The organism is Corynebacterium freneyi, from assembly GCF_030408835.1.
GTDB lineage: Bacteria > Actinomycetota > Actinomycetes > Mycobacteriales > Mycobacteriaceae > Corynebacterium > Corynebacterium freneyi.
Window position 1 is genome coordinate 2466767 of the sequence record NZ_CP047357.1, and the last position, 56433, is coordinate 2523199.

Sequence of the window (56433 nt, forward strand, 5' to 3'; positions counted from 1 at the left end):
GCCGATTCCTCGGTGGCCGGCATCCGGATGATGTCGTGGTTCAGCAGCCCGAGATTGGGCACGCGCTCACGGACCCCGGGGTCGTTGCTGACGATGGCCAGGCGCACGGGAGCACACTCCGCTTCTTTTCGGTTCTTCTCGGATCTCCTACCGGGATCATCTTAACGGCCGCGCATTCTCGGCCCGACGCGCATGCGGTACTAATGGGGGGTGAGCATTTCTCGCCCGGTCACACGCATTTTCGCCGCCGTCGGCGCCGTCGCGCTGCTCGCCGTTGGCGCGGATTTCGGGCTCGCCATCCACGCGGAACGCAACCTGGCCAACCGGATCCGCGAGGAAATGAACCTGCCCGCCGACCCCTACGTCAGGCTGGGCGGCGCCGCCTACGCGTCGTCGTTCTTCACCGGCAAGTGGAGTTCCATCCAGGTCCGCGCCCGCGACCTGGAGATCGACAACTTCGGCCTGGTGTCCGTCGAATCCGGCGCCGTCGACGTCGAGGTGCCCCCGTCAGCGGTGTGGTCCGGCGATTTCAAGGACGGCTTCACCGAGCGCTACCACACGACGCTGCAGCTCGACGGCCTGTCGTTGGGCCGCCAGTTCGACTTCACCGACCTGGCCATCCAGAACCACGAGGACATCTCGCCCGCCGGCGGCTGGGAAACCGAGGCCATCTTCGAGGCCACTCCCCCGGGGTGGTCGGCGCCCGCGGAAGTCGTCGTCAAGCTGCGGATCGTGCGGGGCGACGCGAAGTTCATCCCCGTCGAGGTCATCTCGGGGCCCGAGGGACCGGATTCGAAGGACGTCCGTCGGGGCCGGGAGCTTTCCGACGACGCCATCGACGCGATCCTGCCCGCCTTCGAACTGGAGTTGACCGGGGCCGAACTGCCCCTGCGCCAGCGGCCCACCCGCATCTACGTCTCGGGCGGCTCCGTCTTCATCGAGGGCGACGAACTGTTCCGCACCGTCTCGCCCGAGGACTTCCTGCCCGTGGCCACGCACGACCCCGAACTCGGCGGGGAGACGGACCGGGGCGACGACTCTTCGCAGTAGTGTCGGAGGCATGAGCGACACCAACGAAAACACGGGAGACGTTCCCCGCCGCCTCGACGGCAACGAGGCAATCGACCGGGCCGCCGAGCAATCCGCGTCGACCGGCGGGCGCAACATCGCGGACCTGCCGGGACTGCCGATCGCGGAGAACACCGCGAACCTGCGCCACGGCCCCAACCTGCACGACGGCCTGCTGGCGCTGCTGCCGCTGGTCGGCGTGTGGCGCGGCGAAGGCCAGGCCGACACCGTCGTCGACGGCCAGTACCGCTTCGGCCAGCAGATCATCTTCAGCCACGACGGCGAGAACTACCTCAGCTACGACTCGCGGTTCTGGAAGATCGACGAGGACGACAACGTCATCGGCCCCGACCTGCGCGAGACCGGTTTCTGGCGCATCAACGACGACGACGAGATCGAGTTCCTGTGCACCCACTCGACCGGCGTCGTGGAGATCTACTACGGCAAGCCGGTCACCGAACGCGCGTGGGAGGTCCAGGCGGCGTCGACGATGGTCACCGCCACCGGACCGGCGTCGCTGGGCCCGGGCAAGCGCCTGTACGGCCTGATGCCGAACAACGACCTCGGGTGGGTCGACGAGCGCCTGCGCGGCGATGAGTTCATCCCGCGCATGTCCGCCCAGCTGAAGCGCTGGGCCGGTTAACGCGCGAGGGCTTCGTCGCAGAGCTCCCTGAACTCGGCTTCCGCTTCCGGGCCGGGCGCGGGGAGCTCTTCGCCGTCGAGGGAGGTCACGCGCACCGCGATGCGAACGGAGGAGACCAGCCACACCGCGTCGGCGGTGCGCAGGTCTTCCGGCGTGAGCTGCGACGGCACGCACTCCCAGCCCTTTTCGGCGGCGAGATCGAACAGCGCGGCCTGGGTCGTGCCGGGCAGCACGCCTTCGCCGGGGTTCGGGGTGAGCAGCCGGCGGCCGCGGACGAGGATGATCGTCGACGTCGGCCCCTCCAGGAGGTTGCCCTCCGCCGAGGTGAAGATGACGTCGTCGAAGCCGTGCTCCTTCGCGTGGCGCAGGGCGGCCATGTTGGCGGCGTAGGACAGCGTCTTGGCGCCGATGAGCGCCCACGGGGCCCGGTTGCCCAGGTCGAGCTCGAAGCCGCGTTCGGCGAGCATGACCCGCACGCCGCGCTCGCGGGCTGCGGCGACGCCGGCGGCGGGGGTGACCATGATGTAGCCGGTCGGCAGGCCCGTGGATTCGCGGCCGCGGGAGTAGACCCACCGCATCGACGCATCGCCGTCGATCGCCCCGTCGTTCCATTCGGCGACGGCCAGCGCGGAGGCTTCGCGCCACCGGTCGAGGTCGGGGGCGGGCAGCTGCAGCATGTCGGCCGAGGACAGGAACCGGTCTTCGTGGCGGGCGACGTTGCAGGCGTGACCATCCCTGATCAACAGTGTTTCGAAGACGCCGTCGCCGCGGACGGCGCCGAGGTCATCCGGGTAGAGGAAGGGCGCCGAACCGTCGGCGACGCGGGGGGCGTCGCCGGAGAGGACGTCGACGAGGATGATGTCGCGATGCGGGGCTGTCATGCCCCATAGCTTATTCCCCGGGCGGCGCGTTACGATGGCCGACGTGACCATCGATGAGTTCAGTCCGATCGTTCATCACGTCGCCGGGGCGGTCGCCGTCCCGGACGGTGATCCCGGTGGGCGGGCGGGCGTCGCATGGCATTACGGCTCGCCTCTGGTCGAACAGCGGGCGATCGCCGACGGCGCCGCACTGGTGGATCGTTCCCACCTCCGCGTCATCCGGGTGTCCGGCCCGGATCGCCTGGAGTGGTTGAACACCCTTTTTTCCCAGAAGCTCGATGATGCGGGCGCCGGCGTCGCCACCGAGGCCCTCGACCTGGATCCGCAGGGGCGCGTCCTGCACCACATGGGCGTGTCGGTCCTGGAGGATTCCGTGCTTCTCGACGTCTCCCCGTTGGGCGCGGAGTCGCTGCACCGTTTCCTGACCATGATGATCTTCCGCTCCGACGTCACCGTCGAGTTCGCGGACCTGGCGATCGTGTCGGTGCTCGGCCCCGACGCCGGGAAGGTGCTCGCCGCCGCGGGTTTGCCGGACCCGGGCGCCGGTGCGGTGGCCGTGTCCGACGACGGAACCGTGGTGCGCGGCACGACGTGGCCGGCGACCGGTGCCCGCGACGTGTTCGTCGCCCGCGACGGGCTGACCGACGCCTGGGATCGCCTGGTTTCCGCCGGCGCGACGCCGACGGGCCTGATGGCGTGGGAGGCCGAACGCGTGGTGTCCCTGCACCCCGAGCCGGGCCTGGACATCGACGGGAAGATGATCCCCCACGAGGCCCCGACGTGGATCGGCCCCGCCGTGCACCTGGACAAGGGCTGCTACCGCGGCCAGGAAACCGTCTCCCGCGTCCACAACCTCGGTCGACCCCCGCGCACCCTGGTGCTGCTGCACGTCGACGGATCCGATTCCGCCCTCCCCGAGCCGGGTGACCCGGTGACCGCGGGCAAGCGCACCGTCGGCCGGGTGGGCACCGTCGTCGAGCACCACGAACTGGGCCCCGTCGCGCTGGCGCTGGTGAAGCGGTCCTCCCAGGAAGGCGTCGATCTCGCCGCGGGCGGCGTCGCGGTGGCCGTGGATCCGTCCACGGTGGATCGGGACGAATCGGTGCGGCCGGGACGGGCGGCCGTCGACAAGCTCCGGGGGCGCTGACGTCCGCGGCGTGGGCCGAAAATTCTCCATTTTCATCTAAATCGCAGGTCAACGGCCTGATTCAACCCCCGATCACGCGCCCCGTGGCGCGGTGTGGCGGATAGGCGTCAACGCTTCGTCCGCAGATGGGCTATGGTGTCACTCAGGAATTAACGCATTAGATGATGGAGGGGCGGCCGAATCCCCGTGCCGCGCCCCGGACCTAAACAAGGGGGTCAGGCCATGGGTCGCGGCCGTGCCAAGGCAAAGCAGGCGAAGGTTGCTCGTCAGCTGAAGTACGACACTCCGGATATGGATCTGGAGCGTCTCCAGCGGGAGCTCGTGGGCAAGTCGGATGATGACGGCGCCTACGATGACTACTCCGATTACTCCGACTGGGAGGATTGGAACAGCGGCGACGACCGCTGACGCACCCGGAGTTTCACCGACCGTGGTGAACATGCCGTGCACAGCGTGAAAAGAAGGGGGCGGGCCCCGGCCGATGTGGCCGAGCCCGCCCCCTTCTTTTGTGCCTCGTCCTTTTATTCCCCGTCGTACGGCGGCCCTGGCTAAAAGCGCGGGTGGTCGCCGCGCAGCACGGCGCGCTCGTCCTCGCCGGCGCGGACGACGCCGAGCTCCCAGGCGTCGATGTGGCGGGCGGTGAGCATGGCCAGGGCGCGGTCGCGGTCCTCCGGGGACACGACGGCGACCATGCCGACGCCCATGTTGAACGTCTTCTCCATCTCCTCGCGGGACACGCGGCCCAGCTCGGCGATGGTGCGGAAGATCGGGCCCGGGGTCCAGGTGGCGCGGTCCATGTCGGCGACCAGGCCCTCCGGCATGATGCGGGCCATGTTGCCGGCCAGCCCGCCGCCGGTGACGTGGCAGAAGGTGCGGACCTCCGCCTCCGCCATCAGCGCCAGGCAGTCCTTGGCGTAGATGCGGGTCGGCTCGAGCAGCTCCTCGCCGAGGGTGCGGCCGAAGTCCTCCATGTGCTCGTCGAGCGGCAGGCCGGCGTTGTCGAGCAGGACGTGGCGGGCCAGCGAGTAGCCGTTGGAGTGCAGGCCGGACGATGCCATGGCGATGATGACGTCGCCCTCGCGGACGCGGTCGGGGCCGAGGAGCTTGTCCTCCTCCACCACGCCGACGCCGGTGGCGGACACGTCGTACTCGTCGGGCTCCATGACGCCCGGATGCTCGGCGGTCTCGCCGCCCAACAGGGCGCAGCCCGCCTCGATGCAGCCTTCGGCGATGCCGGAGACGATCTGGGCGACGTGCTCCGGCACGACCTTGCCGATGGCGATGTAGTCCTGCAGGAACAACGGCTCGGCGCCGCAGACCACCAGGTCGTCGACGACCATGGCCACCAGGTCGCGGCCGATGGTGTCGTGCTTGTCCATCGCCTGCGCGACGGCCAGCTTCGTGCCGACGCCGTCGGACGCGGCGGCCAGCAGCGGCTTCTTGTAGTCGCCGAGGGCGAAGAGGCCGGCGAACCCGCCGAGCCCGCCGCGCACCTCGGGCCGCGTCGCCTTCTTGGCGATCGGGGCGAACAGCTCGACGGCGCGGTCGCCCGCCTCGATGTCCACGCCGGCCGCGGCGTAGGAGGCGCCGGTGTTCTGGTTGTCGGTCATGTCGGCTTCACGTCTCCCGGTGAGGTTCGTTGTCGGAAATGTTGTGTCGGATCCGCCGTCCAGCGTATCCGGCGCGGGTCAGGCCGGGGAGGCCTGCATCCGCGCGACGGCTTCGGCGTTGGCGTCCCCGGCGGGCAGGCCCAGCGGGTACACGCCGTCGAAGCAGGCGCGGCACAGGTCGGCGGGCGCCTGCTCGGACGCCTCGGTCATGCCCTCCACGGACACGAAGCCGAGGGTGTCGGCGCCGATGGCCGTGGCGATGCCCTGCACCAGGTCGCCCTCGGGCAGACCATTGGCGATGAGCTCGCCCGGCGAGGCGAAGTCGATGCCGTAGAAGCACGGCCACTTCACCGGCGGCGACGCGATGCGCACGTGCACCTCCGCCGCGCCGGCCTCCCGCAGCATGCGGATCAGCGCGCGCTGGGTGTTGCCGCGGACGATGGAGTCGTCGACGACGACCAGGCGCTTGCCGGCGATGACCTGCTTCAGAGGGTTGAGTTTGAGGCGAATGCCCAGCTGGCGAATGGTCTGCGACGGCTGGATGAAGGTGCGGCCGACGTAGGCGTTCTTGGTCAGGCCCTGGCCGAAGGGAATGCCCGACTCCTGGGCGTAGCCCACGGCGGCGGGGGTGCCGGAGTCCGGAACCGGGATGACCAGATCACCGTCCGCCGGGAACTCGCGCGCTAGCTGGCGGCCGAGCTCCAGGCGCACCGCGTTGACGGAGCGACCGCGGATGACGGAGTCGGGGCGCGCGAGGTAGACGTACTCGAAGACGCAGCCCTTGTGCTTGATTTCGGCGAAACGGCTGGACCGCACGCCGGAGGCATCGATGGCCACGAGCTCGCCCGGTTCGATCTCGCGCACGAACGAGGCGCCGACGATGTCGAGGGCGCAGGTCTCCGACGCGACGACCCAACCGTTGGACAGCCGGCCCAGCACCAGCGGGCGCACGCCCTGGCGGTCGCGTGCGGCGTACAGGGTTTCGCCGTCGGTGAAGGTCAGGCAGAACGCGCCCTCGAGCCGCGGCAGCAGACGCAGGGCCGCCGCCTCCACCGTCGTGCCGGTGTGCGCGGCGCCGTCGTCGGCGCGACGCTCGTCGGCGACCAGCCCGGTCTCGTGCGCCAGCAGGGCGCACATGATGTCGGAGTCGCTGGGCAGGTGGCCGGACAGGTCGACGAGGCCGTGCCCCGCGGCCTCCTCCGCCAACGCGACGTGGTTGATCAGATTGCCGTTGTGCCCCAGGGCGATGTCGGTGCCGTCCGGAGCCATGCGGAACATGGGCTGGGCGTTTTCCCACGACGGCGAACCGGCCGTGGTGTATCGAGTGTGCCCCACCGCGATGTGCCCCTTCAGCGCGTCGAGCGACTGCTCGTCGAAGACCTGGGACACCAGACCCAGATCCTTGAAGACGAGGATCTGGTCTCCGTCTCCCACCGCGATGCCGGCGGCCTCCTGGCCGCGGTGCTGCAGGGCGAACAGCCCGTAATAGGTGAGCTTGGAGACGTCCTCGCCGGGCGCCCAGACGCCGAACACTCCGCACTCTTCGCGGGGCGGCTGCTCCCCGAGATCGTCGAGCGGGGAGGCGGGTGACTGGGATGACGCCGGGACGGGGGAACCGTAGTTCAGGGTATCGGCCACGCCGCCCAGGATAGTCGCGCCGCCGGGGCGCAGACCAAACCGCCCCTTGCCGTTCACCCCAACCTGCACACGGGCAGATGCGCGGCCAGCTCGCCCGCGCGGGTGCCCGACACGTCCATCGACTCGCCGGGCTCCTCCCCCTCACGCTCGCGCGCCTCGTCGAATCCGACCAGGCCGGCGGCGATGCGCAGCCACGTCCGGGGCGTCATCTCGACGACGTTGGGCGGGGTGCCTCGGGTGTGCCGGGGCCCTTCGATGCACTGAACCGCCACGAACGGGGGCACGCGCAGTTCCACGCTGTGCCCGGGGGCCTCTTCGGCGAGCATCCGGGCGGACAGCCGAACGGCCTTGGCCAGCTCCGCCCGCCCCGGGCGCGTGGCCGACTGGCCGTCGTCAAGCAACCACTCCCCCACCGCCGCCATGGCGGCCCTCAATTCGATCGGGTCGACCTTCTTTGCCATGCCCGCATTATTGTGGATGTCATGCCTTCGTCTTCGGTGACCCTCCGTTTCCTCGCCGCCCCCACGGACGTGCTCATGGCCGGCTCCAACAGCGTCCACGGCGGCCGCGTGCTGCAGTGGATCGACAAGGCGGCCTACGCCTGCGCGACCGGCTGGTCGGGGCAGTACTGCGTGACCGCGTATTTCGGCCACATCCACTTCGACCGTCCGATCCCGTCCGGCCACATCGTGGAGGTCCGGTCGAAGATCGCGTACACCGGCCGCACGTCGATGCACATCATTAACGAGGTACTGTCGCGCGACCCCCGCGAGGGCGAGTTCACCCGCGCCGCGGATTGCCTGGTCATTTTCGTGGCCATGGACGAAAACCGGAAGCCGACCCCGGTGCCGCCGTGGGAGCCGCAGACGGACGAGGAGAAGCGCACCCGGGAAGCCGCGTTGTCCCGCTTCGAGCTGCGCCGCGACATCGAGGCCGCCATGCGCGCGCAGACGTACACCTCCGAGTCTTCGGCCCCGGAGCTGGTGACGCGTTTCCTGGCCAAGCCGTCCGACGTCAACTGGGGCGGCAACGTACACGGCGGCACGGCGATGGAGTGGATCGACGAGGCTGCGTCGGCGTGCTCCATGAATTGGGCGGGGCGGCAGACCATCGCGGTGTACGCGGGCGGCGTTCGGTTCTACAAGCCGATCCACATCGGCGACCTGGTGGAGGTCCGGGCCCGTATTCTGCGCACGGGCACGACGTCGATGCACATGAGCGTCCACGTCCATTCGGGTGAACCCCGCAAGGGGCGCGGCGGGCTGCAGTTGGCGCTGCATTCGTCGATGACGTACGTGGCCATCGACGATGATTTCAAGCCGCAGCCGGTGCCGCATTTCCAGCCGACGACGGACGAGGACAAGCGCCTGTACGCTCACGATCTGGCGTTGAAGGAGCTGCGCAGCAAGTACAAGCCGATGCCGCTGGTCGGTTCCCGGGACAGCGAGTAGGTCCGGGCGTTTTTGGCTTGACGACGGCCCGCGTGGTGGTCCGTGAGCCGGGGGTCACATGTCGTCGAGGAGCTTCCGGACGCGTCCGTCGATGTCGTCGCGGATGAGGTTCATGCGCTCCTCCCCCTCGATGCCGCGGAGGCTGGGTTCGTCGACTTCCCAGCGTTCGACGTCGGTCTTCATGCCGTCGCGGGCCGGGATGTCCGCGCCGCCGACGATGATGACGCGGTCGGCGCCGCGCATGACGGCGTCGTCGATGGCGGTGGGCGTGCCGCAGGTCATGTCGGCCCCGATTTCGGCGACGGAGGCTGCGGAGTCCGCGTTGATCGTCGAGGCGGGCGTGAGGCCGGCGGAGCGCACGTCGATGTCGCGGCCGGCTTCGTCGGCGCGCAGGCGCATGATGGCTTCGGCCATCTGGGATTTGCCGCCGTTGGTGTTGCACAGGAAGTAGACGGTGGGTTTGTCGGACATCGTCGCGTCGCTTTCTTAGGTGGGGCGTGGGGTGGCGCCGGGGCCGCGGTCGCGACCAGGATACGTGCGGGGGCGGATCGTCGAACGTTTCTTTTTTGGCCGGATGGTTTTGCTTGACGACGGCGGCGGGTACGCATGCGCCCTGATGCACATGTGAACGGTGGGGCGAAACGAACCCGAATCGTTACCCAATGTTCGAAGGAATCGACTCGAACACTTGTATGATGAATGGTGACGGCGGGGCCGGGGAAGGCCACCGCATCGGGGCAGATCAGCAGCAGCGATCACGCGACACAGGCACTTTCGACACGCGCATCCAGCGCCGGGGGAATCGACATGGCATTCGACCATGACGCAACCAACAACCACCACCATCACGATCACGATCATCACGACACCGAGCCGCCACCTGCGCGGAAGCGGTGGGCCACCGAACGCGATGAGCCGGTGAGCAACCTCGCCCGGCGGCGCAACCTCGTCGACATCGACATCTGCCTTGCAGTTACCCCCGATGGTGACGACGACGTCGACTCCCACCTCGCCTGCGTGGCCACGCGCCTGGGACTGTCACGTGGCAAAGCCGCCCGATACTGCGACGTCGGGGTGATGCTGCGCCGCATGCCCAAAGTGTTGGGCGTATGCCGGTCGGGGGCGTGGCCGCATGAACGCCTGGCCACGATTGCCGCGGCCATTGCCGCGGTATCCGACGACAATCTCGCCGCGGTGGAAGACAAGTTCGTCGCCTACCTGTGTCCGAGGAAGGACTTCCAGGCCCTGCCCGGACCGAGGGTCTTCGCCCGGGAGTTGCGCCGCATCGTCGAAGCCATCGAACCGGTGTCGACCCCACCCGACGATGAACCGAGGCCGATTGTCGGCGAGTCGTACGCGGTCGACAATGAGGGAGCTGGTGATTTCGGGCAGTTGATCGTGGTGTTGCGCAAAGACCGCCTCGCCGAGTTCGACGCCACCGTGCGGGCAATCCGGGACGCGAAGGCCAACGACGGCAACGACGGCAACGAGTGTTCTTTGCCCGATGCTCTTATGGCGTTGTGTCGCGGTGGCGGTGAGGGGGTGTCGGTGACGATGAACGTCTACGTCGACGGCACCAACACCACCGGCACCAGCACTACCGGCGCCGCCAACACCACCGGCACTGCTGATGAGTCCGATGTGCAGGTCTGGCTCGATGGTGCCGGCTGGTTGCCGAAGTACCTGACCAAGGCGTGGCTGTCCCGGGCGGCGACTGTTCGGTTGTCGTCGGACTCGGTCACCGGTGGGTATGTGCCCACCGACGCACAAAAAGCGCGGGTACGCGGCCGTGATGGTCAGTGTCGGTTCCCGGGGTGTGATGTGCCGGCGCATCGATGTCAGATCGACCATGTCATCGACTACGACCCCACCCACACCACCAGTGACGGTGACGGTGGCGGCAGTGGTTATGGGTTGGGGGTGACGGCGACGTGGAATCTGCAGTGCTTGTGCCAGCGCCACCACAACCTGAAGACCTCGAAGCATTGGCGCGCGGTGATGCATGCCGATGGGTCGGTGACATGGATCGACCATGCCGGACACGTGTTTGCCACCACGGTGGCCCACGGGCCGATTGCCCATATCGGCCGACAGACGTTTTCCCAGCGGGCCACCCGTCGGGCGTCGACGATTCACGGGGATAATCTGCGGCGGATGAAAGCCGAAGCCGACAGACAGGCGGCGATGGAGCAGGCCGATATCGATGCCGCACTGCGCACACACGCCCGTCAAACCAGACGGTACGAGGAGGAGTTGGCTGATTTCGTTGCCGGGCCGCTCAACTCCGATGACCCGGATGTGCGGCAACAGGCCGGTGGGTTGGTGGTCGCGGCTGATGATGGGTGGCCGTGTGTCGATGATGAGTTGTGGTCGCGGCAGCAGGTCTCGGCGCGGGTGGCCAGGCGTAGGCGTGAGCAGGGGTCTGGGTGGTGTCGGGCTGATGTGGATGCCCACCGCGTGCCGCAGCCGCCGAAGCCGCTGGGGCCGCGACCCGGAATTCCCTTCTGACGCATCCCCGTTCTAGGACAACACCTCCTGAGGACAACACCGTTCGAGGACAACCCGTTCTGGGGCAGCCCTTCCATCGCAGCCAGTTCTGAGGAAAACCCCTCCAGGACATTGCGCTTCAAAGCCAGCCGGCTTCGAGGACATCCCACGCCAATGACAACAGGAAGATGCCACCAGATTCTCGGGCCACCCTCTCGCCACATGCATAGGCGACATATATAGTCGCCCTATGCAAAAAGATGATGCGACCCGACTGGCGAACGATCTCGTCTGGGCAAGCAGCCGATTCGCTCGCGCCGCGTATCAGTCCACGCAGGTCGAACTGTCCTACGTTTCCCTCCGCGCTCTCGCCGCACTCTCCCGCGAGCCGGGGCTTCGCGTCGGCGAACTCGCCCGTCGCGAGGGCATCACGCAGCCGTCGATGAGCCAAGCAATCAAGAAACTCGTCGACGCCAACCTGGTCACCCGCCACCCATCACCATCGGACGCACGCGCCTCCGATCTGATGATCACCGACCATGGCCGCGAAGTTCTCGTGCAGTACCGCGCGGATTCCGCCGCAAACATCCTGCCCATCTTCGACACCTTCACGGACGAAGATCTCGCCGCACTCACCCGCGCCACCGAACTCATGCACCACCTGGCCGAGGAGCTCGGCCAAAACCGATAGACCCGTACGTCCGCACCACGCAGAGGAGGAAATCCTTGGCATCCGACGCCGATACGCAATCAATGCTCAAGCAACCCATCGCAGTCTGGGCCCTCGCATTCGCCTGCGCGGTCTCGTTCATGGGCATCGGACTCGTGGACCCGATCCTTCCCGCGATCAGCCGCGAACTCGAAGCGTCACCGACCCAGACGATGCTGCTGTTCACCAGCTATCTGCTCATCACCGCGTTGGCGATGTTCTTCAGCGCCGCCATTTCGTCAAAAATCGGCGTGAAAGTCACGCTCTTGACCGGCTTGGCCCTCATCGTGCTCTTCGCCTTCCTCTCCGGAGCCGCGAATTCCGTCGACACGATCATTGGATTCCGGGCCGGCTGGGGCCTGGGAAACGCGCTGTTCATTTCAACTGCCCTCGCCGCAATCGTCGGCGCCGCCGCGGGCAGCGCCGGGCAGGCCATCATTCTTTACGAGGCCGCCATGGGCATCGGCCTCGCCGTCGGCCCGCTCGCAGGCGGACTGCTCGGCTCCATCTCCTGGCGCGCACCCTTCTACGGCACCGCGGTGCTCATGACCATCGGCTTCCTCGCAATCGCAACGCTGCTGAAGCTCGGGCCGAAGAAGCCGGAACCCGTTGCATTCGACGCGGGCCTCGTCGCGTTGAAGGAACCGACGCTACTCACATTGGGAGCCGTCGCGTTCTTCTACAATTTCGGTTTCTTCACCCTGCTCGCCTACTCCCCTTACCCGATCGACCAAGCCGCCGCCGCGGCAGGCAATAATTTCGGGGCGATCGAGCTCGGCTTCGTGTTCTTCGGCTGGGGACTCACTCTCGCGATCTCCTCCGTTTTCCTTGCACCGCGGCTCACGCAATCGTTCGGCCTCTTTCCGGTCCTGATCGCCATCTTGAGCGGTTTCGGCATTCTCCTTGCGGCACTCGGATTCGGCGCGGAAAACCTCATCGCCGTCATCGTGCTGGTCATCGTCGCCGGTGTGTTCATCGGCGTCTTCAACACCGTCCTCACCGAGGCCGTGATGGAAGCCACCGACCTTCCCCGCGGCGTCGCCTCCTCCACCTATTCCGGCCTGCGCTTCCTCGGCGGTGCCATCGCCCCTGCGGTCTCCGGCCCCTTGGCAGCCACATTCGGAGCCGGTGTCCCCTATTGGTTTGGCGCGGCATCACTGGTGTTGTCGCTGGGAATCCTGCTCACCGGAAAGCGCCACCTCGGCCGGATCCTGTAACCGCGCATCATCGACGACGCTGTGGCATGCACGTGAGCGGGCACGCGCGTGGGCGGGCATGCGCATGAGAAGGAAGGCGCATGAGCGGGCATGCGCGTGATCGGACATGAGTGTGGGGGCCACAGATGCCGAGGGAGCGAACGTCCGCGCCTACTCTGTCGCGTCGTCCGATGCCCGGCGCGCGCCGCGCACCAGGTACACGACCAACCCGACGGCAACGAGGACGAGCACTCCCAATACGACCCACAGATCCGACACGGCGCCCGATACGGTCGTCAGCCATTCCTGCATGGCGAACTGCTGATCCACCGTCGTCACGCCGCCCAACCCCGCGGTGCCGCCGGTGACGATGAACAGAACACCCAACCCCACCAACACGACACCCGCGATCAACGACAGGGAATTCGTGTGCACCGGGCCGACCTTCACGCTGCGCGGACGCAACCACGACCTCGAACCCAGATCCAACTTCTCCCACAGCAGAGCCATGAGCAGCAGAGGCGCCGCCATGCCCAACGCGTACACCGCCATCAAAGCCCCACCCTGCACGGGCGAGCCGCCGGCCAAGGCGACGGTCAGAATCGCACCGAGCAGCGGCCCCGAACAAAATCCCGCCAACCCGTACACCGCACCGAGCACCGCGACATTGAGTACGCCGGTCCCCCGCGCCGTCGCCTCCGCATCAGGGCCGAACCGGCCACCGAACCGAAATCCGCCGCCCAACCCGGTGAACACGCCCAAAGCGATGACCACCACCCCCGCGACCATCGTGACGGTCGAACGGTGCACCGTCAGCAGCGACCCGACCGCACCGACGCCGGCGCCCATCGGCACGAGCACCGCGATCATGCCCAGGTAAAACACGGCAGTGCGCTGCACCAACTTGCCCACGCCGTCGAAGGCGTACGCGAAAAACGACGGCAACAGCAACGCCGAACACGGGCTCAACAGCGACAGCAAACCGCCGAGAAACGCCCCTACGACACCGATCGAGCCGACTCCCACGCGCTACTCCCCGGCCCCGTCGGGCAGCTGAGACTCGATGGCCTCGACGAACGACTCCAACGGCTGAGCACCGACGATCACGCCTTTGCCCACGATGAACGTCGGCGTCGAATTCACCCCGTACAGGGAGCCCTCCTCGGCGTCCTTCGCGATCGCCTCGTCGAAACGATCCGACATCATGTCCGCGCGGAACTTCTCCAGATCCGGGATGCCCGCCTGCTCGGCGAACTCCATCAGCGCCTGCTCGTTGAGGTCGGCGTGACCGCGCTCGGGGGCCGCCGCCATGACGACCTCATGGAACTCGCGGAACGTGCCCTGCTCCGCGGCGGCACGGCCCGCGCGGGCGGCGAGCATCGATTCCTCGCCGAAGATCGGCATGTCGCGCCACTCGATGCGCACCGTGCCCGCCTCCACGTAATCCGCCATCAGAGTCGGCTCGATGTCGCGGGCGAACTTCGCGCAGAACGGGCAGCGCCAGTCTGAATAATTGATCAGCACGACCGGCGCGTCGACGGCTCCCACCGCCATCGGGTCCCCCTCGTCGCGGCGGGCGAGGAAACTCAGGCCCTCACCTTCCGACGCCCCCTCCGCCCCGGACCGGCCACCATCGACCGAATTCGAGGTGCCGCCGCCGGCCTCCGTCGCCGAACCAGAGCCCGAACCGGAGCCCGAACCCGAACCAGAGCCTCCCCACACCATGTACCCGCCGACGCCGATGATGAGCAGAATGACCACCACCAGCGCGATCACGGCCGGCACCATCCCGGGTGCGGGCTTCTTCTTCCGGGGTGCGGTGGCCGGGGCGCCGGCCGGGGCGGTGTCGCTCATGGGGTCTCCACTTCCACGTCGGGTCGGGCGTGCATTGCTTTGCGACGGCCGCCCGTTCACGGCGACCGCCCGCCAATCGAATACGGCCTACCGTATCCCACGGCCGTGACGCGCGTGGGGCGCCCGCCACCGCGCACGAAAAACCGGCCCTCCCGCCATCGCGGAAGAGCCGGTTCACGCCGAAAAACGGATTACTCCGCCTCGACCACCGAGTTCGCGCCCGCCGCATGGGCGAACAGCTTCGGCAGGGTGTCGCGCCATGCGGACTCCGCCTCGGACACCGGGATCTCGAAGGAAATGTCGCCACCGGACACGCGGATGACCTTCTCGTCATCGGCGGTCAGGACGCGGCCGATCTTCGCGAACGGCACGCCCACCTCGGCGGCACGGGCCTCCAGGTCCGCAGCGGCACCGGCCGGCACCGCGACCAAAGCGCGCGAGGCCGACTCCGAGAACAGGGCCACGAACGGGTCGGCGGAGACGTCGTCAAGCGAAACCTCGATGCCGACGCCCGACTGAGCCGCAGCCTCGACGATGGCCTGCGACAGGCCGCCCTCCGACAGGTCACGGGCGGCGGAGACGAAATGCTCGCCGCGGGACTCGATGGTGCCGTGGAAGAACTCCGTCAGCTTCTCCTCGTTGGCCAGGTCGATGGCCGGCGGCATGCCGCCCAACGCATCGTGGGCGACCTGCTGCCAGATCGAACCACCCAGCTCGTCGAAGGTCTCGCCGAGCAGGTACAGGACCTCGTCGGCGACGCCGTCCTGGGCGAGGCGGTTGCCGATCACCTTCTCCACGTCCTCGACGATGCCCAGCACCGCGATGACCGGGGTCGGCAGAATCGGCTCGTCACCGGTCTGGTTGTAGAACGACACGTTGCCGCCGGTGACCGGAACGTTGAGCTCCGCCGCACCATCGGCCAGACCGCGGACGGCCTCGGCGAACTGCCACATGGCGTCCGGGTTCTCCGGGGAACCGAAGTTCAGGCAGTTGGACACCGCATACGGCATCGCGCCGGTGACCGACACGTTGCGGTGCGCCTCCGCCAACGCCAGACGGGTGCCCGTGCGCGGATCGAGCTTGGTGTAGCGGCCCGACGCGTCGGTGGACACCGCCACGCCGCGACCGGTCTCCTCGTTGACGCGCAGCACGCCGGCGTCGGCATCCTTCGCGGCGACCGTGTTGCCGCGGACGTACCGGTCGTACTGCTCGGTGATGTGCGCACGCGAGCACAGCGCCGGCGACGCCGCCAGATCGAGCACGGTCGCGCGCAGCTCATCGGACGAGGCCGGGCGGGCCAGATCCGGGGTCTGCTGCAGCGCATCCTGCCACTCGGGACGGGCGTACGGACGGTGGTAGGTCGGGCCCTCGTCGGCGATGGTCTTCGGCGGGGCGTCGACGACGACCTTGCCGTCGTGGGTGACCACCAGGTTCTCGCCGTCGGTGACCACGCCGATGTCGGACGCGATGACGTCCCACTTCGCGCAGATGGCCATGAACTCGTCCATGTTCTCCGGCTTCACCACGGCGCACATGCGCTCCTGGGACTCCGACGACAGGATCTCCGCGGCGGTCATGTTCTCGGCACGCAGGTGCACGTTGTCCAGGTTGATTTCCATGCCGCCGTCGCCGGCGGCCGCCAGCTCGGACACCGCGCAGGACAGGCCCGCGCCGCCGAGGTCCTGGATGCCGACGACGACGCCGGCCTTGTACAGGTCGAGGCAGCACTCGATGAGCACCTTCTCGGCGAACGGGTCGCCCACCTGGACGGCCGGCAGCTTGCGCTCCGCGCCCTCCTCGAAGGTGTCCGACGCCAGCACCGACACGCCGCCGATGCCGTCGAGACCCGTGCGGGAACCGAAGAGCACCACGCGGTTGCCCGTGCCCGACGCGAACGCCAGGTGGAGGTCCTCCACCGGCAGCACGCCGACGCACAGGGCGTTGACCAGGGGGTTGCCGGCGTAGGACTCGTCGAACACGGTCTCGCCGCCGATGTTCGGCAGGCCCAGGCAGTTGCCGTAGCCGCCGACGCCGGCGACGACGCCCGGCAGCACTCGCTGCGTGTCCGGGGCATCGGCGGGGCCGAAGCGCAGCTGGTCCATCACGGCGACCGGGCGGGCGCCCATGGCCATGATGTCGCGGACGATGCCGCCGACGCCGGTGGCCGCACCCTGGTACGGCTCGACGTACGACGGGTGGTTGTGGGACTCCACCTTGAAGGTGACGGCCCAGCCGTCGCCGATGTCGACGACGCCGGCGTTTTCGCCGATGCCCGCCAGCATCTTCTCCTTCATGGCGTCCGTGGTGGTCTCGCCGAAGTAGCGCAGGTGCACCTTCGACGACTTGTAGGAGCAGTGCTCCGACCACATCACGGAGTACATGGCCAGCTCGGCGTCGGTGGGGCGGCGGCCGAGGATCTCGCGGATGCGGGCGTACTCGTCCTCCTTCAGGCCCAGCTCGGCCCAGGGCTGGGCGAGGTCCGGGGTGGCGGCGGCGTTGTCGACGGTGTCGTCGTGGACGTTGGCGTGCGGGGTGTTGTCGGTCATGTCGGTCCTCCCTTTACGCGCCGATGGTGGAAACGGCGGACAGGAACAGCTCGAGACCGTCGAGCGACGGGCCGGTCAACGCCTCGACGGCGTGCTCCGGGTGCGGCATGAGGCCCACGACGCGGCCGTCGGCGCTGCACACGCCGGCGATGTCGTTGATGGAGCCGTTGGGGTTTTCGACGTAGCGGAACACCACGCGGCCCTCCTCCTCCAGCTCGCGGATGGTCTCCGGGGCGGCCTGGAATCGGCCCTCGCCGTGCTTCGACGGGATGAGGATCTCCTGGCCGGCGGACAGCTTCGACGTCCACGCGGTGTCGGTGTTCTCAACCTTGAGGTGCAGGTCGCGGCACACGAAGTGCAGGCCCTCGTTGCGGGTCAACGCGCCCGGCAGCAGGCCGGCTTCGGTGAGGATCTGGAAGCCGTTGCAGATGCCCAGCACCGGCATGCCCTTGCCCGCGGCGTCGATGACGGACCGCATGACGGGGGCCAGCGCCGAGATGGCGCCGCTGCGCAGGTAGTCGCCGTAGGAGAAGCCGCCGGGCACGACGACGGCGTCGACGCCCTTCAGGTCGGCGTCGGCGTGCCACAGGTCGACCGACTCGGCGCCGGCCAGCCGGACGGCGCGGGCGGCGTCGACGTCATCGAGGGTGCCGGGGAAGGTGATGACGCCGATCTTGGCGGTCACTTGCCCTCCTCGCGGACGACCTCGAAGTCCTCGATGACCGTGTTCGCCAGCAGGGTTTCCGCCAGGCGGTTGAGGTCCTCGTCGGTGACGGAGTCGTCGACCTCGAGCTCGAATCGCTTGCCCTGGCGAACGTCCGAGATTCCGGAGACGCCGATGCGTCCCAGGGCCCGGTGGACGGCCTGGCCCTGCGGGTCGAGGATCTCCGCCTTGGGCATCACATTGACAACTACACGCGCCACGTAAGTGCTCCTGTTGTTCGGTGGGAAGCCCCGCCTGGTCGCGGGACGCATTTCCGGGGTCAACTCTACTAGGCGGGGGCGGCGACCATTGCCGTCGCTATCCTGAGCCCATGACCGACGCCGACCGTTCCCGCCGTTTCCGGCTCGCCCCCTGGCCGATTCTGCTGTTGTCCTTCGTTTTCGTCTTCGGCGCGGCGATGTCGGCGTGGGGGCCGGTCAACGTGTTGGCGTGGCGCGGGGGCGAGTTCCCGGACGTCGATCCCGAGCGGCCGACGTACCAGCAGCGGATCGCGGAGATCGGGCGGGAGCAGTACGGGGAGCAGCCCGACGGTGCGCGGTATTTCTCGCGGGGCGATGAGGCGGCGGTGCTTGACGACGGCTCATCGGCTCCGGAGGGGCGGTGGGATGCGGCTTTCGTGTCGTGGGTGCTCAACGAGGCCGGTCTGCCGGTGCGCCCCGAGACGGCGGGTGACGTCGATGCGTGGTTGATCGACGACCCGCTGGAGTTGGCCGGGGTGATGGCGGATCGGGGCGCGTACATCGACGCCGACGACGACCCGGAGTTCTCCCCGCAGATCGGCGACCTGATCTTCTACGACTACCCCGGCCCGTTCGGCCATCACGTCAACATCGTCGTGGCGGTGTCCGGCGACGTGGTCACCGTCGGCGGCGACGAACTCGGCCGCGTCGGGTTGGCCCGCATGAACCTGCGCAACCGCAGCGGAATCATGGGCTGGGGCGCGACCGGACGGTTGGAGGACCCGATCGCACCGGAACCGTCGGCGGCCCTGGGCGACGCGAACGACGCGAACGACGGCGAGTACGGGGAGGCCGACCCGGAGTTCGCATCCGATCCGACGGCTACACCGGCAGATGCTCCTCGATGAGGTCGATGATCGCGTCGTCGTCGGGTGCGGTGCGGGGGCGGAATCGGCCGACGATCTCGCCGGAGTCGTCGACGACGAACTTCTCGAAGTTCCACGCCACGTCGCCCGCCTCGCCGTCGGCGTCCGCGAACTGCGTCAGTCGCCGGTACAGCGGGTGGGCGTCGTCGCCGTTGACGTCGATCTTTGCGAACATGGGGAACTCCACCCCGTAGGTGGACCGGCAGAACTGCTCGATCTGCTCCTCCGTGCCGGGTTCCTGGCCGCCGAACTGGTTGCACGGGAATCCGAGGACGAAGAAGCCGCGCATGGCGAACTCGTCCTGCAGCTCCTGCAGTGCCTCGTACTGCGGCGTCAGGCCGCATTCGCTGGCGACGTTGACGATGAGCAGGACGTGGCCCGCCCACTCCGCCAACGTGGTGTCGCGCCCGTCGATGGTGGTGACGGGAATGTCGTACAGGGAACCGGTGGTCTGCGTGCCGTCGCTCATGCCGCCCATCGTAGGGGCACCGCGCCGTAGCCCGCCGGGGCGACGCCCGCGGACATGGCCAGGTCGAGGAGGCGGAGAATGTCGCGGCGGACCTTCTCGTCGCGCAGACGGCCGGCGGACACGGAGATGCGGATCGGTCGGCCGTCGGCGATGGCGCGGTTGACGGAATTGCGCATCGCCCGACGCCACCAGCCGGCCGCGCCGAAGCCCTCTCCCACCGCCAGCACGCGGGTGGGGTCGGTGGCCCCGGTGACCAGGTCGTGGACGCCGTGCAAATCGGCGGCGATGCGGAAACCGAGGTCCGGCAGCACCTCCAGCGTGCCCGGCGACATCAGCCAGCGCGGCGGGGCGAACATGTCGGTGTCCAGGCTCAGGGCCCGCATCTGGCGCGTCGCCGCGGTCAACCGCAGACGGGCCTCGTGGGCGTCGAGCGCCGCGAACTCCCCGCGACGGCCCCGGTCGGACTGGTCGTAGCCGGCGAGCAGGATCTCGGCGCCCTCGTCCCGCCGACGCTGCACCCAATCCAGCACCGCCGGCGAATCGCGCAGGGACCAATCGGCGCCCAAATGCGGCGCGACCAGCAGCGACGGAGAAATGCCCCGGTACTCCAGGGCGGCGGTGAAACGTGCGGCGTCGAGCAGCCGGTCATCCCGGATGCCCGACACCGACACCACGAGGGCGGGCGAGACGGCGGTCATGAGCCAAGGAAAACATCACCGGATGAATTTTCGGTGACGGCCAGTGGACGCCCACTCAAACGGCGGGCTAATCCCCGGTCCTTCGCTCCCGGTCAGGCCGCCCCGGCCGCCCGCAGCAGCCACGCGTACTGGAACGCGGTCTCGCGCCACTTGGCGTAGCGGCCGGAGACGCCGCCGTGGCCCGCGCTCATCTCGGTCTTCAGCAAAAACGGCCCCGATCCCTCGACGCCGCCGGCGACCTCGCGCAGCTTGGCAATCCACTTCGCCGGCTCCACGTACAGCACGCGGGTGTCGTTGAGGCTGGTCACCGCCAGAATCGGCGGGTACTTCTTCGCCTCAACGTTTTCGTACGGGGCGTACGACGCCATGTAGTCGTAGACCTCCTCCTCATGGAAGGGGTCTCCCCACTCGTCCCACTCCACCACCGTCAACGGCAGCTCGGGCATGAGCATCGACGTCAGCGGGTCGACGAAGGGCACGACCGCCTCGATGCCGGCGAACCGATCGCCCGCCATGTTCGCCACCGCGCCCATGAGCATGCCGCCGGCCGAACCACCGTCGGCGACCATGCGGTCCCGGGCGGTGATGCCGGCGTCGAGCAAGTCGTCGGCGACGTCGATGAAGTCGGTGAACGTGTTCTTCTTGGTCAACCCGCGGCCCTGCTCCCACCAGGCCCGGCCCATCTCGCCGCCGCCGCGGACGTGCGCGATGGCGAAAATCATGCCGCGATCCAGCAGCGACAATCGCGCCACGGAGAAACCCGGGTCGATGGGCGCCTCATACGACCCGTAGCCGTACAGCAGCAGCGGATTCGGCACCGACGTGTCCAGGTCGGCGCGGCGCACCAGCGACACCGGCACCCTCGCACCGTCGCGGGCGGTGACCCACCGGCGCTCCGCCACGTAATCCGACGGCTCGTACCCGCCGCGCACGGGCTGACGCTTGAGCATCTCCCGCGCCCCGGTGGCCACGTCGAGCTGCCACACCTCCGTCGGCGTGGTGAACGACCCGTAGGAAAAACGCAGCACCGGCGCCTCCCACTCCGGATTTCCCGCCGACGCCGCCGTGTAGAGCTCCTCCGGGAACTCGAGCTCGGAGAAAACCGGATCGGCGTCGTCAAGCGAAGAACCGTCGAGCACCGACAGGGCGAGCCTGCCGATGCCGCCGGACCGGTACGCCACGACGAGGTGGCCGGCGAAGCAATCGACGCCCTCGACGCGCACGTCGTCGCGGTGCGCGATGAGCTCGCGGAGGTCATCCACCGACTCGAAGGAACCGACCGGAACCGCGCCGAGGGCGAAATTCGGGCCCGTCATGTTGTGCGTGACCAGCCACACGTCCTCGCCGCCGATGACCGCATGATCCACGTCGTACTCGACGCCCCGCTCGCGCGGACGCACGCACGTCGGCTCCGCCGTCGGATCCGCGCACTCCAGGTACCAGGTCTCCGACGTGATCTTGGAGCCCGCCTCGAAGATCAGGTACTTCTCGCTGCGCGTCGTGCCGACGCCCACCCAGTAGGCCTCGTCCGGCTCGTGGAAGACGCGCACGTCCTCCGATGCGGGCGTGCCGACGGCATGCCGCCACACCGAATCCGGCCGCCACGCCTCGTCGAGCCGCTGATAGAACAGGTGAGCCGAACCGACCCACGTGGCGCCCGCGGCGATGTCGGAGATGACGTCGTCGTACAGCTCGCCGGTGCGCAGATCCTTGATGCGCAGCGTGTACCGCTCGTCGCCGACGACGTCCGTGGAATAGGCCAGCAGATTGCCGTCGACCGTGACCGACGCGGCGCCAAGCGAGAAGAAATCATGGCCCTCGGCCAGCTCGTTGAGATCGAGCAGGATCTCCTCCCCCGGCACCGGCTCGCCAGGCGCGGCGTCCGGAATGGTCGGAGGGGTCCAGTCGTCGCCGTCGGCGCGCATGCGGCACGACAGCCCGTAGGACTTCCCCTCCAGGGTGCGCGAGTAGTACCACCAGTCGCCCGAACGCACCGGCACCGACATGTCGGTCTCCTGCACCCGGGACTTGATCTCGCCGAAAATCGACTCCGTCAGATCGCCGAGATCCGCAGTCATCGCGTCGGTGTGCGCGTTTTCCGCGTTGAGGTGCGCGATCACCTCCGGATCGGACTTGTCGCGCAACCACTCGTAGTCGTCGACGAACTCCCGCCCGTGATGGGCGCGGACGTGGGGGCGGCGGGCGGCGACGGGGGCTTCGGTCACGCGGGGTCGCCGATCCAGTCGGAGAAGCGGCGGCCGGAGATGCGCTCGTAGGCCTCGATGTAGCGCTCACGGGTCGCCTCGACGACGCCACCGGGCAGCGGCGGCGGGGGCGTGCCGGCGTTCTTGTCCCAGCCGGACTTCGCCGACGTCAGCCAATTGCGCACGTACTGCTTGTCGAACGACGGATTGACCTGTCCCTCCACGTAGGAGTCCGCCGGCCAGTAGCGGGAGGAGTCCGGGGTGAGCACCTCATCGGCCAGGACCAGCCCGCCGTCGGCGTCGAGGCCGAACTCGAACTTCGTGTCCGCCAGGATGATGCCGCGCTCCAGGGCCAGCTCGGCGGCGCGGGAGTAGATGGACAGGGTGGCGTCGCGCAGCTCGTTGGCGCGGTCCTCGCCCAGCGACTCCACGACGCGGGAGAACGGGACGTTTTCGTCGTGGTCGCCGATCTCGGCCTTCGTCGCCGGGGTGAAGATCGGCTCGGGCAGCTTCGACCCCTCGGTCAGCCCCTCGGGCAGCTCGATGCCGCAGACGGTGCCGGACTCGCGGTACTCGACCAGGCCGGAGCCGGTCAGGTACCCGCGGGCGACGCACTCGAACGGCAGCATCTCCAGCTTCCGGCACACCAGCGCGCGGCCCAGCACCTCGGCCGGGATGCGCTCGTCGTCGGCGGCGCCGGCGAGGTGGTTGGGGAAGTCGAGTTCGTCGAAGAAGAAGACGCTCATCGCGGTGAGCACCCGGCCCTTGTCGGGGATGGGCGTGTCCAGGATGTGGTCGTACGCGGAGATCCGGTCGGAGACGACCATGAGCAGGGTGTCATCGTCGACTTCGTAGATCTCGCGCACCTTGCCCGCCGTCAGGTGGCTGTACGCGGAAAGTTCGGGTCGCATGGGGATAGAGCATAGACCCCGGCCGATCGGTCTTCCCCGCGATGCCCCGATCGGGAGGGGGCGACCGCGTGGATCGCCGCGGTCGACTCCGGCAAGCGACCTCGGCGCAGCCCGGGAGCAGTTCGAGGGCGGCCCGGAAGAAGCTGGGGAGAGGCCGGGGCGAAGCCTCGAATCGGGGGGATTTCGCCAAGGAGGTGACATGGCCCGCAATACGGGATAATGTCTACATTTAGTTACTCAGATCACACATAGCGATCAAGGAAGGGACCAGTCACATGACGACCAAGCCCACCCAGAACACCCCGCGCCGCGCCGTCATCGTCGGCGGCAACCGCATCCCGTTCGCGCGTTCCAACAAGGAATACAGCAACGCGTCGAACCAGGACATGCTCACCGCCGCCATCGACGGCCTCGTCGCCCGTTACGGCTTGTCCGGCGAGCGCCTCGGTTCCGTCGCCGCCGGCGCCGTGCTCAAGCATTCCCGCGACTTCAACCTCGCCCGCGAGTGCGTCCTGGGCTCCGCCCTGGACCCGGCCACCCCGGCCTACGACATTCAGCAGGCCTGCGCCACCGGCATGGAGGCCCTGTCCTCCATCTCCAACAAGATCAAGCTCGGCCAGATCGACGCCGGCATCGCCGGCGGCGTGGACACCACCTCCGACGCCCCGATCGCCGTCAACGACCGCCTGCGCAAGATCCTGCTGGAGGCCAGCCGCCAGAAGTCCACCCTGGACATGGCGAAGGTCTTCCTGAAGGTCCGCCCGGCCGACCTGGCTCCGGACACCCCGTCGACCGGCGAGCCGCGCACCGGCCTGTCGATGGGCGAGCACCAGGCCATCACCACCGCCGAGTGGGGCGTCACCCGCGCCGAGCAGGACGAGCTGGCCGCCAAGTCGCACCAGAACCTGGCCCGCGCCTACGACGAGGGCTTCTTCGACGACCTGATCACCCCGTACAAGGGCGTCACCCGCGACACCAACCTGCGCGCCGACTCCACCCCGGAGAAGCTGGCCAAGCTGAAGCCGGTCTTCGGCCGCGGCCTGGAGGCCGAGCCGACCATGACCGCCGGCAACTCCACCCCGCTGACCGACGGCGCCTCCGCCGTGCTCATCTCCTCCGAGGAGTGGGCCGCCGAGCGCGGTCTGCCGGTGCTGGCCGACGTCGTCGACGTCGAGTCCGCCGCCGTCGACTTCGTCCACGGTGACGAGGGCCTGCTCATGGCCCCGGTCTACGCCACCCCGCGCCTGCTCGCCCGCCAGGGCCTGACCTTCGACGACATCGACTTCTTCGAGATCCACGAGGCCTTCGCCGGCACCGTGTGCTCGACGATGAAGGCCTGGGAGGACGAGGACTACTGCCGCGAGAAGCTCGGTCTCGACGGTGCCCTGGGCTCCGTCCCGCGCGAGAAGCTCAACGTCAACGGTTCCTCGCTGGCCTGCGGCCACCCCTTCGCCGCCACCGGCGGCCGCATCACCGCTTCGCTGGCGAAAATGCTGCGCGCCAAGGCCGACGAGACCGGCAAGGTCGCCCGCGGGCTGATCTCCGTCTGCGCCGCAGGCGGCCAGGGCGTCGTCGCCATCCTCGAGGCCCGTCCGTAACCGACGCGTACCGCACCCCACATCAAGCCACGCGCTGAACACATTTAGGAGCATCTGACATGGCAGACAAGTACCAGGAACTGGTCAACGGCGGTCCGCTCACGGGCGTCGCCAAGTCCCTCGGCCTTCCCCAGCCCCCGCACCTGCGCCGCCACAAGCCCGGCGAGCCGCTGCTGAAGAACGACAAGGTCCTCGTGACCGGTTCCGGCGCCGACGCCGACGCCGTCGCCAAGCAGCTCGGCGAGTGGGACCTGAACGTCCGCCGCGACCAGGCCGGCGACGACAAGGTCGGCGCCATCGTGGTCGTGGTCACCGAGGCCAAGCGCCCGAAGGAGCTGCAGGGCCCGGTCCTCAACGCCGCGAAGCACCTGCGCAAGCTGGACAAGGGCGGCCGTTTCATCGTGATCTCCCGCGCCAAGGCGGAGCACGGCACCGACATCGACGTCGCGCTCAACGCCACCCGCGGCGGCGTCGAGGGTCTGGTCCGTTCGATGGGCCACGAGGTCCGCGGCGGCTCCACGGCCAACGGCATCCTCGTCCACGACGGCGTCGACGTCACCGCCCCGTCGGTGGTCGCGTCGCTGCACTTCTTCCTTTCGGGTCGTTCGGCGTTCGTCGACGGCCAGTTCCTCACCGTGTCCTCCTCCGCCGGCGAGATCCCGGCCGACTGGGACAAGCCGCTGGCCGGCAAGGTCGCGGCGATCACCGGTGCGGCCCGCGGCATCGGCGCGGCCATCGCCCGCCAGATGAAGGCCGACGGCGCTGACGTCATCGTCATCGACGTGCCCCCGGCCGGCGATGCGCTGTCGAAGGTCGCCAACGAGCTCGGCGGCCTGGCCCTGCAGCTCGACATCACCTCCGACGACGCCGGCAACCGCATCGCCGACGCCGCGAAGCAGCGTTTCGGCAAGCTGGACATCGTGGTGCACAACGCGGGCATCACCCGTGACAAGATGCTGGCGAACATGGACGAGGCCAAGTGGGGCTCGGTCATCGCCGTCAACATCGAGGCGCAGCTGACCATGAACGAGCAGCTGCTGAAGCACGAGGCGTTCCAGAAGTCGCCGCGCATCGCCACGATGGCGTCGACGTCGGGCATCGCGGGCAATCGCGGCCAGACGAACTACGCCACGTCGAAGGCCGGCGTGATCGCGATGGTGGAGGCCACCGCCGACCGCGTCGCGTCGATGGGCGGCAACATCAACGCCGTCGCCCCGGGCTTCATCGAGACCGACATGACCGCGGCGATTCCGTTCGTCAACCGTCAGGTCGCGCGTCGCGTGAACTCGCTGCAGCAGGGCGGTCAGCCGGGTGACGTCGCGCAGGCGATTTCGTTCCTGGTCTCCGACCGTGCGCTGGGCGTCAACGGCGAGGTTCTGCGCGTGTGCGGTCAGAACATCGTGGGCCAGTAAGGGGGCGCGGGCATGACTGAAGCCAAGATCCTGTCCGAGGTTCCGTCGCTGGTTCCGCTGTACGCGAAGGCGGCGACGGGCGGCGCGCGTTCGAATCGGACGTCGAAGCTGAAGACCCCGGCTCTGGCGGTCAAGGGCGTGAAGGTGTCGGCGTCGCGCGACGAGGACTTCCGTCGCGTCGCCGGTGCCCCGCCGGTCGATCATGTTGCCAATTCGGCGTTCTTCGGCCACGTGCATGCGTTGATCATGCCGTTGCAGATGGAGTTGATGGCGGCCGATGATTTCCCGCTGCCGATGATGGGTCTGATCCACACGTCGAACACGTACCGCCAGCTCAAGCCGGTTCCGGTGGGTGCGGACGTCGACGTGGAGGTCCGTGTGGCGGGTTTCCGCGCGCACCGTTCGGGCACGGAGGTCGTGCACGAGGCGACCGTGTCGCGTGACGGCGAGGTGCTGGTCGAGGAGACCTCGGTGTACCTGGCCAAGGGCAAGAAGCTTGACGACGTCGAGCCTCTCGACGATTCGGCCGGCCAGTCCAAGCGGCCGCAGTTCAAGGTACCGCGTCCGACGGCGCAGTGGCGCATTCCGGGTTCGATCGGTCGCACGTGGGCGAAGGTGTCCGGCGACTGGAACCCGATTCACGTCACGGGCCTGACGGCGAAGGCGCTGGGCATGCCGGGCGTCGTGGCGCACGGCATGTACACCGCGTCGCGCGCGTTGGCGGAGTCCGATGTGCCGGGCGGCGCCCCGTTCGAGTTCCACATCGACTTCGGCGCCCCGGTGATCGTTCCGGCGACGGTGATGGTCGCCATCACCCGCGCCGGCGAGGTCGTCGACGGCGTGGGCCGCGGCGGCACCGACATCGTGGCCTGGGACCGCAAGAAGCGGCGCCCGCACTTCACGGGTCACGTGCGGGACGTGTAGTTCACGCGCCGGGAACCGCCCCGAAGCAAGCTGACCCGACCCCCGAGATCAACGTCGATCTCGGGGGTCGGGTCTTTTCCTCAACCCAGGAGGCAGATTAGCTACACCTAATCGAATTAGGCTACCCTTTCCCTTGCCTCGCTCCCGTCCATGAATTTCGACGAGACAAAGGAACGACCCATCACGATGAATCCGACGCATCCTCCGGCCCCGCGCCCCGCACTCGACGGGGAGGGCCCGGACACCGGACGCCTCGCCATGAGCCGCCGAACGGCCCTCCGCTCCGCGCTCATCCTCCTCGGTGGCAGCGCCCTCGCGCTCACCGGCTGCTCGACCCGCGACACCCACGCCGCCGACGCCGCCTCCGGCACCGCCGATGCCCCGGCCAACGGCAAGGGCCCGACGATCACCGACCAAAAGGGCCGCACCGTCTCCTTCGATGCCCCCGTGGAGCGCATCGCCACCACCGTCATTCCGGCGCCATCGATGATCATCGCCGCCGACCAGGGCATCTCCAAGATCGTCGCCGTCAACCGCGCCAGCCAGATGCAGGCGAAGAATGGACTGCTCGCCGAGATGTTCCCCGAAATCATGGATCTTCCCATCGCCGCCGCAGGCAACGATTTCGTGCCGAACATCGAAACCATCGCCGCCCAGAACCCGGACGTCGTCATTCAGTGGGCCCATATGGGCGACGAGATCATCACCCCTATCGAGCAAGCCGGTCTCGAGCTTCTGCTCATCATCTACGGCACCCAGGAGGACCTCGAGTACTGGGTGGAGATGTTCACCGAACTCGTCGGAAAGCCGGAACGGGGAGAGAAAATCCTGGCCGACATGCACCGCGACCGCGCCGCAGTGGAGAAGGCGGTGGGGACCGCGCACCGCCGTCCCCGCGCCGTCAACCTGTTCAACTACGACGAAATGCAGGTCTCCGGAACCGAGTCGTACATGGACTTTTGGCTCACCCTCTGCGGCGCCGACAACGTTGGAACCAAGGCCGGGCCCGGTTCCTCGGTGAAGGTCTCCCGCGAAGAGCTGCTCGCGTGGGATCCGGAGGTGGTGTTCATCGGGAACTTCTCCCCCGCCACCCCGGAGGACATGTACGGCGACCCCTTCTTCGCCGAAATGTCGGCGGTGAAGAACAAGCGCGTCTACAAGATCCCCAACGGCGGCTTCGCCTGGGATCCGCCGAGCAATGAATCCAACCTCATGTGGCAGTGGGCCGCGAAACTGCTCCACCCCGAGACCGCCGATTTCGACCTCCGACGGGCCATGAAGGACTCCTATTCCTTCCTCTACGACCACGAGCTGACCGACGAACAGATCGACCGGGTCCTCGCCGTCGACGCCAACTCGGGGAGCGCAAACTATGACGCGTTCACTCGTTAAGCCGAAGTCCGCTTCCCGGGCGACCGTCGACGGCGTCGAACGCCCGGACGGCCCCGACGGCGTCGAAGTCCTCCACGCCGCCCACGCCCGACGGACGGCGATGATCCTGCTGCTTGCCGTCGCTGCGCTGGTGCTGTCGTTCATCGCCTCGCTGTCGATCGGCCGGTTCAACGTTCCGTTCAACGAAGTGGTGCGGATGCTCATCGGCCAGGTCGTCGACATCCGCCAAACGTGGACTCCGCAAGAAGAGCAGGTCGTGCTGGGATCGCGGCTCCCCCGGGTCCTGCTGGCGATGATCGTCGGCGGCGGCTTGGCCCTGGCCGGTGCGACCCTGCAGGCCGTGTTTCGGAATCCCCTGGTCAGCCCCCAGGTCGTCGGCGTTTCTTCGGGCGCTTCCTTCGGCGGCGTGCTCGCGTTAGCCCTGGGCCTGGGCACCGCGTGGCTCATCGGACTGTCCTTCGCGATGGGGGCGCTGGCCATCTGGGTCGTCATCGGCATCGGCCGAACGCGCACCGGTGGTTCGGTGCTGATGATCGTGCTCGGAGGCATCGTCGTCAGCGCCCTGTTCTCGGCACTGGTCTCGCTGGTGACCATGTTGGCGGACCCGTACACGACGCTGCCGTCGATCGTCTTCTGGCTGATGGGGTCCCTCACCGCGGCTTCCATGCAGAAGGTCGCCGTCGCCCTGGTGCCGGTGGCCATCGGCACGACGGTGATCCTCATCCTGCGGTGGCGCATCAACGTGCTCAGTCTCGGGGACTTCGAGGCACGGTCGCTGGGTTTGAGCCCGCAGCCGTTGCGGGTGCTTCTGCTCGCGATGGTGGCGCTGATCACCGCCGGCGCGGTCGCCGTATCCGGCGTCATCGGGTGGGTGGGGCTGGTGATCCCCCACGTCGCCAGGCTCATCGGCGGGCCGGATCACCGCATCCTGTTGCCGTTGTCGGTGCTCATCGGCGCCAGCTACCTGACGCTAATCGACACCCTGTCGCGTTCGGTGGCGGCGACCGAACTGCCGGTGGGAATTCTCACCGCAGTCATCGGCGCGCCGGTGTTCATTTGGCTGCTGCGCAAGAACCGCGGCGGCTCCGCGATCGAAGATTAGGGGAAAACCCATGATTGAAGCCCGAAATCTCGGCTTCCGTTTCGGCGGCGGCCCGTGGGTGTTCCGCGGGCTCGACGTGACCGTGGAGCCTTCGTCCATCACGTCGTTGCTCGGCTCCAATGGCGTCGGCAAGTCGACGCTGCTGCGGTTGCTGGCCGGAATCTCCGAACCGTCGGAGGGCTCGGTGTCCACCCGGGGGCAGATCGGCTTCGTGCCGCAGGCGACGGCCGGTGTCTTCCCCTACCTCGTGTCCGACATGGTCCTCATGGGCAGGGCACGGCAATTGAGCATGTTCTCCCAACCTGGCGCCGAGGACCGCAGGATCGCCGCCGAGGCCCTGGACCGGGTGGGCATGGCCCATCTGGCGTCGCGGCCGTTCACCGGTCTGTCCGGCGGACAGCAGCAGCTGATCCTCATCGCCCGCGCACTGGCCACCGGGTGCGACACCCTCATCCTCGACGAGCCGGTATCTGCACTCGACCTGCGCAATCAGGCGCTGGTGCTGGAACTGCTCTCCAATCTACGGCACGAGGGCCTGGCCGTCGTCCTGTCCACCCACAGTCCCGAGCACGCCCTCCACCTCGGGGGCCAGGCGCTCGTCCTCGACCCGTCGGACGGGCTGCGGGCCGGCCCCGCCGACGAATTGCTTTCCGACGACGTGCTCACCCGCTTGTACGGCATCGACCTGTTCCGCGTCACCGTCCCCGACGGCGAACGCCCGCGGAACATCGTCGTCACGCGATACGAGGGCGTGCGCGACGCCGTCGCCGTGTCCTGACTCCCGCCTCCATCATCCAATCCCGAAAGGAAAAAAATGACCGATACGCGTTCGGACCCCGGCAGGGTCCTCTACCTGCGCATGGGCGCCACGTCGATGGTCAATCCGCAGTCCCCCGCACTCGACGCCGTTTCCCACATCGACGCCTACGATTTCGCCGACACCGACCTTGCCGGGGTGCGCGGCATCCTCGTGTCCATGTCCGCCGACCAGCGGTTCCTGGCGACGCAGGCCACGAGGTTCGAAGAGTTCATCCACCGCGGCGGACGCGTGGCCCTGATGGGACACCCGGTGGTGAAGTTCCTCCCGAAGCAAGGCGACTTCCGCACGCTCGACTACGCGGCCCCCGCCGAACTCCACCTCTCCCCCGGAGCCCCGCACCCGGTGTGGACCGGCGTGGATTTCCTGGACGTCAGCGCACGCCGCGGAATCACCGGCTTCTACGCCAGGGGGTACACGCTCAACCACCCGCCGGGGGCGATCATCACATCGCGGATCGGCCCGGAGAAGCTTCCCGTCGACTACGTGTACGCGCACGGCCGTGGCCGCGTGCTCATCCACCCCGGCATCGAGTTAGGGGTGTTCGCCGACGACGGCAACACCGCCGCCCGAATTCAACCGCAACTGATCGATTGGCTGATGCTGCGATGAACAATCCCCTTCCCGAAGTGGTTCTCCCCGACGGGTCCGTCCTCCGCCGCTGCGATGAGGCTCCCGCCGGCGGCGGCCGCCTGGCCATCGTCCACAACGGCACGTACTTCCACCTCACGGCCATGCGCGACCCGGCGATTCTCGCCCATCAACCGACGTGGTTCTACCTGCCGGAACTTGAGCCGGGTGATCTCGACGGCTTCGAAACCGTGATTGTCGCCGACCGCATGCACCCCGGGCTCCTCCGGGCGCGTGCTGCGGAACTGCGGGCTGTCGCGGAGGCCGGCAACACGCTGGTGGTCCTGGGCATCAACGAGGTGGAGTCCTGGTTGCCGGGCCTGCGCCACTTCGATCGGCCGACGAATTTCTGGTGGTGGTCGGTCGGGGAGGATCCCGGCATCCGCATGTCGTCCGGTGACCATCCCGCATGGAAATACTTCTCGTCGAAGGCGGTCATCTGGCACCACCACGGCGCATTCGTTTCCGACGCCGCGACGACCACGTTGGTCCGCCTCGACGAACGGGACGGCAACGGCGATTGGGCCGAGGTCGGCGCGATCCTGTTGGAAGACCGGGAGTCCACGCCGGGGCGCATCATCGTCACCTCGTTGGACCCGTTCTTCCATCACGGCAGCAACTTCATGCCCGGATCGACGCGCTTCCTCTATGGGCTGCTGCGCTGGGTCGATCACCGAGAGTAGGTGATCCCGCATCCGGCACGGCCGGGGCCGCCCGGGCCCCGGCAACGCCACGCCGAGCACCGACATCGTGGCCTGGGACCGCAAGAAGCGGCGCCGGCGCTTCACGGGCGACATCCGCGACATGTAGCTCGCAGACCAGTCCACCAACGCACTGGACGTGCTTAGCGCGCTAAGCATGCGCACTGCGCTAGACATGCGGGGGCACGCATCCTACACTGGCAGCACAAAGGTTCCACCCCACTGAAAAGAGCCCCCGGGCTTTCCGGCCTGTCCGGTAGGTGGGGTGGTCATTTTTTCTCCGGCCCCTCCCAGTACTGAGTCATCCCGGATTTAAAGAGGTCGAACTGGGTCCACCGGGTCGTCTTACTTAGTTCGTCGTAGTACTGACTGTCACCATGTTCGATTTTCCTGAACCAGGACCATGAGAAGTAGTCGGCGATCTGCCCATTGAGATCCTGCTTCACGGGGTGGAACAGGATCTTGTAGCGAAAGTTTAGCTTTTGAAGTTCGGGCTTAAGCTTCTTTTTAAACGCTTCCCGCTCCTTGCCCGTCAAGACCGAGTCGAAGATGAGTACAACGCCTTCAAAATCCGACGATCGATAAACGGAATCGATCCATCTGCCCATTGAACGCGCAAACAGCCCAAAGAGCGCCGTATTGCTCTGCAGAGCCGGGTGCGTGTATCGCTTATCAATCCACATGGTATGAACCCGCAGATCAGGAATTCCGCAGATCACGTCAATGACCCGCCTTCTGGTTCCCGGACTATTGTTCGTGGCATGAAATTCCAGGTCCTCGCTTCTCGCGGCCATGAGTTCGTACTTGAGTTCCTGCATTAGAGCCGCAGAATACGCGGGACGTGGAGTACATACCGCCGTAACCAGAAAGTGACGCGTACCCTTAGACTTAAACTGCATGTCGCCGGACTCGTCCATAAAGACGAAGAGCGTTTTATCTTCCATCATGGGATCTCAGCTTAACCGGCCCTTCCGGTTTTAGAGTGCGTTGATCTTGGCCTGGAACCCTCCGGAGTGGATCAGTGACCGCAAGATGTAGTGGTTGAGGTTCCTGAACCCGAGTGCGATGCCACGCAGGTGCTCCAACCGTCCGTTGATGGCCTCGACGGGGCCATTGGAAGCGCCGGTGTCGAAGTACGCGAGGATCTCGGCCCGTCGTTTCCACATCGTCCGGCCCAACTGCCCCAGCTCCTGGACCCCGGCGGGAAGATCTTTCCGGATCCGGCACATGATTTTGTACATCCACCTCTTCCCGACCCGACGGTCAGGATGCTCATAGGCTGCGATGATGTCCTGATACGTCCAGTGCGTGACATCCACAGCCGTGTGCCGCTCATCAGCGAACACCGCGTCCAGCTTCGCTTTCTGCCTGTCGGTCAGCAGTCCCATCCGGGTTAGCAGGATCCGACGCACCCCGTACAAGGGATCCCCTGACCGGCCGCGATGCCCACAGGTGTCCTGTTGGATCCGCTGCCGGGTCATAGTCAGCTTGTCGGCGGCCAGGTGCACGACGTGGAACGGGTCCATCACCTTCCTCGCCTTCGGCAGCTGCTCGGTGGTGGCGGTGTGGTAGCCGGCGAATCCGTCCATCGCCACGACTTTCACCCGGTCGCGGAAGGACTTCTCCCGGGCGGCGAGCCAGCGGCGCAGCACCTCAGCGGATCTGCCCGGCACCATGTCCAACAGCCGGGCGGGCCCGGTGCCGTCCACGTTCGGCGTCAGGTCGACGATGACGGTGACGAAACCGGGAGTACCGTCGCCGCGGCGGTGTTTCCATTTGTGCTCGTCCACCCCCAGGACGCGGACTCCGGCCAGGTGGGTGGGATCAGCGTAGATCAGCTCCCAGGCCTGTTCGAGGGCTACCTGGTTGACCAGATCCCAGCCGATGTCCAGGGACTTCGAGATCGCGGCAACGCTCATGCGGTCAATCGCCAGGCGCTGGAGGATCCAGCGGGTGCAGCGGTCGGTGAGCTTGGCTTTCCGCTTCGCGCACACGAGTTGCTGTTGAAAGATCTTTGTCGCACAGGCGGTGTTGGTGCAGGTGAAACGGGGTAGCCGGATCCGTAACCGGGTGGGATGCCCGACGACGGGCAGGTCCACGAGTTCACGGATCCGGTGATCACGCAGCCGGCCTTTCATCCCGCAGGCCGGGCAGGAGGCATCCTGTTCCACCGGGCGGCAGGTGATCCACGTGTGGCGCTCATCGATCGCGGCGCCCGTGATGGTCAGGCCGAGTTCAACGGTCCGGATGATGGTGTCAGCAATAAGAGACGTAGAATCGGGCATAGGTCCTCGGGGCGAAAGATGGTTGTGTAGGAGCTTTCATCTTCGCACCAGGGACCCCTATATCTTGTGGTGGGTCCCGATCCTCATACTTGGTACCTCATCCCGGCTACGCACCCCAGATCCGGAAGAGCCGCTTAACCTGGATTCCACATCGAACCTCACAGCAAGATGATTGGATCAATCCGGCACGCTTGATCCGATTCCCGGCAGTCGTCGTCCCGCATCCGGCACGGCCGGGGCCGCCCGGGCCCCGGCAACGCCACGCCGACCACTAACATCGCAGCGGTGTCTAGAGAGAACAACCACACCGGAATCGCCCCGCGGATCACCGGGCGGCCGCCCCGGCGGGTTCCCCGGCAGGGGCCGTTACTGCGGAGCGTCAACCGGTTTCTGACTCTGCCGGTGGCCCCGGTCGTTCTGGTTCTCATCGGTTCCATCGGAACCCAGGCCGCGGCGGTGCTGGTGACGGACATGCTGTCCACGGTCGGTGCCCCGGGTATTTCGGGACTGCGCATGGCCGCCGCGGCCATCATCATGGTGGTGTTGTTCCGCCCGAAGCTGTCCGGGATGACGCGCGCCCGGGCGATCAACATCGTGGTCTACGGCATCGCGATGGGCATGATGAGCATGATGGTCTACGCGGCCATCGCCCGCCTCCCCCAGGGCGTCGCCGTGACCATCGACTTCCTCGGCCCCTGCGTCGTGTCCTTCCTGGGGCTGACGATGTGGCGCTCGCGGCTGTGGGCCGTCGTCGCGTTCATCGGCGTCGCCCTGATCGCGCAGCCGTCCAACGACCTGGACGTCATCGGCATCGCATACGCCGCAGTCGGCGCGATCTTCTTCGGCGCCTACACGCTCTTCGCCGCCCGGATGGGAGGCGCCGAGGGCGGATGCATGCCGGACCTGGCGCTGTCCGTGGTCGTCGCCGCGCTGATCCTCACGCCGTTTTCCGTCCCCGCCGCACCGCTTGTCGACGGTTCGATGTGGGTCACCATCATCATCTCCGGCTTCATCGGCGCCGTCGTCCCCTACGTGGTCGACACCATCGCCGCCGGCATCACGTCAGCGGCGATCGTCGGCACGCTCTTCGCGTTGGACCCGGTCATCGGCGCCCTCCTGGGGTGGACGTTTTCCGGTGACCGGCTGACGGGGTCCATGGCCGCCGGCATCGTTTTGGTGGCGGTGGCCGGTGCGGTCATCACCTGGCGCGGGGCGGGGGAATCACGGGAACCGGAAACTGCGGTGGCGTAGCCTTACTCGGCCGCAGCGGCACCGACATCGTGGGCTGGGACCGCAAGAAGCGACACCCCGCACGTCACGGGCCACGTGCGGGAGGTGTAAGTCAGCGCCCCGCGAACCTCAGGTAGTCCGATGCCGCCGGGTGGTCCTCGTCCCAAGTGTCGACGATCCGACCGGCCTTCATCGTCGCCCGGTTTACCAGGCCGTTCTTTGTCGGCCCGATCAGCGCGAACAGCTCCGGCTCCGCGTCCTTGTCCAGCACGAGCGCCCGGTCGCCGTAGCCCATCAGGTACTCGTCGAACGCGGGCAGCGCGATCGGCCCACGCGGCGGTCGGGCCTTCGGGTTCGCCGCCGCCTCCTCGGCCGCCTCGGCGAGCATCAGGTACCGCTCCCCCGCCACCGACACCTCCGCCACCGCGTCGCCCGCGATGTCCACGGCCCGCCGGATGGTGGCGTTCGCGTGCCCCGACCACCACGCGATGTCGGAGACCTGCGCCGGTCCCCGGCCACGCAAATGCTTGACGACGAGCCGACGCAGCAATTCATCGGTCTCCGCGTCGTCGGCGCCGTCGTCGGCCGCCGGCACCCACGCCTCGAACGCGGTGAAGGTGTCCGCGGTGCCGACCGGCGGGCCCTGCACCAGGACGCGTTCCTCGCACAGAAAACGCAGCATGTGGGAACCGCGGCTCGACGACGAATCGATGCCGACCGTCGCCCACAGCTCGCGCACTCCGTCCCTGGTCAACGCGACCGCGGCACCTCTCGGGCCGACGAAGGGGACGGCCTTCTCGGCGACGTGTTCGGGCAGTCGTCCGGGGTCGGCGGTGGCCTCGACCAGGGCGGCACCGGCGCGGAGCACGTCGTCGAGCGTGAGCCCCAGGGCCGCTCGACGCTTCTCCACGCCCGAACGCGCCCGGTGGGAACACAGGCCCGTCAGCCAGGAGACGTCTTCGGCGGCCATGACGTGGTGCGTGCCACGCATGGGCCACGTGCGGATAAGCGCGCCGGATTCCAGCGCGGCCTGCACGTCCGAATACTTCGCGCCCTTCGTGCGGATGCCCACCGCCCACCGCGCCGCCTTCGCGTTCTGAGCCTGCATGGCCAGCATGTGCCGCACGGCGGACACAGCATCGGCGGCGCGATCCTTCGCGGTGAGCAGCTGCGCCCGGCAACGGGCGGCGCGGGCTGCGGTGGGAGTGAGCTCGAGCATCAGGGCTGCTCCGGCTACGTCGACAGGATCCGCAGCGCGGCGTCGCGAACCTCGGGCACCTCGGTCACCCCGTCGGAGTACAGGAAGTGCTTCGCACCGGGGACGACAGTTGGTTCGACGCCGAGCCTCTTCGCCATCGCCGCAGTGTCGGCGTTGGGCACGACGTGGTCGCCGTCGGACATGACCACTTCCACGTCACCGAGCCTCGGCAGCAGCGCCTCGGTGCCCACGCCGTCGCCGATGTAGTCGTCGAGCTCCGGCAGCGCGGCCACCCGCGCATCGAAACCGGCGACGAACACCAGGCCGCGCGGACGCTGCTCCGGGTGCCGCTCCAGATGCGACAGCACGGTGATGCAGCCGAGGGAGTGGGCGACCACCACGGCCCCGTCCAACGTGCCGGCCTGCTCGGCCAGCGCCGCCGCCCACGCCCCCGGGTCCGGCCGCGTCGGATCGGGCAGCGCCACGCGGGTGACGGGGAAACCCGCCCCGACCAGTTCGGAGGCCAGCCACGGGTACCAGTGCTTGGCGGGGTAGCCGTTGTATCCGTGGACGATGACCACGCGCGGGCGGCCGGAGTCGGCGTCGACCCCGTCCGGAAGGTCCGTGACGGGGTCGTGGTGCTTTTCGCTCATGCCCGCGAGGGTAGGCGATCCGCGGCGGAGCCGGGCGGAATCGGCCCGCAGGGGTCAATCCCAGGAGGCGGTCTCCGGGTCGACGCCGTGGGCGCGGGCATCGGCCTCGATGGCCGCGACCAGCCACTTCGTCGGCTCCACTCCGCCGTAAGCCTCGTGGAACCGCTCGTCGACCAGGTACATCCGGGCCAGGATCACCTGGCGGCCGTGGCCGCATTCGTAATGCTTCTCCACGCCCGCGCGGTGCATGGCGGACACCTCCCGGCCGAGCTCCGAATCGGGGTCGACGTCGTCGCCGATGGCCTGCGCCAGCTTCGCCACCAGCGCTTCCTGGTCGGCGTACATCTGCGCCCACTCCTCCTCGGTGCGGTTCGCGTTCGCCTGCTGCGACTGCTCCCACGCCTCGGTGTCGCCCCAGCGGGCCTCGGCCTCGTCGGCGAAGTCCTGGCGCCACCCGCCGCCGAACTTCTCGGCCGCGGCGCGGGCGTCCATCGTGGTGTTCTTTCCGTCGTTCATGCTCATCTCCTCCAGCATCTCGTCGACTGCGCCGATGATCCGGCGCAGATGCGAGGCGCGATCGACCAGCAGCCGACGCTGGCGCTCCAGGTGTTCCCGGGCGTCGCCGTCACCGTCGACCAGGCCGCGGACCTCCGCCAGCGGCAGTCCGATCTCCCGGTACACCAGGATCCGCTGCGCGCGTTCCAGGTCGGCGTCGACGTAGAGCCGGTGGCCGCCGAGCGTCCGCCACGACGGCACCAGCAGGTCGATCGACTCCCAGTGCCGCAGCGTCCGCACGGTGATCCCGAGCAGCTCGGCTGCCTCGCCGATGGTCAGCTCGGTGCCGTCGCCGTCGCAGGTGCCGTCGGTGGTCGGAATCGCTTCGTCTCGCATGAACCGGACTCAATCACCTGACGCGACGTCAGGTTCAACCCCGGGCGCCAAACCCAGCTCCCCGATCGCGGTCAGCGCCGCCTGCGCCGCGTCGTCGTCGATGACGTCCATGGCGAATCCGTTCTGGATGAGCACCCAATCGCCGACCTGCGCCTCGGGCACGTACGCCAAGCAGCATTGGCGGGCGGTGCCGCCGAAGTCGAGGTCGGCCATCGGCATGAGCCCGTCGTGGATGGCCAGGATCTTCCCCGGAACCCCGATGCACATGTCAGCGTCCGCCTTCCTTTTGCTCCGCGTCTTCCACGGTAACGCCCATGCCGCCTTCGGGTGCCGACGTGCACGGCAGGCACGGGTCGGCGGCCCTGATCGCGGCCTCGGCCCATGCTTCGCGGTCGGCGTCCCCGTCGCCGGCCGCCGCCAGCGAGGCGCGCAGCATTCCGGCCAGCCACCCTTCGTTTTGGGCGGTGGGCGTCAGGATGCGGCAGCCGGTCACCGTCCCTGCCTCATCCACCTCGTATTCGTGCGCGAGCAGTCCGCGCGGGCCGTCGACGACGCCGATTCCGGTTCCCCGCTTCATGCTTGACGACGCCCCCTCCCCCGCGTTCACCGTGCTCCCGCCCGTGCCGTCGGAGGGCGCGACGGCCAGGGATCCGACCAGACGAGCCAAGGCGGCGACGGAGTCGACGAGGCCGAGCACCTGCGCCTCGAACGGGTCGTCGGTGGCGCCGGTGTCCCCGGCAATCGCCCGGAACCGCGCCCGAGCCAGCGGCCCCACCCGGTACGGCCACCGACGCACGCCGCCGTCGATGGTCTCGAGTTCGATGACCGGCCGCGGGTCGGGGGCGCCGGGGCGGCTCTCCGTCACGTGCGACGCCCATTGCGCCGCGGTCATCGTTTCCTCCACGCCGTCGCCGACGAGCCCGACGTGGCCGCCCAGCGGATCGAGCTCGCCGCTGGCATCGACCACCGCGACATCCAGGCCGTCGAACCGCGCCGTCGCCGCCGCCCGAGCGCCCGCGGCCGGCAGGCCGAGAAGGAGGGACGCCAGATCGTCGTCAAGCACGGGAAGCCCTGCCGCAAGTTCGGCCAGCGCCTCCGCATCGACGGGAACGCGCACGCCGCCGGGGACCGCGACGTCGGGGAAATGGCCCGGCGCGCCCGCCGCCTTCATGGCCAACTTGCCCAGGCGGCGCAGGCGCACGGCGAGGTCGCGGTCGCGGCCGATGAAACGGGAGGACAGGGAATCGAGGACGCTGCCGTGATGCAACAGCAACCGCTGCTCCCGCACGTGGCGCGGCAGATTCTCCGGCGCGATGCCCGCCAACGACTCCAACGCCGCCACCCCCGCCAAATGATGGGCGACGGGACAGATGCCGCAGAGCATCTTCACCAGATCCGGCACCCCCGCGACGTCCTTGCCCACCAGCATCGGATCCAGGCGCGGCAGGCCCGACAGATCGAAACGGGCATCGGCGACCGTCCCATCGGCGGCGCGGACGACCACGACCCTCGCCTCGAACGGATCGACCAGCTGATCCAGGTGAATGGTCTCGCTCATGACACCAACGCTTTCACATTCGAACGACGTGCCACACTTGGGGCATGCATGAATTGGGGCTTTTGACTGGCGTGGTCGAGGTCATCGTCGACGCCGCCGACGGCCGACGCGTGCGGCGCGTCGCCCTCGACGTGGGCACCCGCTCCGGCGTCATCGAAGACGCCCTGCACGCCGCCTGGCCACTGGCCACCGGCGGCACCGTCTGCGCCGGGGCCGACCTGGAAATCGACATCATCCCCGCCACCGTGTGGTGCCCGGCCTGCGCGGCCGAACACGAAATCGACGAATTCTTCGCCCTCGCCTGCCCCGCCTGCGGCGCCCCCACCGCCGACCTGCGGCACGGGCGGGAATTCGCGATCCGGGAAGTCGACGTGGACGTGGGCGCGGACACCGGCACGGGCACAGGCACCTAATCCGCCGCCCACCGCGCCAACACGTCCTCCGCCGCGGCGACCGCCGCCGGCACGCCCGCGGCGACCTCCGGGGTCAGGCGCACCTCCAGCTCGGCGCTGGCGCACACCACGCCGACGACGCCGACGAGCTCCGGCTCCCGGCCCAGCAGCCGCGCCGTGGCCAGCAGATCCAGCAGCCCCACCTGGTGCGGCGACAACTTCGAATTGAGCAGACGCGGCACCTGGTCGCCCTCCAGCACCACCACGTCGCCGGGGTCCCCCGGGCCGGTCAGCCCATCGAGGACCAGCAACTTGCGCGCCTCGCCGACCACGCCCACCAATTCCAGGCCGGACGTGCCCCCTTCGACGAACGCGACGTCGCCGATGCGCCCGTCGGGACCGGCGGCGATGTCCGTGGCCGTGGCCGTCGCCGTCGTCACGTGCGACGGCGTCGACGGCGTCGACGACGCACTGGTCAACGGAACGAGGGCGTCCACGTCGACGGAGTGGGCGCCGTCGGCGTCGCGGACGTCGCCGGTGTGGTCGGCATCATCGCCGCGCCCCGCGAACCGGGCCTTGAGCAAACGGAGGATCTCCAGCCCGGCGGCGTCGTCGCCCATGACGGCGTTGCCGACGCCCAGGACCGTGATCGCCGGGCCCGCAGGGTCCGCCGGGTCCGCCGGGCCCGTCACTTCGCCGTCCACCGGTTCGCCCGCGCCCACCGGAAACGACGGGCCTTCTCCTCCTTGTGCTCCGGCGGACCGACGCGATCGCCGTCGACCGGCTTGGCGTCGCGGTGCAACCACATGCCGCCGTTGATCATCGAGGAGATGCCGCCGTGCTTCTCCACGACGTCGGACCGCACGGCCAGGTACACGTGAATGACCACGAACACCCAGATGAGGAACATCAACACCGTGTGGATCAGCCGGACGACCGGAATGCCGACCCAATGGATCGGGTACGACAGCACCATGAGGAACCAATTCGACTGGTCGTACAGCCCGAACAGCGCCAGGCCCGTGATCACCTGCAGCAGGCACATCGCGTAGATGCCCGTGTAGGACAACTGCTGCAGCGGATTGTGGGCGATGTACAGCGGCGCTTCCTTCTTCAGGAACGCGTAGTACAACGTCACGTCCCACAGGCCCTTGACGTCCTTCATCGAATGGACCGGCGACAGTGCCCTCCACCGCGACTGTTTGCCGCGCGCGAAGAACAGCATGAACAACCGCGCCAACGCCACGCCACACCACAGGAAACCCGCGGTGATGTGGATGAAGCGGATGATGCCCATCAAATACCCGGTGTCCCCCGACGCCGCGGACGTCGCCGCGTCCGGGCCGAAGAACGGGTCCATGATGTACCAGCCGGTCGCCGACATCACCACGATGAGCAGCACCGACGCCCAATGCTGGAACCGCAGGCTCGCCGACCACAGGTCGACGCGGACGTACTCCTCGCCGTCGATGATCCGCCGCGGAGCACCGGGCTCGCGCAACGAATCCGCCGACATCTCCTGGGCTTCCATGCCCCGATCCGGGGTCTTGTCCGGGGCGGTCATGACGTCACCGTCTTGAAGATCTCCGTCCCCTCCGGGTCCAGCACGTGGACCGCGCAGGACATGCAGGGGTCGAAGGAGTGGATGGTGCGGATGGGCTCCAGCGGCTGCTCCGGATCGACCAGCGGATGGCCGCCGGCCAGCGACTCCTCGTAGGGGCCGAGGTTGCCCTCCGGGTCCCGGCCGCCGGCCAGCCACGTGGTGGGCACGACCGCCTGGTAGTTGCTGACCTTCCCGTCCTTGATGGACGTGAAATGGCTGAGCATGCCGCGCGCGACCTCCGTGAAGGCCATGCCCGAGCATTCGTCCGGCCAACTCGACGGCTCCCACTTGGAGGCGTCGAACACGTCGATGTCGCCGTTGCGGATGCCCTCGACGAACTGCGGCATGACCACCTCGGACATGTACTCCGCGGCGGTGACCGCCTCGACGGCGCGGGCGTACGTGCGTCCGGCCGTGGAATTGAGCTGCCCGACCTCGATGCCCAGCGTCCGGCGGGCCTCGTCGACAAGCTCCCTGGTGCGGGGCTCGCCCTGCACGTACGCGTTGAGCACGCGGGCGACGGGGCCGACCTGGATGACGCGACCGTCGTAGCGCGGCGCCTTCGACCACGTGTACTTGTCGTCGTCGCCCAACCATTCGTACGGCGGCGTCGGGCCGGTGTAGTCCACGGTCGTTTCGCCGACCAGCGGGTGCAGACCCTTGTCGTCGCCGTCCTCGTAGGTGAACCACGCCGAGGACACGAACTCCTCGATCTTCTGCGGATCAAACGGCGCCACCTTCGAGTAATCGCCGTCGAGGATCACGCCGGGCTTGACCTCCGGGTGCGTCGTCTCGACCCGCGACGTCGCCGGGTCACCCGCATACGTCGCGCCGGCCATGCCGACCGCCAGGAAATTCGGGGCGGCGGCTCCGATGTCGAAGTAGTCCTTGTACGCGCCCATGATCGCCACCGCGTCCGGGTAGTAGCAGTCGCGCACGAACTCGACCATCTCGGCGACCCACGTCTCGACCTGGTCCAGGTGGACCTGGTTGACCGTCTCCGACTTGTCCGGGTCAATCGAGCAGGCCATGCCGCCGACCAGGAAATTCGGGTGCGGGTTCTTGCCGCCGAAGACCGTGTTGATGCGGATGATCGACCGCTGGAACTCCAGGGCGTCGAGGTAATGGGACACCGCCATCAGGTTCGCCTCGGGAGGAAGACGGTAGTCGGGGTGGTCCCAGTAGCCGCCGGTGAAGATCGACAGCTGGCCGGACTCGATGACCTGATTCAGGGTCTCCTTGACCTTGGCGAACTTGTCGTAGGTGTTGCCCCGCCACGTCGATCCGATGGACCGGGCGAACTCCAGGGCCTTGTCGACGTCGGCCTCCGCGGCGGAGACGACGTTGACCCAGTCCAGGGCGTGCAGGTGATAGAAGTGCACCGTATGGTCGTGGATCTCCTGCGACCCCAGGACCAGATCGCGGATGCGGCGGGCCTGCGGCGGCGGGTTCGAACCGATGGCGTCTTCCACCGCGACGACGGAGGCGACCGAATGCACGCCGGTGCACACGCCGCAGATGCGGCCGACGAACGCCCACACGTCGCGGGGGTCACGGCCCCGGCAGATCTCCTCGATGCCGCGGAACATGGTCGTCTCGCTCCACGCGTCGGAAATCTTGCCGTTTTCGTGCTCCAGCTCGATGCGCAGGTGCCCCTCGATGCGGGTCAGCGGATCGATGACGAGTCTTTCCGTGGCCATTTACCTGTCCTTCCCCGTCTCTCCACCGGAGATGTTGTCCTCGGCGTCGACGCCGCGGCCGGCGGCACCGGCGTCCGGGCCATCGCCGAACGTGGCGATCACCTTTTCGTCACCCGACTTCTGCCGGATGCCGATCTGCTTGATGGTCGTGATTCCCCCGTGCACCGCCACGCCGGCGGCGGCGACGCCGACTGCGCCGAGCCCCAGCTTCGCGGCCGTCGACTCCACGCCGAAGCCGGTGACGTTCGGCAGCTCCTCGTAGAACGGGGTGAACTTGTCGAAGAAATCCTTCTCCGTGCAACCGATGCACGGATGGCCCTGGCCGATCGGCCACCCCGACTTCAGGTTCCACTGGATGATCGGGCACGGGCTGAACGTCGACGGGCCCTTGCACCCGACCTCGTACAGGCACCAACCGTTGCGGGCGGCCTCGTCGTCGAAGGTGCGGACGAACTGACCGGCGTCGAAATGCGGGCGACGCGGGCAGGAGTCGTGAATGCGCTGGTCGTAGGCGAACAGCGGGCGCCCCTCGGCGTCGACCTTCGGGGCCTCGCCGTGGGTGAGGATGTACGTGATCGTCGCGGTGATCACCTCGCCGATCGGCGGGCACCCGGCGACGTTGATGACCGGCTTGTCCTTGATCAGCTCGTCCACGCCGACCGCACCGGTCGGATTCGGCTTCGCCGCCTGCACCGACCCCCACACCGCGCACGCGCCGACCGCCAAAATCGCCGTGGCGTTCTCCGCGGCCTCCATGAGCACCTGCTCGGCCGTCTTGCCGCCGATGGTGCAGTAGATGCCGCCGTCCTTCATCGGCACCGAACCGTTGACCACCAGGATGTGCGGCTCCTTGTTGGCCTCGTCCAGCGCCTCCTCCGCGGCATGACCCGACGGGGCCATCAGCAGCTCGTTGTACGGCATGGACAACCGGTTGAGCACCAGGTCCTCCACCGTCGCCCCGCCCGAACGCAGCACCGACTCCATGCAGCCGGTGCACTCCTGCAACTGGAGCCACACCACATTGGGCTTCTTCACCGCCCCCAGCTTCTCCGCGATCTCCTCCGCGGCCGGCGTCAGCTCCTGCGCCCCGGCCATGGCGGGCGTCCCCGCCGCAAAGATCGCGGCGAGCCCGCCGCAGAATTTCATGAAGTCCCGGCGCGATACGCCCGACCTCTCCAGATTCTCGGCGAGCGTCTCACCCCGCCAGCCATCGCCGATGTTCACTTCCGTGTCCTCCCAATCCCCGATGAATCCGAGGACCGGCACCACGATCGGCGGTGCGCACCCCCGTCATCGTCATATGTCGCGGGCGATGTCGCCGCCCGCAGGTTCGTCGTAAAGCTCCGTGAATCCGACGCCGCCCGAATCATCGGTCCCGACTCCCCTCGAGCAGCCACTCCAGCCACGCGTCGAGGCCCTCGCCCGTCTTGGCCGACACCTCGAACACCTTCGCATCCGGATTGACCTTCCGCAGATTCGCCAGGAACAGATCCATGTCGAAATCCAGGTACGGCAGCAAATCGATCTTGTTGACCGCCACCGCCTCCACCGCCCGGAACATCACCGGGTACTTCAGGGGCTTGTCCTCACCCTCCGTGACGGAGTAGACCATCATCTTCCGGTGCTCGCCGACCTCGAACTCCGCCGGGCACACCAAGTTGCCCACGTTTTCGATGAACACCAGATCCAGCTCCGCCAGATCCAGGCCCTTCAACGCGGCGGAAATCATCGGCGCATCCAGGTGGCACTCGCCGCCGAAACCCTGGCCCGTGTTGAGCAGCGAAATCTGCGCCCCGAGGCCCTCGAGCCGCTGCGCATCCAGCGGGGTCTCGATGTCGCCCTCGATGACGCCGACCCGAACCTTGCCCCGCAACTTCTCCAGCGCATGCCGCAGCAGAGCGGTCTTTCCGGAGCCGGGAGAACTCATCACGTTGACGGCCGTGACGTCGTTGTCGTCGAAAAGCGCCCTGTTCTCCGCGGCGCGGACGTCGTTTTCCGTGAAGATGTCCTCGAGGATCAGCACCCGCTCACGGCCGGTGTCGTACCCGGTGTGATCGCCGTGCTCCGCGCTGTTCGCGTCGACGTGGTTCAGATCGTGGGCATGCGCATGTCCGTGATCGTGCGCATGTCCGTGGTCGTGATGGTGATGGTGGTGATCGTGCGGATGATCGCCGTGCTCATGCGAATGCACCGTGCCGTCGTCGTGCCTGTGGAAGCGGCCCATGTCACGCTCTTTCCCGAGTCTGTCCGGATCGTGGCTCAAGTTCTATGTCCAGCACCCGAAACTCTTCGCCGCCCACGACTTTCGCCGGCTGCCCGCAGGTGCGGCAGTCGAACCCCCACGACTCGGGCATCTCCGCGACGTGGCCGGCGGGGCATTCCAGCACCACCGGTTTCCAATCGACGTCGAGACGGGACGCCCCGAGGTTGGTGTCCTTGACCACGAACCTCCAGGCATGGGCCAGAGTGTCGGGCACCACCTGACGCAGCGCGCCGATTTCCAGCCGGACGACCAGGACTTTTCGGTTGTCTGCGGCCTTGGAGACGATGCGCGCAAGCTGCATGCTCAAGGCCACTTCGTGCATATGTCCCACCTTAGACCCGTATATGAATTACGTGTAGCCCAGCGAAGCCCCGCGACCGGCGACCTGCGGAAACGGCGGCGTTAGTTTGAGCACATCGACGAAAGCGATGGGGAACACCTGTCCAGCCGATTCGGGCGGGCGTTCGCACGGTCACAGGCCTGGCACTACTCGGCGACCGACTTCATCCGCGGGGCGGGATACCCTCGCCCCATGCTGCACGCATTCGTCGACGAGTCGGAATCCGACGCCGACTATTTCTTTCTGTCGGCTCTCATCGTCAAAGAAGACGAGCTCGAGCCGTTGAACCGGGCATTGGACGACTTGATGGTGCAGTACAGCACGTCGACGCCCATTCCGGCAGCAGCGGAGCTGCACGGGCACGACATGATGCAGCAGAAGTGCGATTGGAAAGGCCTGCCGGTCCGGTTATGCGCCGCCGTCTACCTCAAAGCCATGACGATCATCGACGAGCACGCGACAGCGCTCTACGTCGAATGCATTGACCGAGTCGCACAATCGGAACGCTACGCGCGGCCATTCAACCACCGGACGATCAGCATCGGTTTCATCCTGGAGCGGATCAACGAGTTCGCCGAAAAACACGATGAAACCGTGACGGTCTACCTCGATGACCATTACACGGCGGAGGAAGGACGCAAGGAATTCGTCAACTACAAAGCGAACGGGACGTTCGGCTTTCGAAGCTCGAAACTCGCGAGGATCGACTCACTAGACTTCTACGACTCGCGCGCCCACCGCGGGCTCCAGGCCGCCGACCTGTGCACGTACATCGCGAACAGGATTCTCACCCAGAAGGCGGCCGCCCCGAAGGTGGTGAAGCTCCAAAACCAGCTGTGGGGGCGAGTGTCCACCATCCGTGACCGGGGTCGGTATCGGGTCTGGCCCACGCGCACGAAACCCCGCTACCAGGGGTAACGGGGTTCGGCAATGCGGAGTCGTTCACACGAACGATCTCTACGCCTCTGATCCTACAAGCCGTTGAGTCTTTTGATCAACGGTCGACGCCTGGTCAATCGTCGCAAACCGCGCCAACTGCACCGATGAGGTGCCGGCACCCACGGTTAAGCTCGCATCATGACCGAAATCCGGCGCGAACATCTGCTGCGCGGGGTGATCCAGGGCGTGGGGTTCCGCCCGCACGTCGCCGCCGTCGCCGCCCGGCATCGCGTCTCCGGGTTCTGCGGCAACGACGACCGCGAGGTGTTCATCGAGGTCCAGGGCGAGTCGGCGGAGGTCGACGCCTTCATCACGCAGGTGCTTGACGACGCCCCGCCGCTGGCCCGCGTCCTGTCGCACGTGGTGCGCGATCTGCCCGTCCGGAATGGCGAATCCGGTTTCCGCATTCTCCCGTCGCGGCGGGCCGATGGCGCCCGCACGCTGCTGCCGCCGGACGTGGCGACGTGCCCGGAGTGCCTGGCGGAGATGCGCGATCCGGACAACCGGCGTTTCGGTTACCCCTTCATCACCTGCGTCAACTGCGGGCCACGGCTGACCATCATCGAGGACGTCCCCTACGACCGTCCGAACACCACGATGCGGCAGTTCCCCATGTGCCCGGCGTGCACCGCCGAGTACGCGGACCCGGGCAACCGGCGTCATCACGCGCAGCCGATCAGCTGCTTCGACTGCGGTCCGCGGCTGTGGTTGGAGGAGGGCGGCCGGGCCACCGCCCCGGAGCGTTCCCCCGCGTTCATGCGCGCGACGATCGACCGCGCCCGGCGGTTGCTCGACGACGGCGCCATCCTGGCGGTGAAGGGCATCGGCGGTTTCCACCTGATGTGCGACGCCGCGAACGAGGACGCCGTCGCCGAGCTGCGCCGCCGCAAGCACCGTCCGGCCAAGCCCTTCGCGGTGATGGTCCCCGACGTCGACGCCGCCCGGGCTCTGGCCGACGTCGGCGACCCCGAGTTGTCGCTGCTGGCCTCGCCGGCCCGCCCGATCGTCATCGCGCCGCTTCTCCCCGACGCCCGCCTCGCCCCGTCGGTCGCCCCCGGGTTGGGCGACGTCGGCGTGATGTTGCCGTATTCGCCGCTGCACGAATTGCTCGTCGGCAAGCCCCTGGTGGCCACGTCCGGCAACCCGCCCGGCGAGGCCCTGTGCCACGACAACGCGTCGGCGCAGGCGCGGTTGGGCCACATCGCGGACGCGTTCGTGCTGCACGATCGCGGCATCCACGTGCCGGTGGAGGATTCCGTTTTCCTCGGCGTCCGTCCCGTCCGGCGGTCGCGCGGCATCGCGCCGCTGCCGCTTCCCATGCCGGCCCCGCCTGACGACGGCGACTCCCCCGCCCACGTCCTCGCAGTCGGCGGTGAACTGAAGAACACGTTCGCCGTGGTCGACGACGGGATGGCGCACGTGTCGCCGCACATCGGGGACATGCGCTCGGCCGTGACGCAGGCGTCCTATGGGCGGGCCGTCGAGCGGATGCTGCGGATGCGGCGCGTGGAACCCGACGTCGTCGTCCACGACCTGCACCCCGACTACGCGACGACCGCCTGGGCGGAGCGGTACGCGGACGAGCGCGAGGACGAGGGTGCGCGGGTGCGGTTGCTCGCCGTCCAACACCACTACGCCCACGCGCTGTCGTTGCTGGCCGAACACGGCATCGCAGAGGGACCGGCGGTCGTCGCCACCCTCGACGGCACGGGGTACGGCACCGACGGGACGATCTGGGGCGGCGAAATTCTGACGCTCGGCATCGGCGATGGGGGCGACCTGCGCGACTGGGAGCGGACGTGGCACGTGCCCGCCTTCGACTTCGCCGGCGGCGACCGATCGATCGAGCGGCCGTGGCGGACGGTGGCGTGCATCGCCCATTCATGGGGCCTGGATCTGCCGCTCGACGACCATGACGGCCCGGAGCTCACCCTGCTCCGGTCGCAGCTGGCCGCGGGCGTCGGCGTGGTGACGTCCACGTCGCTGGGCCGCATATTCGACGCCGCCGCCGTCCTCGCCGGCTGCGGGGACACCTGGCCCGACGGGGCCGTCACCCACGAAGCCCAGGCCCCCATGGAATTCGAGCAGCTGGCCCGCACCGCCGTGGGCCACGTCGACGCGGAATCCGCGGCCGGTTCGGCGACCACGATTCCGGAGCTGCTCATCGAGCTTGCCGGGGCCCGCTCATCGGCTCCGGCGGGGCGGGCAGTGCGGGCGATGCGGGCGCTGCGGTTCCACGTCGGCCTGGCGCGGATCATCGGCGAGCAGCTGTCCATCGCCGCCGACGCCGCGGGCACGGACGTCGTCGGCGTCACCGGCGGCTGCGCCCTGAACCGACTGTTGATGACGGCCCTGCGCGACGACCTCGCCGCCCGGGGACTGTCGCTGCTCGAGCACCGCGTGATCCCCGCCAACGACGGCGGACTCGGCGTCGGTCAGGCGATGGCCGGGTGGCTGGCGACGCGGGACCGTCGCGCCGCAGGGCCGGGCGTCGGAAACTAGCAGATCCGCGGCAACGGATCGCCGACGAGCATGTCCACCATGCGGGTGCCGCCGAAACCGGTGACCAGCACCACCGATGCGGCGGGTTCGGCGACGACGCGGCCGATGACGCGGGCCTCCGGGGCACCGGCCCCGTGCAGCGCCGCGATGGCCGCCTCGGCGGAGGCATCCGGGACGACGGCGGTGAACGTGCCTTCGTTGGCCACGTACAGGGGGTCGATGCCGAGCATGTCGCACGCGGCGCGGGTCATGTCGCGCACGGCGATCGCCGAGTCGTCGAGGACGATGCCTTTGCCGGAACCGCGGGCGAGTTCGTTCATGACCGTGGCCACGCCGCCGCGGGTGGCGTCGCGGAGGAAACGGACGTCCGGCACGGCGGCGAACAGGGCCTCCACCAGATCGTTGACGGCGCGGGTGTCGGACTGGATCGGCGCGTCGATGGCCAGGTCGCCGCGGGCCATCATCACCGACATGCCGTGATCGGCGATGGGGCCCGACACGATGATCCGGTCGCCTTCCCCGATTTCGCCGTATCCGGTGCGCCGACCGGCGGGCACCACGCCCACGCCCGCGGTGGTGACGTACATCTTGTCGCACGCCCCGCGGGGCACGACCTTCGTGTCCCCGGCGACGATGTCCACCCCGGCCCGCCGGGCCGCACGCGCCATCGATTCGACGATGCGCCGCAGCACATCGATGGGCAGGCCCTCCTCCAGCACGAACGCCGCCGTGATCGCCTTCGGCGCCGCGCCGGCCATCGCCAGGTCGTTGACCGTGCCGTTGACGGCCAGCTCCCCGATGTCGCCGCCGGGGAACTCGATGGGGTTGACCACGTACGAGTCGGTGGACATGGCCAGGGACCCGCCGGCCGCGGCCTCCCCCAGCACCCCGGCCAGGGGCAGCACCGCGGAGTCGCCGCCGTCGGGCAGGACGTCTCCGCCGAAGATCTCCCAGAAGACGTTTTCCACCAGCGCCGCCGACGCCTTGCCACCGGCTCCGTGGGCGAGCGTCACGTGGTCGTCGCGAAGCCTGTGCTTGCGCGCCCGCACGCGGTCGATGTTGGCGTTGACCCGGCCCTCGTCGTCGTTGAGGCGGTTTTTGGGATCCACTGCTGCTCCTTCGTCGGGCGGGTTGTCGTCGCGGTGTCGGGCCGGGTCAGCCGGCTCAGTCGTGCCGGGTCAGTTCGGACGGGAGCCCAGCTCGACGGTGACCTTCCGGTCGATGCGGCCGAAGTTGTAATACGCCGCGCAGGCGCCCTCGGGCGAGACCATGCACGTGCCGATCGGCGTGTCCGGGGTGCATGCCGTGCCGAACACCCGACATTCCCACGGCTTGATCCGGCCGGTGAGCACCGACCCGCATTCGCAGGCCACGGGATCCGGGATCAGCGCACCGGGGACGGTGAACCGCTTCTCCGCGTCCCACTGGGCGTACTCGTCGGCGATGCCCAGGCCGGAGTCGTCGAGCCACCCCAGGCCGCGCCATTCGAAGCGGTCGCGGACGGTGAAGACCCGATCCAGCAGAGCCTCCGCGGCGGGATTGCCCTCGGCCCGGACGACGCGCGCGTACTGGTTGCCCACCGTCGCCTTGCCGGCGGCGACGTCGCCGGAAACGAACTGTTCCAGGAGCATCGCCGCCGCCTGCAGGATGTCGAGCGGTTCGAAGCCGGCGACGACGCACGGCATGCCGAACTCGTCCGGCAGGAAATCGAACGCCTTCGTACCCACGACCGTGGCCACGTGGCCGGGGCCGATGAACCCGTCGACCTCCGTTTCCCCGCCGTCGACGATCGCCCGCAGCGGAGGTTCGATGGTGACGTGGTTGGAGAACACCGAAAAATTCGGCACCGCTTTACGACGGGCCGCCTCCAGCGTCACCGCCGTGGACGGCGCGGTCGTCTCGAACCCCACGGCGAAGAACACGACGTGCTTGTCCGGGTTTTCCTGCGCCAACTTCAACGCGTCCAACGGCGAATACACGAAACGGACGTCTGCGCCCCGCGCGCGGGCGTCGAGAAGCGAACCATCCGACCCCGGCACCCGCATCATGTCGCCGAACGTGGCCAGGATGACGTCGTCCTGGGCGGCGAGCCACAGCGCATCGTCGACGCGGCCCATCGGGATCACGCACACCGGACACCCGGGGCCGTGGACCAGCTCGATGTTCTCCGGCAGGAGGTTCTCCAGGCCATAGCGGTAAATGGTGTGCGTATGGCCGCCGCAGACCTCCATCAAGGCGATGGGGGCCTCCAGCTTCGCGGCATTGGCCTCGATGGCCCGCAGCAGCTTCTTCGCCGCCGCCGGGTCACGGAATTCGTCGACGTACTTCATCTGCTCCCCCGCTCATTCGATCCGGCTGGTGGTGAACGAATCGACTTCGTCGGCGAGCACGTCCCCGCCGAGCCTCTCGATCTGCGTCAACGTCAACGCCGCCTCTTCCTCGTCGATCTTGCTCAACGCGAAACCGACGTGCACCAGCACCCAATCCCCCACGGCGAGCGCTTCGTCGAGAAGCAGATCCGTGGCGATCATCCGTTCGACGCCGCTGATGGCCACCTTCGCCCGGGAAGGGTCCGGGATATCGACGATCTGGGCGGGAATGCCGAGGCACATGACGTTCTCCACGTTCTTCTACGGAGGCGTTGTCGTTCTCTGCGGAGGCGCCGTCGACGGGGACGATCCCGACCCCGCCTGGCAAAGACGCATCCAGGTTACGGATCCGACCTTACAACCTCCCCCGGATCGCAAGCCGAATGCTCGGCCCACGCACGACGGTGGTGAACATGGGTAACATGCCATGTCACGGGTCACACCGACTGACCGGCCTTCGACGCGGCGCACCGCCGATCGATTCCCGACACGACAGGAGAGACCATGCGACACCGCACCACCCGCCTCACCGCAGCGACGCTCGGCGCCGCCGCCCTGACGCTCGGCCTCGCGGCCTGCGCGGACGACGACGGCGGAACCACGGCAGCCACCACCGACGCGTCGCCGACCGGCTCGTCCGCGGCCGCCGACGACGAAGCCTTCGCGACGGCCACCCTCAAAAACCCCGACGGCGCCGAAGCTGGCACGGTCACCTTCGCCGAGGACGGCGAGCGCGTCACCGTCACCGTGGAGGTCGGCGACCTCGAACCCGGATTCCGCGGCTTCCACATCCACGCCACGGGCCTGTGCGAGCCGAACAGCCAGTCCCCCGACGGCGAGAAGACCGGCGACTTCCTCTCCGCGGGCGGCCATCTGACCGGCGACGCCGACGCCGAGGGCCACGGCAACCCGGATGGCGGAGTCGGCCATGCCGGCGACCTGCCCTCGCTGCTGGTCGGCGAGGACGGCACCGCGTCGATGACGTTCACCACCGACAGACTGACCAAGGACCTGCTTCTCGACGACGACGGTTCGGCCGTCATGGTCCACTCCAAGGCGGACAACTACGCCAACATCCCCGAGCGATACGCCGAGGATGGCCCGGACGCCGACACCTTGAAGACCGGCGACGCCGGCGACCGCGCGCTGTGCGGAGTGATCGAGGAGTAGCCGAGCCGCAGAGCCCGGACTACCCCGGAGCCCGGACCGGTGCCCGGCCTAGAGGATGTCGCCCGGCGTGTAGGCGGCGGCCTCCGGGTACTTGTCGACGAGCGCGTTGACCCGCGCGACGACCCGGTCGACCTGGGACTCCGCGGCGCCGATGAACGCGTGACGGTCGGCGAGGGCGGCGCGCAGGCCCTCCTCGTCCAGCGGGATGCGGTCATCGGCGGCCAGACGCTCGACCAGCGACTGCTCGGCGCCCTTCTCGCGCATGTCCAGCGCGGAACCGACGGCGTGTTCCTTGATGACCTCGTGGGCCTCCTCGCGGCCGACGCCCGCGCGCACGCAGGCCATGAGGACCTTGGTGGACGCCAGGAACGGCAGGTAGCGCTCCAACTCGCGGTCGATCATGGCCGGGAAGGCGCCGAACTCGTCGAGGACGGTGAGGAACGTCTCGAACATGCCGTCCATCGCGAAAAACGCGTCCGGCAACGCGACGCGGCGGACCACGGAGCAGGACACGTCGCCCTCGTTCCACTGGTTGCCGGCCAGCTCCGACAGCATGGTCATGTAGCCGCGCAGGATCACCTGGAAACCGCCGACGCGCTCGCAGGAGCGGGCGTTCATCTTGTGCGGCATCGCCGACGAGCCGACCTGGCCCTCCTTGAAGCCCTCGGTGACGATCTCGTTGCCGGCCATCAGGCGAATGGTCGTGGCCAGCGACGACGGGCCGGCGCCGAGCTCGACCAGCGCGGACAGGGCGTCGAAGTCGAGGGTGCGCGGGTAGACCTGGCCGACCGAGTCGAAGACGCGGGTGAAGCCCAGGCCCTCGGCGATCTCCGCCTCCAGCGACGCCAGCGCGGACTCGTCGCCGTCGAGCAGATCCAGCATGTCCTGCGCGGTGCCCATCGGGCCCTTGATGCCGCGCAGCGGGTACCGGTCGATGAGGTCCTCGATGCGCTCGATGCCCAGCAGCATCTCGTCGGCGGCGGAGGCGAAGCGCTTGCCCAGCGTCGTCGCCTGCGCGGCGACGTTGTGCGACCGGCCGGCCATGACCAGCGACTGGTAGGCCGCGGCCTTTTCCGCGGTGCGGGCGACGACGGCGACGGCCTTGTCGCGCACCGCACGCAGCGACTGCAGGATCTGCAGCTGCTCGACGTTTTCCGTCAGGTCGCGGCTGGTCATGCCCTTGTGAATGTGCTCCGTGCCCGCCAGGTCGCAGAACTCCTCGATGCGGGCCTTGACGTCATGGCGCGTGATGCGCTCGCGTCGGGCGATGGAATCGAGGTCCACCTGGTCGATGACTGCCTCGTACTTCTCGATGGTGCCCTCCGGCACCTCGATGCCGCGCGCCGCCTGCGCCTTCAGCACGGCGAGCCACAGCCGCCGCTCCAGGATGATCTTGTGCTCGGGGCTCCACAGTTCCGCGAGTTCCGCGGACGCGTAGCGGTTTGCCAGGACGTTTGCGATCTTCTTCTTGTTGGCCACGCACCCAAGTATTCCATGACGGGCGGATCGCCCGGTTCCGGCTCACCCCGCCCCCGGCTCACCCTCTCCCGGTGTGCCGCTCCGCCAGGGTTCGGAACCCGCGGTCGAGGTCGTCGATGAGATCGGCGACGTCCTCGAGGCCTATGGACAGCCGGATGGTCGAATCCGTGATGCCGGCGGCGGCATTGGCCTCCGGCGTCCCCTGCCGATGCGTGGTCGAGTTCGGGTGCACGACCAGCGAACGCACGTCGCCGACGTTGACCAGGTTGCTGAACAACCGCAACGCGTCGATGAAGGCCCAGGCGTCTTCGCGGCCGCCGTCGATGTCAAAGGAGAACACCGAACCGGCGCCGTCCAGCCCCAGCCTTTCCTTCACCGGATGCCATGGCGACCCGGGCAGTCCCGCATGGTTCACCTTCACCACCTCGGGACGCCCGGCGAGGTACCTCGCAATGGCTGCGGCGGAGTCGTTGTGGCGGGCGACCCGAAGATCGAGGGTGTCCAGCCCCTGCGCCAACTGCCAAGCCGCCTGCGCCGACTGGCACCCGCCGGTGTCGCGCAGGACACCGGTGCGGGCTCGGATGGCGAACGCCTCCGGCCCGAAGGCCTCCGTGAACACCAGACCGTGGTACGTCGGATCGGGCTCGGACAGCGTGGGAAACACCGGTCTGCCGTCGCGTCGCACGTTCCAATCGAACGTGCCCCCGTCGGTCAATGCGCCGCCGACGTACGAGGAGTTGCCGGTGAGGAACTTGGTGGTCGAGTTGACGACGATGTCCGCGCCCAGCTCGATCGGCCGCACGAGCGCGGGCGTGGCGAACGTGTTGTCGACGATCAGGGGAACCCCATGTGCGTGGGCGGCGTCGGCCACCGCCGGAATGTCCAGGATGTCGGCCAGCGGGTTGCCGATGGTCTCGCCGAAGAACGCTACGGTCTCCGGCTCCGCGGCCGCCGACCAGCTGCCCGGGTCGTCCGGATCGTCGACGAACGTGGTCCGCACCCCGAATCTCGCCAATGTGGAGGTCAGCAGCGTAACGGTTCCTCCGTACAGCCGCGGAGATGCGACGACGTGGGACCCCGCCGCCGTCAGCGTGACCAGGGCGGCGTGGATGGCCGCCATGCCTGAGGAGAACAGCACCGTGTGTACGCCGCCTTCCAGGGAGGTGATCCGCTTTTCCACCGCCTCCACCGTGGGATTCGTCGTGCGGCTATAGGTGTATCCGACCTCGGCCAGGTCAAACAGGGCCGCGCCCGTGCGGGAGTCCGGGAAGACGAAGGACGCCGATTGGTGGATCGGCAGGCCACGGGCGTGCGCGTCCGAGTCCACGACATGCCCGACGTGGATCTGCCGCGTGGCAAAGCCCCACGCTCCCGGTTCGGAATTGTCGTAGTTCGTCGACGACGCGGGCCGAGCGACGTCGACGGCAGGGGAAACGCTGTTCGTGTTCATGGCGGGATCATGACACACATACAGACAGAGCGGTCTAGTTTGTTTCATGGCGAACGGAACGGTTCCCCGTTCCGCTCCGCCGGGCCAGAGTGGGCTGTGACCCAAAAGACGAAAGCGAAAGGACGAGCACTTCCCATGAACGCCACGACGACCACGACCACCGCCGCCGATACCGATGCTTTGCCGGTAGTCGACCTGTCCCGCGCCGGCGAACCCGGTTTCCGCGACCACCTACTCCGCGCCGCGCACGAGGTGGGATTCTTCTACCTCACCGGAACGGGGATCCCGCAGGAGACCTTCGACGAGCTCTTCGCCCTCGCCGAGGAATTCTTCGCGCTGCCCGACGACGCGAAGAAGAAAGTGGAGAACCTGGCCAGCCCCCACTTCCGCGGCTGGGCCCGCCACGGTGGCGAGTACACCAACGGAGAGATCGACTGGCGCGAACAGATCGACATCGGCATCGACCGCGATCCCATCCCCGTGGAGGACATCCG

At 68.1% G+C, this 56433-nt stretch carries 56 protein-coding genes (2 of these 56 only partly in view); 23 read left to right on the forward strand and 33 right to left on the reverse strand.

Features of this window, described 5'->3' with window-relative positions:
• A protein-coding gene (locus CFREN_RS11035) for a winged helix-turn-helix transcriptional regulator (protein WP_070523111.1) crosses the window boundary here: on the reverse strand, positions 1-107 show its 5' end (the start). Its footprint begins 580 nt before the window's first position; the window shows 107 of its 687 coding nt (coding positions 1-107); its start codon is at positions 105-107; its stop codon lies off the left edge, out of view.
• A gap of 103 nt (positions 108-210) precedes the next feature.
• Here CFREN_RS11035 and CFREN_RS11040 point away from each other — a divergent pair, with 103 nt between their 5' ends.
• Positions 211-1050, forward strand: a complete 840-nt coding sequence (locus tag CFREN_RS11040) for an LmeA family phospholipid-binding protein (RefSeq protein WP_035122767.1) — start codon at positions 211-213, stop codon at positions 1048-1050.
• A gap of 10 nt (positions 1051-1060) precedes the next feature.
• Positions 1061-1711 carry a heme-binding beta-barrel domain-containing protein gene (locus tag CFREN_RS11045; RefSeq protein ID WP_035122769.1) on the forward strand — a complete coding sequence of 217 codons (651 nt, stop codon included), beginning with the start codon at positions 1061-1063 and terminating at the stop codon, positions 1709-1711.
• Here CFREN_RS11045 and CFREN_RS11050 read toward each other — a convergent pair.
• A complete protein-coding gene (locus tag CFREN_RS11050; RefSeq protein ID WP_035122772.1) occupies positions 1708-2592 on the reverse strand; it encodes an aminodeoxychorismate lyase in 885 nt (294 codons plus the stop codon). The two genes, CFREN_RS11045 and CFREN_RS11050, sit on opposite strands and share 4 nt — an antisense overlap.
• Positions 2593-2626: 34 nt before the next feature.
• On the opposite strand from CFREN_RS11050, the gene ygfZ reads away from it, so the two are divergent.
• Positions 2627-3739 carry a CAF17-like 4Fe-4S cluster assembly/insertion protein YgfZ gene (gene ygfZ / locus CFREN_RS11055; RefSeq protein WP_070523115.1) on the forward strand — a complete coding sequence of 371 codons (1113 nt, stop codon included), beginning with the start codon at positions 2627-2629 and terminating at the stop codon, positions 3737-3739.
• 222 nt (positions 3740-3961) lie between these two features.
• Positions 3962-4147 (forward strand): DUF3073 domain-containing protein, encoded by a 186-nt coding sequence (locus tag CFREN_RS11060; protein ID WP_070523120.1) that lies wholly within the window; start codon positions 3962-3964, stop codon positions 4145-4147.
• 140 nt (positions 4148-4287) lie between these two features.
• On the opposite strand, the gene purM is transcribed toward CFREN_RS11060, so the two are convergent.
• The 3 genes from purM to CFREN_RS11075 form a co-directional block, all read right to left on the reverse strand.
• Positions 4288-5349, reverse strand: coding sequence for a phosphoribosylformylglycinamidine cyclo-ligase (purM, locus tag CFREN_RS11065; RefSeq protein WP_035122780.1), 1062 nt, complete (start codon positions 5347-5349; stop codon positions 4288-4290).
• 78 nt (positions 5350-5427) lie between these two features.
• On the reverse strand, positions 5428-6987 hold the full coding sequence (purF, locus tag CFREN_RS11070) for an amidophosphoribosyltransferase (protein ID WP_052054321.1): 1560 nt from the start codon (positions 6985-6987) through the stop codon (positions 5428-5430).
• A 53-nt stretch (positions 6988-7040) separates the two neighbouring features.
• Entirely contained in the window at positions 7041-7448 is a 408-nt protein-coding gene (locus CFREN_RS11075; protein ID WP_209651984.1) for a sterol carrier family protein, read from the reverse strand.
• A 21-nt stretch (positions 7449-7469) separates the two neighbouring features.
• Between CFREN_RS11075 and CFREN_RS11080 the strand changes: the two genes are divergently transcribed.
• Positions 7470-8438, forward strand: coding sequence for an acyl-CoA thioesterase (locus CFREN_RS11080; protein WP_070523140.1), 969 nt, complete (start codon positions 7470-7472; stop codon positions 8436-8438).
• Between the two features lie 54 nt (positions 8439-8492).
• Here CFREN_RS11080 and CFREN_RS11085 read toward each other — a convergent pair whose 3' ends face one another.
• Positions 8493-8909, reverse strand: a complete 417-nt coding sequence (locus tag CFREN_RS11085; protein ID WP_209651983.1) for an arsenate-mycothiol transferase ArsC — start codon at positions 8907-8909, stop codon at positions 8493-8495.
• 336 nt (positions 8910-9245) lie between these two features.
• Here CFREN_RS11085 and CFREN_RS11090 point away from each other — a divergent pair, with 336 nt between their 5' ends.
• The 3 genes from CFREN_RS11090 to CFREN_RS11100 all read left to right on the forward strand — a co-directional run bounded on the left by CFREN_RS11090 (position 9246) and on the right by CFREN_RS11100 (position 12851).
• Positions 9246-10946 carry an HNH endonuclease signature motif containing protein gene (locus CFREN_RS11090; RefSeq protein WP_209651982.1) on the forward strand — a complete coding sequence of 567 codons (1701 nt, stop codon included), beginning with the start codon at positions 9246-9248 and terminating at the stop codon, positions 10944-10946.
• 229 nt (positions 10947-11175) lie between these two features.
• The gene (locus CFREN_RS11095) at positions 11176-11616 is read left to right on the forward strand and encodes a MarR family winged helix-turn-helix transcriptional regulator (RefSeq protein ID WP_035122783.1); all 441 of its coding nucleotides are present in this window, start codon (positions 11176-11178) and stop codon (positions 11614-11616) included.
• A 35-nt stretch (positions 11617-11651) separates the two neighbouring features.
• The gene (locus CFREN_RS11100; protein WP_209651981.1) at positions 11652-12851 is read left to right on the forward strand and encodes an MFS transporter; all 1200 of its coding nucleotides are present in this window, start codon (positions 11652-11654) and stop codon (positions 12849-12851) included.
• A gap of 150 nt (positions 12852-13001) precedes the next feature.
• Here CFREN_RS11100 and CFREN_RS11105 read toward each other — a convergent pair whose 3' ends face one another.
• The 5 genes from CFREN_RS11105 to purS all read right to left on the reverse strand — a co-directional run bounded on the left by CFREN_RS11105 (position 13002) and on the right by purS (position 18154).
• Complete coding sequence (locus CFREN_RS11105) at positions 13002-13856, reverse strand: cytochrome c biogenesis CcdA family protein (RefSeq protein ID WP_209651978.1); 855 nt, start codon at positions 13854-13856, stop codon at positions 13002-13004.
• A 3-nt stretch (positions 13857-13859) separates the two neighbouring features.
• Complete coding sequence (locus CFREN_RS11110) at positions 13860-14684, reverse strand: DsbA family protein (protein WP_244979478.1); 825 nt, start codon at positions 14682-14684, stop codon at positions 13860-13862.
• A gap of 191 nt (positions 14685-14875) precedes the next feature.
• Positions 14876-17230, reverse strand: a complete 2355-nt coding sequence (purL, locus tag CFREN_RS11115) for a phosphoribosylformylglycinamidine synthase subunit PurL (RefSeq protein ID WP_209651976.1) — start codon at positions 17228-17230, stop codon at positions 14876-14878.
• 13 nt (positions 17231-17243) lie between these two features.
• Positions 17244-17915: a phosphoribosylformylglycinamidine synthase subunit PurQ gene (purQ, locus tag CFREN_RS11120; RefSeq protein ID WP_035122788.1), complete on the reverse strand. Its 672-nt coding sequence runs from the start codon at positions 17913-17915 to the stop codon at positions 17244-17246.
• Positions 17912-18154, reverse strand: a complete 243-nt coding sequence (gene purS / locus CFREN_RS11125; protein WP_083291265.1) for a phosphoribosylformylglycinamidine synthase subunit PurS — start codon at positions 18152-18154, stop codon at positions 17912-17914. The genes purQ and purS overlap by 4 nt, the downstream gene beginning before the upstream one ends.
• A 110-nt stretch (positions 18155-18264) precedes the next feature.
• Between purS and CFREN_RS11130 the strand changes: the two genes are divergently transcribed.
• Complete coding sequence (locus CFREN_RS11130) at positions 18265-19041, forward strand: CHAP domain-containing protein (RefSeq protein ID WP_209651974.1); 777 nt, start codon at positions 18265-18267, stop codon at positions 19039-19041.
• On the opposite strand, the gene CFREN_RS11135 is transcribed toward CFREN_RS11130, so the two are convergent.
• From CFREN_RS11135 to CFREN_RS11150, 4 genes are all read right to left on the reverse strand, one after another.
• Complete coding sequence (locus tag CFREN_RS11135) at positions 19016-19528, reverse strand: glutathione peroxidase (RefSeq protein ID WP_209651972.1); 513 nt, start codon at positions 19526-19528, stop codon at positions 19016-19018. The two genes, CFREN_RS11130 and CFREN_RS11135, sit on opposite strands and share 26 nt — an antisense overlap.
• Positions 19525-20226: a DUF2334 domain-containing protein gene (locus CFREN_RS11140; protein WP_209651970.1), complete on the reverse strand. Its 702-nt coding sequence runs from the start codon at positions 20224-20226 to the stop codon at positions 19525-19527. Before CFREN_RS11140 ends, CFREN_RS11135 begins: the two co-directional genes overlap by 4 nt.
• A 92-nt stretch (positions 20227-20318) precedes the next feature.
• Positions 20319-22451: a S9 family peptidase gene (locus CFREN_RS11145; protein ID WP_246580138.1), complete on the reverse strand. Its 2133-nt coding sequence runs from the start codon at positions 22449-22451 to the stop codon at positions 20319-20321.
• Positions 22448-23341 (reverse strand): phosphoribosylaminoimidazolesuccinocarboxamide synthase, encoded by an 894-nt coding sequence (locus CFREN_RS11150; protein ID WP_070520169.1) that lies wholly within the window; start codon positions 23339-23341, stop codon positions 22448-22450. The genes CFREN_RS11145 and CFREN_RS11150 overlap by 4 nt, the downstream gene beginning before the upstream one ends.
• A gap of 275 nt (positions 23342-23616) precedes the next feature.
• On the opposite strand from CFREN_RS11150, the gene CFREN_RS11155 reads away from it, so the two are divergent.
• The 8 genes from CFREN_RS11155 to CFREN_RS11190 all read left to right on the forward strand — a co-directional run bounded on the left by CFREN_RS11155 (position 23617) and on the right by CFREN_RS11190 (position 31899).
• The gene (locus CFREN_RS11155) at positions 23617-24939 is read left to right on the forward strand and encodes an acetyl-CoA C-acetyltransferase (RefSeq protein WP_209651968.1); all 1323 of its coding nucleotides are present in this window, start codon (positions 23617-23619) and stop codon (positions 24937-24939) included.
• 59 nt (positions 24940-24998) lie between these two features.
• Positions 24999-26351 (forward strand): 3-oxoacyl-ACP reductase, encoded by a 1353-nt coding sequence (locus CFREN_RS11160; RefSeq protein WP_209651966.1) that lies wholly within the window; start codon positions 24999-25001, stop codon positions 26349-26351.
• Positions 26352-26363: 12 nt separating this feature from the next.
• The gene (locus CFREN_RS11165; RefSeq protein ID WP_209651964.1) at positions 26364-27275 is read left to right on the forward strand and encodes a MaoC/PaaZ C-terminal domain-containing protein; all 912 of its coding nucleotides are present in this window, start codon (positions 26364-26366) and stop codon (positions 27273-27275) included.
• A 186-nt stretch (positions 27276-27461) separates the two neighbouring features.
• The gene (locus tag CFREN_RS11170) at positions 27462-28667 is read left to right on the forward strand and encodes an ABC transporter substrate-binding protein (protein WP_342356249.1); all 1206 of its coding nucleotides are present in this window, start codon (positions 27462-27464) and stop codon (positions 28665-28667) included.
• Positions 28648-29769 (forward strand): FecCD family ABC transporter permease, encoded by a 1122-nt coding sequence (locus CFREN_RS11175; RefSeq protein ID WP_317986445.1) that lies wholly within the window; start codon positions 28648-28650, stop codon positions 29767-29769. Before CFREN_RS11170 ends, CFREN_RS11175 begins: the two co-directional genes overlap by 20 nt.
• Positions 29770-29779: 10 nt before the next feature.
• Complete coding sequence (locus CFREN_RS11180; protein ID WP_209651962.1) at positions 29780-30547, forward strand: ABC transporter ATP-binding protein; 768 nt, start codon at positions 29780-29782, stop codon at positions 30545-30547.
• A 36-nt stretch (positions 30548-30583) separates the two neighbouring features.
• On the forward strand, positions 30584-31198 hold the full coding sequence (locus CFREN_RS11185; RefSeq protein WP_209651960.1) for a hypothetical protein: 615 nt from the start codon (positions 30584-30586) through the stop codon (positions 31196-31198).
• On the forward strand, positions 31195-31899 hold the full coding sequence (locus CFREN_RS11190; RefSeq protein WP_224370492.1) for a hypothetical protein: 705 nt from the start codon (positions 31195-31197) through the stop codon (positions 31897-31899). The genes CFREN_RS11185 and CFREN_RS11190 overlap by 4 nt, the downstream gene beginning before the upstream one ends.
• 287 nt (positions 31900-32186) lie before the next feature.
• Here the strand turns inward: CFREN_RS11190 and CFREN_RS11195 are convergent, their stop codons facing one another.
• Together CFREN_RS11195 and CFREN_RS11200 are read right to left on the reverse strand one after the other, a co-directional pair.
• Positions 32187-32864, reverse strand: a complete 678-nt coding sequence (locus tag CFREN_RS11195) for a DUF3800 domain-containing protein (RefSeq protein ID WP_209651958.1) — start codon at positions 32862-32864, stop codon at positions 32187-32189.
• 30 nt (positions 32865-32894) lie between these two features.
• Positions 32895-34202, reverse strand: coding sequence for an ISL3 family transposase (locus tag CFREN_RS11200; RefSeq protein WP_209651956.1), 1308 nt, complete (start codon positions 34200-34202; stop codon positions 32895-32897).
• Positions 34203-34604: 402 nt separating this feature from the next.
• Between CFREN_RS11200 and CFREN_RS11205 the strand changes: the two genes are divergently transcribed.
• Positions 34605-35453 carry an EamA family transporter gene (locus CFREN_RS11205; protein ID WP_246580139.1) on the forward strand — a complete coding sequence of 283 codons (849 nt, stop codon included), beginning with the start codon at positions 34605-34607 and terminating at the stop codon, positions 35451-35453.
• A 91-nt stretch (positions 35454-35544) separates the two neighbouring features.
• Here CFREN_RS11205 and CFREN_RS11210 read toward each other — a convergent pair whose 3' ends face one another.
• The 5 genes from CFREN_RS11210 to CFREN_RS11230 are packed head-to-tail and all read right to left on the reverse strand — an operon-like array spanning position 35545 to position 39732.
• Positions 35545-36651, reverse strand: coding sequence for a winged helix DNA-binding domain-containing protein (locus CFREN_RS11210; protein ID WP_209651954.1), 1107 nt, complete (start codon positions 36649-36651; stop codon positions 35545-35547).
• A gap of 14 nt (positions 36652-36665) precedes the next feature.
• Positions 36666-37283, reverse strand: coding sequence for an RBBP9/YdeN family alpha/beta hydrolase (locus CFREN_RS11215; RefSeq protein ID WP_209651952.1), 618 nt, complete (start codon positions 37281-37283; stop codon positions 36666-36668).
• A gap of 54 nt (positions 37284-37337) precedes the next feature.
• Positions 37338-38174 carry a MerR family transcriptional regulator gene (locus CFREN_RS11220; RefSeq protein ID WP_209651950.1) on the reverse strand — a complete coding sequence of 279 codons (837 nt, stop codon included), beginning with the start codon at positions 38172-38174 and terminating at the stop codon, positions 37338-37340.
• Between the two features lie 9 nt (positions 38175-38183).
• Positions 38184-38441: a HypC/HybG/HupF family hydrogenase formation chaperone gene (locus CFREN_RS11225; RefSeq protein ID WP_035120564.1), complete on the reverse strand. Its 258-nt coding sequence runs from the start codon at positions 38439-38441 to the stop codon at positions 38184-38186.
• Position 38442: 1 nt separating this feature from the next.
• Positions 38443-39732 (reverse strand): reducing hydrogenase subunit alpha, encoded by a 1290-nt coding sequence (locus CFREN_RS11230; RefSeq protein WP_209651948.1) that lies wholly within the window; start codon positions 39730-39732, stop codon positions 38443-38445.
• 44 nt (positions 39733-39776) lie between these two features.
• Here CFREN_RS11230 and CFREN_RS11235 point away from each other — a divergent pair, with 44 nt between their 5' ends.
• Entirely contained in the window at positions 39777-40145 is a 369-nt protein-coding gene (locus CFREN_RS11235) for a hydrogenase maturation nickel metallochaperone HypA/HybF (RefSeq protein ID WP_070519803.1), read from the forward strand.
• On the opposite strand, the gene CFREN_RS11240 is transcribed toward CFREN_RS11235, so the two are convergent.
• The 6 genes from CFREN_RS11240 to CFREN_RS11265 form a co-directional block, all read right to left on the reverse strand.
• A complete protein-coding gene (locus tag CFREN_RS11240) occupies positions 40142-40816 on the reverse strand; it encodes a hydrogenase maturation protease (RefSeq protein WP_246580140.1) in 675 nt (224 codons plus the stop codon). The two genes, CFREN_RS11235 and CFREN_RS11240, sit on opposite strands and share 4 nt — an antisense overlap.
• Positions 40813-41688, reverse strand: a complete 876-nt coding sequence (gene cybH / locus CFREN_RS11245; protein ID WP_052053999.1) for a Ni/Fe-hydrogenase, b-type cytochrome subunit — start codon at positions 41686-41688, stop codon at positions 40813-40815. Before cybH ends, CFREN_RS11240 begins: the two co-directional genes overlap by 4 nt.
• Positions 41685-43427 (reverse strand): nickel-dependent hydrogenase large subunit, encoded by a 1743-nt coding sequence (locus CFREN_RS11250; protein ID WP_035120558.1) that lies wholly within the window; start codon positions 43425-43427, stop codon positions 41685-41687. The genes cybH and CFREN_RS11250 overlap by 4 nt, the downstream gene beginning before the upstream one ends.
• Positions 43428-44651: a hydrogenase small subunit gene (locus CFREN_RS11255; RefSeq protein ID WP_084082634.1), complete on the reverse strand. Its 1224-nt coding sequence runs from the start codon at positions 44649-44651 to the stop codon at positions 43428-43430.
• 142 nt (positions 44652-44793) lie between these two features.
• Complete coding sequence (gene hypB / locus CFREN_RS11260; protein WP_209651946.1) at positions 44794-45651, reverse strand: hydrogenase nickel incorporation protein HypB; 858 nt, start codon at positions 45649-45651, stop codon at positions 44794-44796.
• 1 nt (position 45652) lies between these two features.
• Positions 45653-46012: a hydrogenase maturation nickel metallochaperone HypA/HybF gene (locus CFREN_RS11265; RefSeq protein WP_035120555.1), complete on the reverse strand. Its 360-nt coding sequence runs from the start codon at positions 46010-46012 to the stop codon at positions 45653-45655.
• Positions 46013-46222: 210 nt separating this feature from the next.
• On the opposite strand from CFREN_RS11265, the gene CFREN_RS11270 reads away from it, so the two are divergent.
• Both CFREN_RS11270 and hypF read left to right on the forward strand, forming a co-directional pair.
• Entirely contained in the window at positions 46223-46948 is a 726-nt protein-coding gene (locus tag CFREN_RS11270) for a DUF3800 domain-containing protein (RefSeq protein ID WP_035120554.1), read from the forward strand.
• A 159-nt stretch (positions 46949-47107) separates the two neighbouring features.
• Positions 47108-49471 (forward strand): carbamoyltransferase HypF, encoded by a 2364-nt coding sequence (gene hypF, locus CFREN_RS11275; RefSeq protein ID WP_209651944.1) that lies wholly within the window; start codon positions 47108-47110, stop codon positions 49469-49471.
• Here the strand turns inward: hypF and hypE are convergent.
• From hypE to CFREN_RS11290, 3 genes are all read right to left on the reverse strand, one after another.
• Positions 49468-50580 carry a hydrogenase expression/formation protein HypE gene (gene hypE, locus CFREN_RS11280; protein WP_084082631.1) on the reverse strand — a complete coding sequence of 371 codons (1113 nt, stop codon included), beginning with the start codon at positions 50578-50580 and terminating at the stop codon, positions 49468-49470. The two genes, hypF and hypE, sit on opposite strands and share 4 nt — an antisense overlap.
• A 69-nt stretch (positions 50581-50649) precedes the next feature.
• Positions 50650-51801: a hydrogenase formation protein HypD gene (gene hypD / locus CFREN_RS11285; protein ID WP_209651942.1), complete on the reverse strand. Its 1152-nt coding sequence runs from the start codon at positions 51799-51801 to the stop codon at positions 50650-50652.
• Between the two features lie 12 nt (positions 51802-51813).
• Positions 51814-52083: a HypC/HybG/HupF family hydrogenase formation chaperone gene (locus tag CFREN_RS11290; protein ID WP_035120572.1), complete on the reverse strand. Its 270-nt coding sequence runs from the start codon at positions 52081-52083 to the stop codon at positions 51814-51816.
• Positions 52084-52344: 261 nt separating this feature from the next.
• On the opposite strand from CFREN_RS11290, the gene CFREN_RS11295 reads away from it, so the two are divergent.
• On the forward strand, positions 52345-53010 hold the full coding sequence (locus CFREN_RS11295) for a superoxide dismutase family protein (protein WP_209651940.1): 666 nt from the start codon (positions 52345-52347) through the stop codon (positions 53008-53010).
• 48 nt (positions 53011-53058) lie between these two features.
• Here the strand turns inward: CFREN_RS11295 and purB are convergent, their stop codons facing one another.
• Both purB and CFREN_RS11305 read right to left on the reverse strand, forming a co-directional pair.
• Positions 53059-54489, reverse strand: a complete 1431-nt coding sequence (gene purB, locus CFREN_RS11300) for an adenylosuccinate lyase (RefSeq protein WP_035120549.1) — start codon at positions 54487-54489, stop codon at positions 53059-53061.
• A 58-nt stretch (positions 54490-54547) separates the two neighbouring features.
• Complete coding sequence (locus tag CFREN_RS11305; protein ID WP_209651938.1) at positions 54548-55939, reverse strand: O-acetylhomoserine aminocarboxypropyltransferase/cysteine synthase family protein; 1392 nt, start codon at positions 55937-55939, stop codon at positions 54548-54550.
• Between the two features lie 135 nt (positions 55940-56074).
• On the opposite strand from CFREN_RS11305, the gene CFREN_RS11310 reads away from it, so the two are divergent.
• Positions 56075-56433, forward strand: partial view of an isopenicillin N synthase family dioxygenase gene (locus CFREN_RS11310; RefSeq protein WP_209651936.1) — the 5' end (the start) only. 658 nt of this gene lie beyond the right edge of the window; 359 of the gene's 1017 nt are visible here — the first part of the coding sequence; the start codon lies at positions 56075-56077; its stop codon lies off the right edge, out of view.

Excerpts from the sequence above, each read along its gene's own strand:
- CFREN_RS11045 (WP_035122769.1), top strand. The coding sequence starts at position 1,061 with ATGAGCGACACCAACGAAAACACGGGAGACGTTCCCCGCCGCCTCGAC.
- CFREN_RS11050 (WP_035122772.1), bottom strand. The coding sequence starts at position 2,592 with ATGACAGCCCCGCATCGCGACATCATCCTCGTCGACGTCCTCTCCGGC.
- ygfZ (WP_070523115.1), top strand. The coding sequence starts at position 2,627 with ATGGCCGACGTGACCATCGATGAGTTCAGTCCGATCGTTCATCACGTC.
- CFREN_RS11060 (WP_070523120.1), top strand. The coding sequence starts at position 3,962 with ATGGGTCGCGGCCGTGCCAAGGCAAAGCAGGCGAAGGTTGCTCGTCAG.
- purM (WP_035122780.1), bottom strand. The coding sequence starts at position 5,349 with ATGACCGACAACCAGAACACCGGCGCCTCCTACGCCGCGGCCGGCGTG.
- CFREN_RS11075 (WP_209651984.1), bottom strand. The coding sequence starts at position 7,448 with ATGGCAAAGAAGGTCGACCCGATCGAATTGAGGGCCGCCATGGCGGCG.
- CFREN_RS11080 (WP_070523140.1), top strand. The coding sequence starts at position 7,470 with ATGCCTTCGTCTTCGGTGACCCTCCGTTTCCTCGCCGCCCCCACGGAC.
- CFREN_RS11085 (WP_209651983.1), bottom strand. The coding sequence starts at position 8,909 with ATGTCCGACAAACCCACCGTCTACTTCCTGTGCAACACCAACGGCGGC.
- CFREN_RS11090 (WP_209651982.1), top strand. The coding sequence starts at position 9,246 with ATGGCATTCGACCATGACGCAACCAACAACCACCACCATCACGATCAC.
- CFREN_RS11095 (WP_035122783.1), top strand. The coding sequence starts at position 11,176 with ATGCAAAAAGATGATGCGACCCGACTGGCGAACGATCTCGTCTGGGCA.
- CFREN_RS11110 (WP_244979478.1), bottom strand. The coding sequence starts at position 14,684 with ATGAGCGACACCGCCCCGGCCGGCGCCCCGGCCACCGCACCCCGGAAG.
- purL (WP_209651976.1), bottom strand. The coding sequence starts at position 17,230 with ATGACCGACAACACCCCGCACGCCAACGTCCACGACGACACCGTCGAC.
- CFREN_RS11130 (WP_209651974.1), top strand. The coding sequence starts at position 18,265 with ATGACCGACGCCGACCGTTCCCGCCGTTTCCGGCTCGCCCCCTGGCCG.
- CFREN_RS11135 (WP_209651972.1), bottom strand. The coding sequence starts at position 19,528 with ATGAGCGACGGCACGCAGACCACCGGTTCCCTGTACGACATTCCCGTC.
- CFREN_RS11140 (WP_209651970.1), bottom strand. The coding sequence starts at position 20,226 with ATGACCGCCGTCTCGCCCGCCCTCGTGGTGTCGGTGTCGGGCATCCGG.
- CFREN_RS11150 (WP_070520169.1), bottom strand. The coding sequence starts at position 23,341 with ATGCGACCCGAACTTTCCGCGTACAGCCACCTGACGGCGGGCAAGGTG.
- CFREN_RS11155 (WP_209651968.1), top strand. The coding sequence starts at position 23,617 with ATGACGACCAAGCCCACCCAGAACACCCCGCGCCGCGCCGTCATCGTC.
- CFREN_RS11160 (WP_209651966.1), top strand. The coding sequence starts at position 24,999 with ATGGCAGACAAGTACCAGGAACTGGTCAACGGCGGTCCGCTCACGGGC.
- CFREN_RS11165 (WP_209651964.1), top strand. The coding sequence starts at position 26,364 with ATGACTGAAGCCAAGATCCTGTCCGAGGTTCCGTCGCTGGTTCCGCTG.
- CFREN_RS11170 (WP_342356249.1), top strand. The coding sequence starts at position 27,462 with ATGAATCCGACGCATCCTCCGGCCCCGCGCCCCGCACTCGACGGGGAG.
- CFREN_RS11175 (WP_317986445.1), top strand. The coding sequence starts at position 28,648 with ATGACGCGTTCACTCGTTAAGCCGAAGTCCGCTTCCCGGGCGACCGTC.
- CFREN_RS11180 (WP_209651962.1), top strand. The coding sequence starts at position 29,780 with ATGATTGAAGCCCGAAATCTCGGCTTCCGTTTCGGCGGCGGCCCGTGG.
- CFREN_RS11185 (WP_209651960.1), top strand. The coding sequence starts at position 30,584 with ATGACCGATACGCGTTCGGACCCCGGCAGGGTCCTCTACCTGCGCATG.
- CFREN_RS11190 (WP_224370492.1), top strand. The coding sequence starts at position 31,195 with ATGAACAATCCCCTTCCCGAAGTGGTTCTCCCCGACGGGTCCGTCCTC.
- CFREN_RS11195 (WP_209651958.1), bottom strand. The coding sequence starts at position 32,864 with ATGATGGAAGATAAAACGCTCTTCGTCTTTATGGACGAGTCCGGCGAC.
- CFREN_RS11200 (WP_209651956.1), bottom strand. The coding sequence starts at position 34,202 with ATGCCCGATTCTACGTCTCTTATTGCTGACACCATCATCCGGACCGTT.
- CFREN_RS11210 (WP_209651954.1), bottom strand. The coding sequence starts at position 36,651 with ATGCTCGAGCTCACTCCCACCGCAGCCCGCGCCGCCCGTTGCCGGGCG.
- CFREN_RS11215 (WP_209651952.1), bottom strand. The coding sequence starts at position 37,283 with ATGAGCGAAAAGCACCACGACCCCGTCACGGACCTTCCGGACGGGGTC.
- CFREN_RS11220 (WP_209651950.1), bottom strand. The coding sequence starts at position 38,174 with ATGCGAGACGAAGCGATTCCGACCACCGACGGCACCTGCGACGGCGAC.
- CFREN_RS11225 (WP_035120564.1), bottom strand. The coding sequence starts at position 38,441 with ATGTGCATCGGGGTTCCGGGGAAGATCCTGGCCATCCACGACGGGCTC.
- CFREN_RS11230 (WP_209651948.1), bottom strand. The coding sequence starts at position 39,732 with ATGAGCGAGACCATTCACCTGGATCAGCTGGTCGATCCGTTCGAGGCG.
- CFREN_RS11235 (WP_070519803.1), top strand. The coding sequence starts at position 39,777 with ATGCATGAATTGGGGCTTTTGACTGGCGTGGTCGAGGTCATCGTCGAC.
- cybH (WP_052053999.1), bottom strand. The coding sequence starts at position 41,688 with ATGACCGCCCCGGACAAGACCCCGGATCGGGGCATGGAAGCCCAGGAG.
- CFREN_RS11250 (WP_035120558.1), bottom strand. The coding sequence starts at position 43,427 with ATGGCCACGGAAAGACTCGTCATCGATCCGCTGACCCGCATCGAGGGG.
- hypB (WP_209651946.1), bottom strand. The coding sequence starts at position 45,651 with ATGGGCCGCTTCCACAGGCACGACGACGGCACGGTGCATTCGCATGAG.
- CFREN_RS11265 (WP_035120555.1), bottom strand. The coding sequence starts at position 46,012 with ATGCACGAAGTGGCCTTGAGCATGCAGCTTGCGCGCATCGTCTCCAAG.
- CFREN_RS11270 (WP_035120554.1), top strand. The coding sequence starts at position 46,223 with ATGCTGCACGCATTCGTCGACGAGTCGGAATCCGACGCCGACTATTTC.
- hypF (WP_209651944.1), top strand. The coding sequence starts at position 47,108 with ATGACCGAAATCCGGCGCGAACATCTGCTGCGCGGGGTGATCCAGGGC.
- hypD (WP_209651942.1), bottom strand. The coding sequence starts at position 51,801 with ATGAAGTACGTCGACGAATTCCGTGACCCGGCGGCGGCGAAGAAGCTG.
- CFREN_RS11290 (WP_035120572.1), bottom strand. The coding sequence starts at position 52,083 with ATGTGCCTCGGCATTCCCGCCCAGATCGTCGATATCCCGGACCCTTCC.
- CFREN_RS11295 (WP_209651940.1), top strand. The coding sequence starts at position 52,345 with ATGCGACACCGCACCACCCGCCTCACCGCAGCGACGCTCGGCGCCGCC.
- CFREN_RS11305 (WP_209651938.1), bottom strand. The coding sequence starts at position 55,939 with ATGAACACGAACAGCGTTTCCCCTGCCGTCGACGTCGCTCGGCCCGCG.